Annotated in this window: 44 protein-coding genes and 2 pseudogenes (1 of these 46 running past the window's edge); 23 read left to right on the forward strand and 23 right to left on the reverse strand. The window is 67.1% G+C overall.

Features of this window, described 5'->3' with window-relative positions; translation table 11 throughout:
• Window positions 1–512, forward strand: a pseudogene (locus tag V2S85_RS07670) (hypothetical protein); the annotation flags it as partial.
• Between the two features lie 6 nt (window positions 513–518).
• Here V2S85_RS07670 and V2S85_RS07675 read toward each other — a convergent pair.
• Both V2S85_RS07675 and V2S85_RS07680 read right to left on the reverse strand, forming a co-directional pair.
• Entirely contained in the window at window positions 519–923 is a 405-nt protein-coding gene (locus V2S85_RS07675; protein ID WP_008830404.1) for a hypothetical protein, read from the reverse strand.
• 77 nt (window positions 924–1,000) lie between these two features.
• Window positions 1,001–2,380, reverse strand: a complete 1,380-nt coding sequence (locus V2S85_RS07680; protein WP_419198176.1) for an aromatic ring-hydroxylating oxygenase subunit alpha — start codon at window positions 2,378–2,380, stop codon at window positions 1,001–1,003.
• Window positions 2,381–2,676: 296 nt separating this feature from the next.
• On the opposite strand from V2S85_RS07680, the gene katG reads away from it, so the two are divergent.
• On the forward strand, window positions 2,677–4,956 hold the full coding sequence (gene katG, locus V2S85_RS07685) for a catalase/peroxidase HPI (protein WP_330702276.1): 2,280 nt from the start codon (window positions 2,677–2,679) through the stop codon (window positions 4,954–4,956).
• 267 nt (window positions 4,957–5,223) lie between these two features.
• Here katG and V2S85_RS07690 read toward each other — a convergent pair whose 3' ends face one another.
• The 4 genes from V2S85_RS07690 to V2S85_RS07705 all read right to left on the reverse strand — a co-directional run bounded on the left by V2S85_RS07690 (window position 5,224) and on the right by V2S85_RS07705 (window position 10,614).
• Entirely contained in the window at window positions 5,224–7,695 is a 2,472-nt protein-coding gene (locus V2S85_RS07690; RefSeq protein WP_330702277.1) for a PhoX family protein, read from the reverse strand.
• Between the two features lie 44 nt (window positions 7,696–7,739).
• Window positions 7,740–9,281 carry a TIGR01777 family oxidoreductase gene (locus tag V2S85_RS07695; protein WP_330702278.1) on the reverse strand — a complete coding sequence of 514 codons (1,542 nt, stop codon included), beginning with the start codon at window positions 9,279–9,281 and terminating at the stop codon, window positions 7,740–7,742.
• Window positions 9,278–9,970 carry a DUF4166 domain-containing protein gene (locus V2S85_RS07700; protein ID WP_330702279.1) on the reverse strand — a complete coding sequence of 231 codons (693 nt, stop codon included), beginning with the start codon at window positions 9,968–9,970 and terminating at the stop codon, window positions 9,278–9,280. The genes V2S85_RS07695 and V2S85_RS07700 overlap by 4 nt, the downstream gene beginning before the upstream one ends.
• A gap of 65 nt (window positions 9,971–10,035) precedes the next feature.
• Window positions 10,036–10,614, reverse strand: coding sequence for a GbsR/MarR family transcriptional regulator (locus V2S85_RS07705; protein WP_330702280.1), 579 nt, complete (start codon window positions 10,612–10,614; stop codon window positions 10,036–10,038).
• Between the two features lie 262 nt (window positions 10,615–10,876).
• Between V2S85_RS07705 and V2S85_RS07710 the strand changes: the two genes are divergently transcribed.
• The 5 genes and pseudogenes from V2S85_RS07710 to V2S85_RS27260 all read left to right on the forward strand — a co-directional run bounded on the left by V2S85_RS07710 (window position 10,877) and on the right by V2S85_RS27260 (window position 15,199).
• The gene (locus tag V2S85_RS07710; RefSeq protein ID WP_330702281.1) at window positions 10,877–11,536 is read left to right on the forward strand and encodes a hydrolase; all 660 of its coding nucleotides are present in this window, start codon (window positions 10,877–10,879) and stop codon (window positions 11,534–11,536) included.
• A 218-nt stretch (window positions 11,537–11,754) separates the two neighbouring features.
• Complete coding sequence (locus V2S85_RS07715; protein WP_330702282.1) at window positions 11,755–12,591, forward strand: alpha/beta hydrolase; 837 nt, start codon at window positions 11,755–11,757, stop codon at window positions 12,589–12,591.
• A 211-nt stretch (window positions 12,592–12,802) separates the two neighbouring features.
• Window positions 12,803–13,054 carry a DUF1427 family protein gene (locus V2S85_RS07720; RefSeq protein ID WP_330702283.1) on the forward strand — a complete coding sequence of 84 codons (252 nt, stop codon included), beginning with the start codon at window positions 12,803–12,805 and terminating at the stop codon, window positions 13,052–13,054.
• 92 nt (window positions 13,055–13,146) lie between these two features.
• Window positions 13,147–14,562, forward strand: a pseudogene (locus V2S85_RS07725) (amidohydrolase); the annotation flags it as partial.
• Between the two features lie 85 nt (window positions 14,563–14,647).
• Window positions 14,648–15,199, forward strand: coding sequence for a sensor histidine kinase (locus V2S85_RS27260; protein ID WP_419198177.1), 552 nt, complete (start codon window positions 14,648–14,650; stop codon window positions 15,197–15,199).
• Between the two features lie 109 nt (window positions 15,200–15,308).
• On the opposite strand, the gene V2S85_RS07730 is transcribed toward V2S85_RS27260, so the two are convergent.
• A complete protein-coding gene (locus V2S85_RS07730; protein WP_330702284.1) occupies window positions 15,309–15,941 on the reverse strand; it encodes a response regulator transcription factor in 633 nt (210 codons plus the stop codon).
• 109 nt (window positions 15,942–16,050) lie between these two features.
• Here V2S85_RS07730 and V2S85_RS07735 point away from each other — a divergent pair, with 109 nt between their 5' ends.
• Window positions 16,051–16,710 carry a response regulator transcription factor gene (locus tag V2S85_RS07735; RefSeq protein ID WP_330702285.1) on the forward strand — a complete coding sequence of 220 codons (660 nt, stop codon included), beginning with the start codon at window positions 16,051–16,053 and terminating at the stop codon, window positions 16,708–16,710.
• A 9-nt stretch (window positions 16,711–16,719) separates the two neighbouring features.
• Here the strand turns inward: V2S85_RS07735 and V2S85_RS07740 are convergent, their stop codons facing one another.
• From V2S85_RS07740 to V2S85_RS07755, 4 genes are all read right to left on the reverse strand, one after another.
• Window positions 16,720–18,021 (reverse strand): D-amino acid dehydrogenase, encoded by a 1,302-nt coding sequence (locus V2S85_RS07740; protein WP_330702286.1) that lies wholly within the window; start codon window positions 18,019–18,021, stop codon window positions 16,720–16,722.
• Between the two features lie 108 nt (window positions 18,022–18,129).
• Complete coding sequence (locus V2S85_RS07745; protein WP_419198171.1) at window positions 18,130–19,737, reverse strand: peptidase dimerization domain-containing protein; 1,608 nt, start codon at window positions 19,735–19,737, stop codon at window positions 18,130–18,132.
• A 170-nt stretch (window positions 19,738–19,907) separates the two neighbouring features.
• Window positions 19,908–21,512: an amidohydrolase gene (locus V2S85_RS07750; RefSeq protein WP_330702287.1), complete on the reverse strand. Its 1,605-nt coding sequence runs from the start codon at window positions 21,510–21,512 to the stop codon at window positions 19,908–19,910.
• 25 nt (window positions 21,513–21,537) lie between these two features.
• Window positions 21,538–24,444, reverse strand: a complete 2,907-nt coding sequence (locus V2S85_RS07755; RefSeq protein WP_330702288.1) for a TonB-dependent receptor plug domain-containing protein — start codon at window positions 24,442–24,444, stop codon at window positions 21,538–21,540.
• 627 nt (window positions 24,445–25,071) lie between these two features.
• Between V2S85_RS07755 and V2S85_RS07760 the strand changes: the two genes are divergently transcribed.
• Together V2S85_RS07760 and V2S85_RS07765 are read left to right on the forward strand one after the other, a co-directional pair.
• Entirely contained in the window at window positions 25,072–27,549 is a 2,478-nt protein-coding gene (locus V2S85_RS07760) for a zinc-dependent metalloprotease (protein ID WP_330702289.1), read from the forward strand.
• Between the two features lie 49 nt (window positions 27,550–27,598).
• Window positions 27,599–28,168: an Lrp/AsnC family transcriptional regulator gene (locus tag V2S85_RS07765; protein WP_419198172.1), complete on the forward strand. Its 570-nt coding sequence runs from the start codon at window positions 27,599–27,601 to the stop codon at window positions 28,166–28,168.
• A 29-nt stretch (window positions 28,169–28,197) separates the two neighbouring features.
• On the opposite strand, the gene V2S85_RS07770 is transcribed toward V2S85_RS07765, so the two are convergent.
• The gene (locus tag V2S85_RS07770; RefSeq protein WP_330702291.1) at window positions 28,198–28,950 is read right to left on the reverse strand and encodes a Crp/Fnr family transcriptional regulator; all 753 of its coding nucleotides are present in this window, start codon (window positions 28,948–28,950) and stop codon (window positions 28,198–28,200) included.
• 248 nt (window positions 28,951–29,198) lie between these two features.
• On the opposite strand from V2S85_RS07770, the gene V2S85_RS07775 reads away from it, so the two are divergent.
• Together V2S85_RS07775 and V2S85_RS07780 are read left to right on the forward strand one after the other, a co-directional pair.
• Window positions 29,199–29,768, forward strand: a complete 570-nt coding sequence (locus V2S85_RS07775) for a biliverdin-producing heme oxygenase (protein WP_330702292.1) — start codon at window positions 29,199–29,201, stop codon at window positions 29,766–29,768.
• On the forward strand, window positions 29,761–32,325 hold the full coding sequence (locus tag V2S85_RS07780; protein ID WP_330702293.1) for an HWE histidine kinase domain-containing protein: 2,565 nt from the start codon (window positions 29,761–29,763) through the stop codon (window positions 32,323–32,325). The genes V2S85_RS07775 and V2S85_RS07780 overlap by 8 nt, the downstream gene beginning before the upstream one ends.
• Window positions 32,326–32,482: 157 nt before the next feature.
• Here V2S85_RS07780 and V2S85_RS07785 read toward each other — a convergent pair whose 3' ends face one another.
• A complete protein-coding gene (locus V2S85_RS07785; RefSeq protein ID WP_330702294.1) occupies window positions 32,483–33,574 on the reverse strand; it encodes an acetamidase/formamidase family protein in 1,092 nt (363 codons plus the stop codon).
• A gap of 355 nt (window positions 33,575–33,929) precedes the next feature.
• Between V2S85_RS07785 and V2S85_RS07790 the strand changes: the two genes are divergently transcribed.
• The 3 genes from V2S85_RS07790 (at window position 33,930) to V2S85_RS07800 (ending at window position 38,064) form a co-directional block, all read left to right on the forward strand.
• Complete coding sequence (locus V2S85_RS07790) at window positions 33,930–34,415, forward strand: VOC family protein (protein WP_330702295.1); 486 nt, start codon at window positions 33,930–33,932, stop codon at window positions 34,413–34,415.
• Window positions 34,416–34,523: 108 nt separating this feature from the next.
• Entirely contained in the window at window positions 34,524–35,717 is a 1,194-nt protein-coding gene (locus V2S85_RS07795) for an aromatic ring-hydroxylating oxygenase subunit alpha (protein ID WP_330702296.1), read from the forward strand.
• A gap of 40 nt (window positions 35,718–35,757) precedes the next feature.
• A complete protein-coding gene (locus V2S85_RS07800; protein WP_330702297.1) occupies window positions 35,758–38,064 on the forward strand; it encodes an acetamidase/formamidase family protein in 2,307 nt (768 codons plus the stop codon).
• A gap of 135 nt (window positions 38,065–38,199) precedes the next feature.
• Here V2S85_RS07800 and V2S85_RS07805 read toward each other — a convergent pair whose 3' ends face one another.
• Window positions 38,200–39,024, reverse strand: a complete 825-nt coding sequence (locus V2S85_RS07805; protein ID WP_330702298.1) for an oxidoreductase — start codon at window positions 39,022–39,024, stop codon at window positions 38,200–38,202.
• Between the two features lie 262 nt (window positions 39,025–39,286).
• Between V2S85_RS07805 and V2S85_RS07810 the strand changes: the two genes are divergently transcribed.
• The 3 genes from V2S85_RS07810 (at window position 39,287) to V2S85_RS07820 (ending at window position 42,324) form a co-directional block, all read left to right on the forward strand.
• The gene (locus V2S85_RS07810) at window positions 39,287–40,414 is read left to right on the forward strand and encodes an LLM class flavin-dependent oxidoreductase (RefSeq protein WP_330702299.1); all 1,128 of its coding nucleotides are present in this window, start codon (window positions 39,287–39,289) and stop codon (window positions 40,412–40,414) included.
• Window positions 40,407–41,042 carry an isochorismatase family cysteine hydrolase gene (locus V2S85_RS07815; RefSeq protein ID WP_330702300.1) on the forward strand — a complete coding sequence of 212 codons (636 nt, stop codon included), beginning with the start codon at window positions 40,407–40,409 and terminating at the stop codon, window positions 41,040–41,042. Before V2S85_RS07810 ends, V2S85_RS07815 begins: the two co-directional genes overlap by 8 nt.
• A gap of 61 nt (window positions 41,043–41,103) precedes the next feature.
• The gene (locus tag V2S85_RS07820; RefSeq protein WP_330702301.1) at window positions 41,104–42,324 is read left to right on the forward strand and encodes a CynX/NimT family MFS transporter; all 1,221 of its coding nucleotides are present in this window, start codon (window positions 41,104–41,106) and stop codon (window positions 42,322–42,324) included.
• Between the two features lie 183 nt (window positions 42,325–42,507).
• On the opposite strand, the gene V2S85_RS07825 is transcribed toward V2S85_RS07820, so the two are convergent.
• Together V2S85_RS07825 and V2S85_RS07830 are read right to left on the reverse strand one after the other, a co-directional pair.
• Entirely contained in the window at window positions 42,508–44,775 is a 2,268-nt protein-coding gene (locus V2S85_RS07825) for a TonB-dependent receptor (RefSeq protein ID WP_330702302.1), read from the reverse strand.
• A 268-nt stretch (window positions 44,776–45,043) separates the two neighbouring features.
• The gene (locus tag V2S85_RS07830) at window positions 45,044–46,090 is read right to left on the reverse strand and encodes a LacI family DNA-binding transcriptional regulator (RefSeq protein ID WP_330702303.1); all 1,047 of its coding nucleotides are present in this window, start codon (window positions 46,088–46,090) and stop codon (window positions 45,044–45,046) included.
• A 164-nt stretch (window positions 46,091–46,254) separates the two neighbouring features.
• Here V2S85_RS07830 and hisD point away from each other — a divergent pair, with 164 nt between their 5' ends.
• The gene (gene hisD, locus V2S85_RS07835) at window positions 46,255–47,550 is read left to right on the forward strand and encodes a histidinol dehydrogenase (protein WP_330702304.1); all 1,296 of its coding nucleotides are present in this window, start codon (window positions 46,255–46,257) and stop codon (window positions 47,548–47,550) included.
• 314 nt (window positions 47,551–47,864) lie between these two features.
• On the opposite strand, the gene V2S85_RS07840 is transcribed toward hisD, so the two are convergent.
• The gene (locus V2S85_RS07840; protein WP_330702305.1) at window positions 47,865–48,119 is read right to left on the reverse strand and encodes a hypothetical protein; all 255 of its coding nucleotides are present in this window, start codon (window positions 48,117–48,119) and stop codon (window positions 47,865–47,867) included.
• A gap of 548 nt (window positions 48,120–48,667) precedes the next feature.
• On the reverse strand, window positions 48,668–49,693 hold the full coding sequence (locus V2S85_RS07845; protein ID WP_330702306.1) for a cupin domain-containing protein: 1,026 nt from the start codon (window positions 49,691–49,693) through the stop codon (window positions 48,668–48,670).
• A gap of 181 nt (window positions 49,694–49,874) precedes the next feature.
• On the opposite strand from V2S85_RS07845, the gene V2S85_RS07850 reads away from it, so the two are divergent.
• The 3 genes from V2S85_RS07850 (at window position 49,875) to V2S85_RS07860 (ending at window position 53,129) form a co-directional block, all read left to right on the forward strand.
• Window positions 49,875–50,606 carry an alpha/beta hydrolase gene (locus V2S85_RS07850; protein ID WP_330702448.1) on the forward strand — a complete coding sequence of 244 codons (732 nt, stop codon included), beginning with the start codon at window positions 49,875–49,877 and terminating at the stop codon, window positions 50,604–50,606.
• A 29-nt stretch (window positions 50,607–50,635) separates the two neighbouring features.
• On the forward strand, window positions 50,636–51,781 hold the full coding sequence (locus tag V2S85_RS07855) for an ester cyclase (protein WP_330702307.1): 1,146 nt from the start codon (window positions 50,636–50,638) through the stop codon (window positions 51,779–51,781).
• A 73-nt stretch (window positions 51,782–51,854) separates the two neighbouring features.
• Window positions 51,855–53,129, forward strand: coding sequence for an MFS transporter (locus V2S85_RS07860; protein WP_330702308.1), 1,275 nt, complete (start codon window positions 51,855–51,857; stop codon window positions 53,127–53,129).
• A gap of 132 nt (window positions 53,130–53,261) precedes the next feature.
• Here the strand turns inward: V2S85_RS07860 and pcaF are convergent, their stop codons facing one another.
• The 3 genes from pcaF to V2S85_RS07875 are packed head-to-tail and all read right to left on the reverse strand — an operon-like array spanning window position 53,262 to window position 55,833.
• Window positions 53,262–54,470 carry a 3-oxoadipyl-CoA thiolase gene (pcaF, locus tag V2S85_RS07865; RefSeq protein WP_330702309.1) on the reverse strand — a complete coding sequence of 403 codons (1,209 nt, stop codon included), beginning with the start codon at window positions 54,468–54,470 and terminating at the stop codon, window positions 53,262–53,264.
• A gap of 23 nt (window positions 54,471–54,493) precedes the next feature.
• Window positions 54,494–55,129, reverse strand: coding sequence for a 3-oxoacid CoA-transferase subunit B (locus V2S85_RS07870; protein ID WP_330702310.1), 636 nt, complete (start codon window positions 55,127–55,129; stop codon window positions 54,494–54,496).
• A 14-nt stretch (window positions 55,130–55,143) separates the two neighbouring features.
• On the reverse strand, window positions 55,144–55,833 hold the full coding sequence (locus tag V2S85_RS07875; RefSeq protein ID WP_330702311.1) for a 3-oxoacid CoA-transferase subunit A: 690 nt from the start codon (window positions 55,831–55,833) through the stop codon (window positions 55,144–55,146).
• A gap of 122 nt (window positions 55,834–55,955) precedes the next feature.
• Between V2S85_RS07875 and V2S85_RS07880 the strand changes: the two genes are divergently transcribed.
• Complete coding sequence (locus V2S85_RS07880; RefSeq protein ID WP_330702312.1) at window positions 55,956–56,711, forward strand: IclR family transcriptional regulator domain-containing protein; 756 nt, start codon at window positions 55,956–55,958, stop codon at window positions 56,709–56,711.
• Window positions 56,712–56,875: 164 nt separating this feature from the next.
• Here the strand turns inward: V2S85_RS07880 and V2S85_RS07885 are convergent, their stop codons facing one another.
• Together V2S85_RS07885 and V2S85_RS07890 are read right to left on the reverse strand one after the other, a co-directional pair.
• A complete protein-coding gene (locus tag V2S85_RS07885; RefSeq protein ID WP_330702313.1) occupies window positions 56,876–57,631 on the reverse strand; it encodes a hypothetical protein in 756 nt (251 codons plus the stop codon).
• A gap of 39 nt (window positions 57,632–57,670) precedes the next feature.
• Window position 57,671, reverse strand: a 1-nt sliver of a protein-coding gene (locus tag V2S85_RS07890) for a DUF4153 domain-containing protein (protein ID WP_330702314.1). Its footprint extends 1,733 nt past the window's final position; just 1 of its 1,734 coding nucleotides falls inside the window; its start codon lies off the right edge, out of view; the stop codon is cut by the window's right edge — 1 of its three bases falls inside, at window position 57,671.

Consider the following 57,671-nt stretch of genomic DNA (forward strand, 5'->3'; position numbering starts at 1 on the left):
CGGCGAAATCAACGCCGGGCATGATGGAAATTGGTCCGAACGATGCCCTTGGTGCGCCCCGAAGCCTCGACGTCATCAAACCAGCCCGCTTCGCCAGAAATTACCCGGTTTTTGCGGGTCTCCAGCTGCGGCTGATGAAGGGCGCCGAAGGGTTCTGCGCCGCGTGGGACAAGGCGGTCGACCGGGGCATGCTGCGGCTGCAGGACTGCGCGCTCGAACGCGCGATCCTGGGCGAGGAACGCCCGGTGGCGAGCCAGGGCAAGATAGTCGCCACCTATACCCGCCACGACACCGCGCTCATGCTGTTCCTGCTGCGCCAGCGCATGCCGGAGCGCTACGCCGCGCCGCCTACGCAGGACGCGCGGCCGGGCTCGGCGCTCTACGAGCGGGTGCGGCGCGACATCGAGGCGCAGATGCCCACCGTGGCGGAGACGCGCGCGGTGATCGACGCCAAGCTGGAGCAGCTGCGCCGCACCATCAAGGCACGGCGCACGCGGGAAGAGGACGGCTGAGCCGCCTCAGCGGTGGCCGCGGCCCGGTCGGCGGCCGTCGCCGCGCCCGCCGCCATCATGATCGCCGCCGCCGCGCCACATCGGCATCTTCATGCCCTGCTGCGGGCGCATCTCGCCCCGGAAGGGCTGGTAGTTGTGCTGGCCCTGAGGGGGTGCGCGCATGATGTGGTTGCGGTCGCCCCGGCGGTAGCGGTGGTCGCGGTCGTTGTTGCGGTAGTAGAAGTAGTCGTCGCTGCCCCAGTAGCCGTCGTGGATCGGGCCGTAGTACCCGTCGTAATAGCCGTCATAGGCATAAGGCGTGCCCCAGCCGACCGAGCTGTAGCCATAGCCGCCGCCATAGCCGTCCGTGGCGCAGGCGCTGAGCGCCACGGTGGAACCGGCAAGGGCCAGGGCGAGGATCTTCGTGTTCATGGACGAGCCTTTCGAGGAGGCGCGTCAAAAATGGACGGCGCGCCCGTTAACCCTCGTAAAACTCCCGAGTATGCAGCTCAGTTCCGGGGCCAGACGTCCAGCTTGGTCGGCGCCCCTCGCCCGCCCATGAAGTTCGCCAGGTTGCGGTGGAGGTTGATGACCTTCTGCTCCTGGTGCGGGTTGGGCAAGGGTCCGCGAAAGCCGCTGGACTTCATGCCCTTCTGCACGAACTGCATGTTGGAGAAGTCCTGCGCCAGCACCGATCCCCAGTTCTCGCCGATGGGGTCGGCATAGGTCCACTCGGTCTGCGGCGCCTCCCCTTCCGGGAAGCGTTCGAGGGCGTAGCTTTCGAACACGCACTTGTCCGGATCGTCCTTGTAGGGGCGCACGCGGTAGCACAGCGCGAAGGTCTCGCCGTGGAGGATGTTCTGGTTGGGGAACAGGCCCCAGGCGAGGCCGCCTTCCTTCTTGATCTCGGGCGGAACCTCGGGCCAGATCACCCCGCGCGCGGCGTCGTCGGCCTTGGCGGATTTCAGCCAGTGGGCGATGCATTCCTGCGGGGTGGCGTCCTCCGGAAGCTCGATCTGGAGGCGAGCGGCGGCGTTCACCAGCGTCTCGGTGGAGGCGGAATAGTTCACCGTCTCGTAGTTCTCGCGGATCAGCTCGTAGGTGGAAACGCGCGGGTCGTCGCCCTTGCCGGCGCGGGTGGTGCCGGCGCTCTCGCTCATCTCGAACTTGGCATCGCGCGTGTCGTAGCTGGAGACCGAGTGCAGCCCGTACTGGCGGCTCAGCGCGTAGTAATCGCCATAGGCCAGCAGCTGCGTATGCGTGCCCGCGACGTGGTAGGGTTCGAGGAACGCCTCGATCGCGGTCTTCCAGTTGCAGTCGTAGATCGCCCACTGGCGCCACTTGTAGTGCATCTTCTCCAGCTGAAAGTGCGAGAGGATTTCTCCCGCACGGCCCATCCACTCGGCCAGCGGCACGGCGTCGGGGTCCATGGTGATGTAGATGTAGCCGCCCCAGGTATCGACCTGGACCGGCGACAGGCAGGTCATCTCGGGCGTCAGCTTGTTCTGCCAGTCCTGCGGGTCGAGGATGTAGGTGTTCTGCCCCTCCAGATCGAAGGTCCAGCCGTGGAAGCCGCAGATGAAGTTGCGCCGGTTGCTCCCGCGCACGTCATGGACCTTCTCCGGCAGCATGTCCGGCACCGAGACGAGCTGGCGTCCCCGGTGCGGGCAGACGTTGTGGAACGCTTTGAGCGAACCGTCGTCCTTGCGCAGCACGATCACGGATTCGTCGGCGACGTCGTAAGTCAGCCAGTCGCCGGGGTTCGGCAGGTCGCTCTCGCGCTCGACCATCTGCCAGACCTTGGGCCACAGCAGCCGCTTCTCCGCGGCGAGGTAGTCCTTCGAGAGAAACGCCTCGGTCGGATAAGTGGCGAGCACTTCGGCGTCCATGTCCGCTGCGGTCAGACGGCTGGGCTCGTAAGCCTCCGGTTCGGTCACGCGGTCTCTCCCATGCGCGCTATTCAACAGGATTGTCTATTAGGCCAGCTCGCCTCCCGTTTCCAGAGCCGCCCGCGCGCAACGCCCCGGCGATGGAGCGGCAACAAATCGCGCGGCTCGCTTAACCTTTCGATTTTGATCGCCCTGCCCGATCACTCTCATCGACGAAGCGCACTAACGGTCCCGTCCCTCGGGGCGTACCCTCTGGCCGCCCTTGCAAGGGCCAAAGCAACAGGAGGAGAGAGGCCATGAACACCCCTGGAAACCGCATGCTCGCGCTGATGCTCGGCGCCGCGTGCTGCGCGCTCGCAGCGCCCGCGTCGGCCGCTGAACAGGCCAAGCCGAACAAGGCCGCTACCGAGGCGGAGACGGTCACCGAACAGCCCGCCCCTCCCGCCGGCACCAAGCCCGGCGGCATGTCCAACAAGGACTGGTGGCCCAGCACCCTCGACCTCGCCGCGCTGCGCCAGCACGAGGCGCAGTCCAACCCCTACGGCGCCGATTACGACTATGCGAAGGAGTTCGCCACGCTCGACCTCGACGCGGTCAAGGCGGACATCCGCAAGGTGCTGACCACCTCGCAATCGTGGTGGCCCGCCGACTACGGACACTACGGCCCGTTCTTCATCCGCATGGCCTGGCACAGCGCAGGCACCTACCGCGTCGGCGACGGGCGCGGCGGTTCGGACGGCGGCGAACAACGCTTCGAGCCGCTGAATTCGTGGCCCGACAACGTCAGTCTCGACAAGGCCCGCCGCCTCGTCTGGCCGATCAAGCAGAAGTACGGCCGCAAGCTGTCATGGGGCGACCTCATGGTGCTGACCGGCAACGTCGCGCTGGAGGACATGGGCTTCAAGACCATCGGCTTCGCGGGCGGCCGCGTCGACGCCTGGCAGCCGGACCTGGTGTTCTGGGGGCCGGAAACCAAGATGATGACCGACAAGCGCCGCGACGCGAAGGGCAACCTCAAGGGTCCGCTCGCCGCGACGCAGATGGGCCTCATCTACGTCAACCCGGAAGGCCCGAACGGCAACCACGATCCGATCTCCGCCGCCGCCGACATCCGCCGCGCCTTCGGCAACATGGCGATGAACGACGAGGAGACGCTGGCTCTGATCGCGGGCGGCCACACCTTCGGCAAGGCGCACGGCGCGCATGACCCGAACAAGTGCATGGGCGCCGATCCCTCCGCCGCCGGAACCGAGAAGCAGGGCCTCGGCTGGGAGAACACGTGCGGCAAGGGCAATGCCGAGGATGCCATCACCAGCGGCCTCGAAGGGGCATGGTCGGCGAACCCGATCAAGTTCACCTCGCAGTACCTCGACAACCTGCTCGGCATGGAGTGGGTGAAGACCAAGAGCCCGGCGGGCGCGACACAATGGATTCCCACCGACCCGGCGGCCGCCAACATGGTCCCCGACGCGCACATCAAGGGCAAGACCCACGCGCCGATCATGTTCACCACCGACATCGCGATCAAGCAGGACCCCGAATTCCTCAAGATCGCGCAGCGCTGGCACGAGAACCCCGAGGAATTCGCGCAGGCCTTCGCCCGCGCGTGGTTCAAGCTGACCCACCGCGACCTTGGCCCGCAGGCGCGCTATCTGGGCAAGGACGTTCCGAACCAGACGTTCTCGTGGCAGGACCCGCTGCCGCAGGCGAGTTTCGCACCCCTGGGCGAGGCGGACCAGAGCGCGCTGAAAGCCAAGGTGCTCGCCTCCGGCCTGACGACGCCCGAACTGGTGCGCACGGCCTGGGCCTCGGCTTCGACCTTCCGGGGCACCGACATGCGCGGCGGCGCCAATGGCGCGCGCCTGCGGCTGGACCCGCAGCGCGGCTGGGCGGTCAACGATCCGGCCGAACTGGCCAAGGTGCTGGCGAAGCTGACGGCGGTGCAGGCCGACTTCGCGAAGTCCGGAAAAGCGGTGTCGATGGCCGACCTCATCGTGCTGGCGGGCAATGCCGGGGTCGAACAGGCGGCGAGCAAGGCGGGCTATCCCGTGAAGGTGCCCTTCGCGCCGGGCCGCGTCGATGCGGCGCAGGACCAGACCGACGTGGCCTCCTTCGCATACCTCGAACCCAAGGCCGACGGTTTCCGCAACTTCTACACGGCCGACTACCGGCTCGACCCGGCCGCCGCGCTGGTCGACAAGGCCGACGCCCTGAACCTGACGGTGCCGGAGATGACGGTGCTGGTGGGCGGCATGCGGGCGCTGGGCGCCAATGCGGGCAAGTCGAGCGCGGGCGTCTTCACCGCGACGCCGGGCAGTCTCGACAATGCCTTCTTCGTCAACCTGCTGTCGATGGACACCGTCTGGTCGAAGAGCGCGGCGCCGGGGCTCTATGACGGCAAGGACCGCAAGACCGGCAAGCTGCGCTGGACCGCGAGCCCGGTGGACCTGGCGTTCGGGTCGAATTCGGAACTGCGGGCGGTGTCGGAAGTCTACGCCTCGGACGATGCGAAGCAGAAGTTCGCGGACGATTTCGTGGCGGCGTGGGCGAAAGTGATGAACGCCGACCGGTTCTGAAAATTCCTCCCCCTGCGGGGGAGGGGGACCATGCGAAGCATGGTGGAGGGGCACAGGCGGGATCGCCGAACCTCGAAGGGCAGCGCGTCTCAATCGCGCGCGCGGCGAGGGTCGGTGATGCCGCGCGTGCCCCTCCACCACCCTGCGGGTGGTCCCCCTCCCCGTTCGGGGAGGAATTACCTCCCCACAAACGCCAAGGGAGGAGGCGCCCGCCGGCGCCCCCTCCCCCTGCATTCTCCTTGGGGCATTCTCCCGAAGGAGCTTCGATCAGAGGCCGATCACGCCGCCATCGTTCTTGGTGATCGCGATCAGCGCCGAGCGCGGACGCACGGTGGCCGCCGGGGTGCTGCCGTCCTGCGTGTAGGGCCAGTGGCTGCCCGGCGCGGCATAGGTGCCGTTCTCGCCCGGATGCTGGATGCCCACGAACAGGGTGCGGCCGTCCGGTGTCTGGTCGATGCCGGTGATCTCGCACTGCTGCGGGCCGACCAGGAAGCGGCGCAGGTTGGCGGCGGTCGCCTTGGCGCCGACGTACGTGTCCTGCGTGGCGGTGCCGCCGTTGGTGTTGGTGATCGTCACCTTGCCGCCGTCTCCCACATGGCCCGGGATCGCGGCGAGCAGCATGCAGTTGGTGCGGTCGGTCAGGGCTCCGTCATCGGTCTCGATCCACAGCAGCGGGTTGATCTGGCCCGAGGGGTTGGTGGCGCGCGAGAAGTTGAGACCGTCCGGGCTGGAGAAGTCGTTGGCGACGGTCAGGCCCGAGACGTTGACGTTGGTGGGATCGGCATCGGTCGCGTCGGCGCCGAACAGGTAGATGTCCCACTTGAAGGTCGTTGCGCTGGTGGTGTCGCCGTCTTCGCGCAGGCGCACGATGTGCCCGTTCGGGTTGCCGAGCTGCGCCGTGTTCGAGGCGCCCTTGGGGTCGTTGTACGAGCGCGGGTTGGCGGCGTTGGTGCCGTTGTAGGGACGGTTGGTATTGTCCGAGTTGGTCAGCGTCAGGTAGATTTCGCCGGTGACCGGGTTGCCCACCGTCCATTCCGGGCGGTCCATCGGCGTCGCGCCCACCGCGTCGGCGGCGAAGCGGGTGTTGACGCAGATGTCGGCCTGGCTGGCGAAGGTGTACTCCGAATAGCCGCCGCTCGCCGGGCGCTTGGGCACCGAGCCATAGACCAGCGGCAGCCAGGCGCCGGTGCCGTCCGCGTTGAAGCGCGCGACGTAGAGCGTGCCGGCGTCGAGGTACTTGTCGCCCACCGCGAGACGGTCCGAGGCATCGGCGTCGGCCGCGGCCCAGGTCTCGGTCGAGACGAACTTGTAGAGGTACTCGCCGCGCGAATCGTCGCCCATGTAGACGCCCAGCTTCTGGCCGGTGGCGACGCGCACGAAGGCGCCTTCGTGGCCGAAGCGGCCCAGCGCGGTGCGCTTGCGCGGGGTCGAGGCAGGGCTGTACGGATCGATCTCGACCACCCAGCCGTACTGGTTGGGCTCATAGCGGAAATCGGCCGCCGCGCTGGCGCCGGTGATCGTGGCGTTCCAGCGGGTGAAGCGGTCGTCGGTGCTCGAGGCGGTCGACCAGCCGTAGTTGCCGGTGCGGCTGGTGATGCCGTTGCGCTTGAGCGAATCCAGCTCGGCCGTGGTGCGCTTGGCATCGTCCGCGGCGTCGCGGCGGAAGTAGCCGGCGTAGTTTTCCTCGCAGGTGAGGTTGGTGTTCCAGCCGGTGACGCCGTTGGCGCAGTTGTTGATGGTGCCGCGACCGGCGGTGCCGTTGGGCGAATGGGCGGTGACCAGGAACGCCGAGCCCGCCGCCGGGCCGTGGAAGCTCATCGGCGTGTTGGGCGTGATGCGGCGATTGAAGCTGCTGCCCTGCACGTAGCTCCACTTGCGGCTGCCGGCATCGGCATACTCGACGATCGAGACGCCGTGGCACTCGATCTCCTTGAGCGCTTCGGCGAGCGGGCGCGGCGAGGCGCTGGGGCCGCTGGCGTGGAGGTAGGTCTGGGTGATGTTCTCGTGGTTCTGCACCATCAGGCCGCGCGTCGAGGTGGCGCGGTCGGGCGTGCCGGTGGCGGACAGGCCGAAGAAGTGCAGCGCGTCGTGGTGGTCGCCGATGCGCTTGTCGAAGTCACCGTCGGTGCCGTCGTTGGCATAGGCGGAGACGCCCGCCGCGATCGGATCGCCCAGGCGCGTCATGACCGTGACCGAGTAGCCCTCGGGCACCGCGACGATGTCGGCCAGGCTATGCGCGACGGCGGTGAAGCCGAGCACGGCGGGCGAGACGCGCACGGTGGTCTGCGCGGTCTTGATGTCGCCGAAGCCCGGCTTGGCGCTGAACTGGAAGATCAGGTCGGTGGCCGCCGCGACGGCCGGGGCGATGAACGAGACGGTGGTGCCGCTGCCGGTCAGTGCGACGGTGGGGCCGCTTTTCTGCACCCAGGCGGGGGCGGTGGTGGTGCTGGCGTTGCCCTCCACGGTGCCGTTCAGCGTGACCACGCGGCCGGCGCTGGTGGCGACGTTGCTGCCCGCCGAGACGGTGATGCCGCTGCCGAAGGTGGCGCCGTCATCCTCGCCGCAGGCGGCCAGCAGGCTGGTGCCCATGAAGGCCATCGTCGTGGCACCCGCGCCCCGGTACAGGGCCTGGCGGCGCGAGTAGCGCTCGGCGGCCATGCTCTCGAGCGAGCGCTGGCGGGTGTCATTGGTATCGGTGTCACCGTCCGAATAGACGGTGGCAGGATTCATCTCGGTCATGGTAGTCGCCCCTGTTATAGTCGGGAGCGATTGCTAGGGACGATTCATGACGCGAAAACGCAAGTTTGGCGTCGGTTCGATGGCATTATCACGACCGGATTGCGACTAGCCCCCGCGATCGCGGCGAGCGCATCCTCCAGCCGGGGATGACGGAACCGGAAACCGTCGGCCAGCGCCGCCTCGGGCATGACCCGCTGCCCGCTCAGCAGCAGTTCCTCGGCGAAGGCGCCCAGCAGCAGGCGCAGCGGCCAGGCCGGCACCGGCAGCAGTGCCGGGCGGCGCAGCACCCGCGCCAGCGTTGCGGTGAAGGCCCGGTTGGTCACCGGCTCCGGCGCGGCGGCGTTGAGCGCGCCGCGCAAGGCCGGCCGGGCGATGGCGTGGACGATCAGGCGCACCAGGTCGTCGCGATGGATCCAGCTCATCCACTGCCGCCCGTCGCCGAAGCGTCCGCCCAGGCCGTGCTCGAACGGCGCCAGCATGCGCGCCAGCATGCCGCCGCTGCCGTCGAGGACGAGCCCGGTGCGCAGCCGCACCGTCCGTACCCCCAGCGCCTCGGCCCGCAGCGCGGCGCGCTCCCAGCTTGCGCAGACCCGGCGCGAGAAGCAGGGGGTGCCGCCATCCCGCTCGCCCAGCACCTCGTCGCCGCGCAGCCCGTAGATGCCCACCGCCGAGCCGCTGACGAGCACTTCCGGGCGCCGTTCCAGCCGCGCGATCAGCCGCACCACCCCGCGCGTCACGGCCAGCCGCGAGCGCACGATGCGGATGCGCTTGGCGCGGGTCCAGGGGCTGTCGGAGATCGGCTCCCCCGCCAGGTTGACCACCGCGTCGATCCGCGCCTGCGCCGCGATGTCGTCGAGGCTGGCGACCACCTGCACCGGCATCCGCATCGGCCCGGCGGCCTGCAGCAGCCCGGCGGCGCGGCCAGGATCGCGGCTGAGCACGATGACCCGGTGGCCCGCCTGCGCCAGCGCCTCGACCAGGCGGCGGCCGACGAAACCGGTGCCCCCGGTGACCAGCACCGTCCGGCACCCCTCCAGCGCCTGCGCCAGCGCCGCCGCCGGGGCGGGCACCAGGCGCGGGCAGCGCCGCGCCGCCGCCAGGTCGCGCAGCCCCGAAAGGGTCACGCCGAACGCGGCGAGCGCGCAGGCCCAGCTCATGACGCCGTAACGCACCGGCACCAGCGCGGCCGGCCGTGCCGCCCAGTCGATCAGCAGCGGCACCAGCAGCGCCAGGATCACGCCGTAGTTCAGCGTCAGCAGCGTATGCGTGACCCGCTCGGTGGCAGGCAGGTGGCGGGTGCGGTCCTCCTCGACGAAGTCCCACAGGGTGATGACCAGTTCGCCTGCCAGCAGCGCGAGCAGCGCCATGGCCCAGCCGCCTTGCGGCGCGCTCCACCCCAGTGCGGCGAACACCACTGCGTAGACGAGGTTGCGCACGCCGTGGAGGCGCAGTTCCACCGTCTGTCCGGGACGCCAGGCCAGACGCTCGGTCCCTTCGTGATGGTAGAAGGTGTCGAAGGCCCCCATCATCATCTGGACGGCGACGGCGATCCAGAGCGGTGTCGAAATCACGTTCGGCATCGTCATTCTGCTTCCTCCCTCAGGGCGGGCTGGTCATGGAAATGGCCCACCTGCCGGATGATCTCGCCAAGCAGGCGGTGGCGCAGCGACAGGGTGAAGGCGAAGGCGCCCTCGCCCCGGTCCTGGTGGTCGATGCTGAGCGCTCCCGGCGCCAGCCAGCGCGGCAGGCGCAGGCGAACGGGGCCGATCGCCAGGAAGTAGTGGTCGCTGCGGAAGCGGATGCCGCGCTCGCACGCCTCCACGGCCAGGGCGATGCCGAAGCCCGCGCCGAGGTATTCCTCCAGCCCGGTCGGCCCGGCGAAGCGCTTGGCGCTGTGGATCACTTGCGGAAAGCCGCGCGGGCGGGCGTACATGCGGGTCCAGACCTGCCCGCCGCTCGCGCCGTCCTCGGTCACGGTGACGACCGCCGCCACCCCCGCGTCGCGCCCGAGCGGCAGCGGCGAGCCGATCAGGCGGCAGCCCTGCGCCAGCAGCCAGCCGACCGGCCGCATCGTGCAGGTCACCACTTGCCCGGCATAGCTGACCGAGCGCCCCGGCAGCAGCCGCTTGGCGAAGCGCGCGCGCACCGCCGCCGGCAACCGCTCCCACGCCGCCGCCCCCAGCAGCGCCCGAAAGCGCATGTCGTCGAGGTACCCGCCGCAGGGACGGGTCATCGGAGCGCCGGCGGCGCGGCGGAGCGTTGCTGTGCTGGTCATCTTCCCGCCCTCCAATCAATTCAGTTGTTTCTGTTAAGAGAGAAAACATGAGGCGAAAAAGAAGGCTATTCGGCCTCCTTCCCGCCTCCCTTCCGGCCGACGAACCTGAGCAGGCCGACGACCTTGGAGCCCATGCGGATCAGCGTCATGATCTGCGCCGGCGGGACGCTGAGCATCTGCCGGTACCAGTTCTCCACGGTGTTCATGAAATCGTGCATCCCGTGCAGTCGCTCGCGCACGGCGGGGCTGATGCGTGGATCGTCGGCATGCTCCATCGCCGCGCGGATGGCGGCGACCATCGGGTCGATCTCGCGTTCCTTGCGCCCTTGCGCGACCTTGGTGGCCATCTGCCACAAGTCGGTCTCGCCCTCGTAATGGTCGCGCCGGTCACCCAGCACCGGCACCCGGCGCGCCAGCTTCCAGGCAAGCAGTTCGCGCAGGCTGTTGGAGACGTTGGAGCGCGCCATGCCCAGCTTGTCGGCGATGTCCTCCGCCGTCAGCGGGCGGTCCGACAGCAGCAGCAGCGCCTGGATCTGCGCCACCGAGCGATTGACCCCCCATTGCCCGCCCATGTCGCCCCAGCGCAGCACGAACTGCTCGACGGCAGGAGGAAGCTTGTCCGACTCGTTGGAAATTTCTGTCATGACAGAAATATCTAGCAGTCGAGACAGGATGTCAACCGGATGCCGTGCGGAGTCCCATACCAAAGGTTGGCCATACGATCGTGTGATACCGAATCGGGTCGCGGCGCGGCCATATCGACGTGCGACAGCGGCTGGCTGGCCCGTCGCAATGTTCGAATTTATCGAACTTTATAACGTGTTTTATCCATCTTTTTAGAAGCCTGGTGATGGGTCAGAAACGTCTCACCGGGCCACGACGCTCACGCAACAGGAGGAATTTCCAATGACGCTCACCGCCACTGCAACTCCGGGCAAGTCCCTGATCTCGCCTGACAATCACGCGCTCGTCCTGATCGATTTCCAGTCGCAGATGAGCTTCGCGACCAAGTCGATCGCGCCCGAACTGCTGCGCAACAACGCGGCGCTGATCTCGCGCGGGGCCAAGTCGTTCAACGTTCCCACCATCCTCACCACCGTCGCCGAAAAGAGCTTCTCCGGCCCGATGTTCGACGAGATCACCGACGCCTTCCCCGGCCAGGAACTGCTCGACCGCACCAGCATGAACACCTGGGAAGACGAAGCCGTGATCTGCGAGATCAACCGCATCGGCAAGCAGCGCATCGTCTTCGCAGGGCTCTGGACCTCGGTATGCATCGTCGGCCCGGTGGCATCGGCGATCGAGCAGGGTTTCGAGGCCTACGTCATCACCGACGCCTGCGGCGACATCTCGGAAGAAGCGCATGAGCGCGCCGTGGCCCGCATGATCCAGCTTGGTGCCGTGCCGATGACCTCGCTGCAGTACCTGCTCGAACTGCAGCGCGACTGGGCGCGTACCGAGACCTACGACAGCACCACCGGCATCGCGAAGGTCTGGGGCGGCGCTTACGGCCTGGGCATCAAGTACGCCAAGACCATGTTCGGCGCGTCCGAAGGCGGTCACTGATCTGAGTTCGGAGCCGGCGGTTCCTCTCCCCCCCCCCCGACCCTCATCGGGCCGCCGGTTCCACCCCCCCTTGCGAGGGGGCTTCGACAAGCTCAGCCTGAGCGGAATTAGATGTTCTGGCGCTACCTCCGCTCACCCTGAGCTTGTCGAAGGGTCAGGCTGAGCTTGTCGAAGCCCCCGCAGTACAAAGCCCAACTCTCACTCGAAGGATCAGCATCATGGCCTATGTAACCACCTCTGACGGCGTCGAGATCTTCTACAAGGACTGGGGTGCGAAGGACGCGCAGCCCATCGTCTTCCACCACGGCTGGCCGCTCTCGTCGGACGACTGGGACGCGCAGATGCTGTATTTCCTGAGCAAGGGCTTCCGCGTCGTCGCCCACGATCGCCGCGGCCACGGCCGCTCCGCGCAAGTCAGCGAGGGTCACGACATGGACCACTACGCTGCCGACGCCGCAGCGGTGATGGAGCACCTCGACCTTCGCAATGCCGTCCACATCGGTCACTCGACCGGCGGCGGTGAAGTGGCCGCTTACGTCGCGCGCTACGGCATCCCGCAGGGCCGCGTCGCCAAGGCCGTACTGGTCAGCGCCGTGCCGCCGATCATGCTCAAGACCGAAGCGTATCCGGGCGGGTTGCCGATCGAGGTGTTCGACGGGTTGCGCGCCGGCCTTGCCGCCAATCGCGCTCAGTTCTTCCGCGATGTCGCCGCAGGCCCCTTCTACGGCTTCAACCGCGAAGGCGCCGACGTGAAGGAAGCCGTCATCGACAACTGGTGGCGCCAGGGCATGATGGGCAGCGCCAAGGCCCATTACGACGGCATCAAGGCCTTCTCCGAAACCGACCAGACCGAAGACCTGAAGGCGATCACCGTCCCCACCCTCGTCCTGCACGGCGATGACGATCAGGTCGTGCCCTACAGGAACGCCGGTGTGCTGCAGGCCGAGATCCTGCCGAATGCGACGCTCAAGATCTACGAGGGCTTCTCGCACGGCATGCTCACGGTGAACGCCGAGACCATCAACCCCGATCTGCTCGCCTTCGTGCAGGGCTGATCCGCCAATCCAACCGTTCCTCCTCCCACCCCGTCACCCTGAACTTGTTTCAGGGTCCATCAAGCCGCCAACGCCGCGCTGTGAAACAGCAAGCCGAGGTCGCCGCTTGTGACACCAACGTCCGGTCCAAACCGCACGATGGATCCTGAAACAAGTTCAGGATGACGGAAAAAGGAGGGGGAGCGACAACGAACGTCCGAGGAGACTCCCGATGAAAGCCTACTTTCTCTCCATCGCCGCCGGGTTGCTGGTGGGCGTCGTCTACAGTCTCCTCGGCGTCCGTTCGCCCGCGCCGCCGATGATCGCGCTGGTCGGCCTGCTGGGCATCCTGCTCGGCGAGCAGATCGTGCCGCTGGCGAGCCGGTTCGTGACGAGAAACAACGTCGCGCAGTTCGTCATGACCGAGTGCCGCGATCACGTCCTCGGCCGCCTGCCGGGCGACGCCGATAAGCACGACGCATGATCTCGCGCCGCCACACGCTTCTGGGAGCGGCAGCCGCGTCGCTCCTGCCTACCACTCTCGCGGCCCGAGCGGGTCGAACCAAGGATACGAGCATGACCGACACGATCATCATCAACGCCAAGGTGACCACCCTCGACCGTGAGAACCCGGAAGGACAGGCCGTGGCGATCCGCGATGGCAAGTTCCTCGCCGTCGGCAGCGAGGCCGAAGTGCGCGCTGCTGCGCCCGAAGCCACCGTGATCGACGCGAAGGGCCACCGCCTGATCCCCGGCCTGATCGACAGCCACATGCACATCATCCGCGGCGGCCTGAACTTCAACATGGAGCTGCGCTGGGACGGCGTGACCAGCCTGTCCGAAGCGATGGCGATGCTCAAGAAACAGGTCGACAACACCCCCGCCCCGCAGTGGGTGCGCGTGGTCGGCGGCTTCACCGAGCACCAGTTCGCCGAAAAGCGCCTGCCCACGATCCAGGAACTCAACGCCGTCGCCCCCGATACGCCGGTGTTCATCCTCCACCTCTACGATCGCGCGCTGCTCAACGCCGCTGCCCTTCGCGTGGTGGGCTACACCAAGGACACGCCCAACCCGCCGGGCGGCGAGATCATGCGCGACAGCCAGGGCAATCCCACCGGCCTGCTGCTGGCCCAGCCCAACGCGACGATCCTCTATTCGACGCTGGCCAAGGGGCCGAAGCTGCCGCCCGAGTACCAGCTCAATTCCACCCGCCACTTCATGCGCGAGGTCAACGCGCTGGGCGTCACCGGCGTGATCGACGCAGGCGGCGGCTTCCAGAACTATCCCGACGACTACGACATCATCGAGAAGCTGCATCAGGACGACCAGTTGACCGTCCGCATCAGCTACAACCTGTTCACCCAGAAACCGAAGGAGGAACTCGCCGACTTCGCCGGGTGGGCCAAGCAGGTCACGCCGGGCCAGGGCGACGACACCTATCGCCACAACGGCGCGGGCGAGATGCTCGTCTATTCCGCCGCCGACTTCGAGGACTTCCGCCAGCCCCGGCCCGACATGGCACCGAGCATGGAGGGCGACCTCGAACCCGTCATTCGCCTGCTGGCGGAAAACCGCTGGCCCTGGCGCCTCCACGCCACCTACGACGAGACGATCGGCCGCGCGCTGGATGTCTACGAGAAGGTCAACGCCGATATCCCGCTGCAGGGCATCAACTGGTTCTTCGACCACGCCGAGACCATCAGCGACCGCAACATCGACCGCATCGCCGCGCTGGGCGGCGGGATCGCCGTGCAGCACCGGATGGCCTATCAGGGCGAATACTTCGTCGAACGCTACGGCGCCAAGGCGGCCGAGCGCACCCCGCCGATCGCCCGCATGATCGCCGCCGGGATTCCGGTGGGCGCGGGCACCGACGCCACCCGCGTCGCCAGCTACAACCCGTGGGTCTCGCTCTCGTGGCTCGTCACCGGGCGCACCGTGGGCAGCCTCTCGCTCTATCGCGGCGACAACCGCGTCAGCCGCGAGAAGGCGCGACCGCATCGAGGAACGCGTCGCCGAACGCGAGCGCATCGCGCAGGACCTGCACGATACACTGCTTCAGGGCTTCCAGGGCCTGATGCTGCGCTTCCAGACGGTGCTGCACCTGACCACGCCGGGAACCCCCGCCCACACCGCCATCGAGGAAGCGCTGGAGCGCGCCGACGACGTCCTGCTCCACGGCCGCGAGCGCGTGCGGGGCCTGCGCGAGGATGCCGAGCCCAAGTGCATCGCCGAGACTCTCCGCGCCTGCGCCGCGCGCGTGGTGGGCGATACCCTGCCGTGGGAGGTCAAGGTCGACGGCCCCGAGCGGCTGGTCGGCGCTCCGGTCGCCGAGGAGCTGGAACTCGCGGTGGGCGAGGCGCTGGCCAACGCGGTCAAGCATGCCCGGGCGGGCATGGTGCGGGTGGAGGTCCACCACGGCCGCGACCGGCTTTCGCTGCGGGTGGTGGACGACGGCGTCGGCCTGCCCGAAGACGTCCGCGCGGCCGGTGGGCGCGAGGGACACTTCGGCCTCACCGGCATGCGCGAGCGGATCGAGCGGCTGGGCGGTGCCTTCGCGATCGCCAATGCGGCGGGGCAGGGCACCTCGATCCGGCTGAGCCTGCCCGCGAAGATCGCGTATCGGTAAGCTCTCCTCTTCTCACCTCTTTCGTCATTGCGAGCGTAGCGAAGCAATCCAGAGCGGCTTGCACAGCCCTGGATTGCTTCGCTACGCTCGCAATGACGAGGGGGAGAATCTAAAGCTCGATCAAGCCGTTACGCACGGCGATCGCCACCGCATGCGTGCGGTCCATCGCGCCGAGCCGCGCGAAGATCGCCTTCATATAGCCTTTCACCGTGTCCTCGGACAGTGACAGCCGCGCCGCAATCTGCTTGTTGGAATTGCCCGCCGCCGCCAGTTCCAGCACGTCGCTCTCGCGCGCGGTCAGGCGCTTGGCCTCGCGGTCGGCGGCGCCGAACACCTGGCGATCGAAGTGCGTGCCGCCCCGATGGACCGAGCGGATCGCATCGAGCAGTTCGGTCCTCAGGCTGTTCTTGAGCAGGTAGCCGGAAGCTCCCGCCTTGATCGCCTGCGTGGCGCGGCCATCGCCCGAATAGGTCGTGAGCACCAGGATGCGCGCCTCGGGAAATTCGGCGAGGATGCGGGTCATCGCCTCCACCCCGTCGACATTGGGCATCTGCAGGTCGAGCAGCAGGATATCGGGACGCTCATCGCGATAGATGCGGACCGCCGCCTCGCCGTCCTCACCCACCGCGATCAGTTCCAGGTCGGGCTGGGTCGCGAAGACGGCGATGATGCCGTCGCGCAGCAGCGGGTGGTCGTCGACCACGGCGATGCGGATGGGGGCCTGAAAATCGCTGTCTTCCATAGGCTGCGTGTAGCCCCGCCGCCCCTGCCGAGGATAGCCCCCCGAAAGAGGGGATTGCCGGATGTGTTCACTTTGGATCATTTCTGGCGGCGCCAGCAGGAGTAATGCAATGACCCATCCCACCAGCGAGCCGATGCGCAATCCCACCGACGACCACGCGGGGCCCGGCAAGGTTCTGATCGTCGATACCGACGGCGAGGCCCGCTCACAGCTGCGCACCCTGCTGCGCGACGAAGGCTATGTCGCCGAGACTTTCGCCTGGGCCGGCGCGCTGCTCGACGCGGCCCTGCCCGAGGCGCCGTGCTGCATCGTCGCGGACGTGCGCATGCCCACCATCGATGGCCTGGAACTGATCGAGCACCTCAAGAGCCGAGGCGAGCCGATCCCCGTCATCTTCGTCACCGACGACGCCGACGTGCCGCTCTCGGTCCGCGCGATCAAGGCCGGCGCGGTGGACTTCCTGCCCCGCCCCTACGACGAAGGCGACCTGCTGGGCGCCGTCGAGCACGCGCTGGAAATCGACGCCGAGCGCCGCTCGGTCGCCCGTCGCCACCGCGCCGTCGCCCAGCGTTTCGACACCCTGACCCCGCGTGAACGGCAGGTGATGGAGGGCGTCGTGCGCGGGCTGATGAACAAGCAGATCGCCTGGGAACTGGCGATCAGCGAGATCACCGTGAAGCTCCACCGCTCCAGCCTGATGCGCAAGATGGAGCTGCGCTCGGTGCCCGATCTGGTCCGCGCATCGCAGGTGCTGCCGCTGGCGGCGTAAGACCCGCTCTCACGCCCGCAGCCGCAGCTCCCCCTCGCCCGCCAGCGCCACCGCCTCGCACACCAGTTCCGCGGTGATCGCCGAGAGCGTCCAGCCGAGGTGGCCGTGGCCGGTGTTGTAGAACACCCGCGGATGCCGCCCCCGGCCGACGAAGGGCATCATCGTCGGCGTCATCGGCCTGAGGCCCGCCCACGGCACCACCTGGCGCGTGCACATGCCGGGGAAATGCCGCTCGCTCCAGTCCACCAGCGGGCGGATGCGATCGGCGCGGATGTCGCGGTTGAAGCCGTTGAACTCCGCCGTGCCCGCCACCCGGAAGCGATCGGCGCCGAGGCGGCTGGTGACGATCTTGGCGTCCTCGTCGAGCAGGCTGACCTCGGGCGCGGCGGCGCGGCTCTCGTCATCGTTCAGCATGACGGTGATCGAGTAGCCCTTGACCGGATAGATGTTGACCCGGTCGCCCAGCTTCGCCGCCAGCGCGCGGCTGGCGACCCCGGCGCAGACCATCACCATGTCCCCCTCGACGACCGTTTCGGCACCGAGATCATCGGTCGAAAAGTCCTGCAGGCGGCCGGTATCGGATCCTTCCCCAAGGCCGCCCGCCGCCTGCAGCCGGACCGACACACCGTCGGGCCGAAGCGCTATGCCGTCCACCTCGCCGCCCAGCACGAACCGCGCGCCGAGGCGGGCGCAGGCGCGGGCGAGGCCGGTGGTGAACTTGTGAATGTCGCCCGTGGAATCGGACGGCGTGAAGAACCCGCCGCAGAAATCGCCCCTGAGGGTCGGTTCGATGCGGGCGATCTCGGCGGGGGAGACTTCCTCGCGCTCCAGCCCGCCCTCGACCAGCAGCGCGTTGCCGCGCCGGGCCGCCTCGAAAGTCTCGGCGTTGCGATAGAAATGGAGGATCCCGCAGCGCGAGAGGTCGAAGTCTATGCCCTCGCGCTCCGCGATGTCGAACAGGTGGCGGCGCGCGGCGATGGCGAGGCGGGTGGTCTCCACGGTGTTGGCGTGGTGCCGGCCGATGGCGCCGACGAACTGCGCCATCCACGAATACTTGTGCAGCGAGGGACGCGGATTGAACAGCAGCGGCGCGTCGGGGCGCAGCAGCCAGCGCAGGCCCTTGGCGATCGTCGCCATCGAGTTCCACACTTCGGCATTGCTGGCCGAAAGCTGGCCGCCATTGGCGAAGGATGTCTCCATCGCCGGGTAGCGGTGCCGCTCGACCAGGGTGACCTCGTGCCCGCGCGAAAGCAGGGCGTAGGCGGCCGTGACGCCGGTGATGCCGGCGCCGATGACGATGATGCGTGCCATCTGCATGGTCCCTTCGTGGGAGGGAGGATGTCTCAAGGAAAAGAACCGGCCGGGGCAGTTGGCTCTTGTCAGGGTGTTCGCACCCCGGCCGGTTGGCGCGCTGGGGGGCTAGCTGCCCGCGCCGGAGGTTTCGCGACCCGAAGCCTCGTAATCGATGCCCAGTTGCTGGAGGTAGGAATCGTACTTCTTCGGATCGTAGTAGCTGGGCTGCATCGCCGGGCGGATCTGCGCCATCGTGCGCGCATTGCGGTCGATCGCGGGCATGTCGGTGGCGGCGATCAGGGGATCGTACTTCTGGTCCTTGAGCTGGACGTCCTTCATCCAGGTCTTGGCCTCGGTGATGATCTGCGGCGTGGTGACGAGATCGAGGATCGTCATCGCCACCGCCTTGGCGCCGACGACGGTGCCCTTGTGCGCGATCGGCGTGGCCATCGCCATCGCGGCGGTGGCGTGGTGGAAGATCACGTTCGGAATGTTCGCCGGATAGCCGATGGTGACCGTCGGCACCGTCCACATCACGTCGCCGATGTCGTCCGAGCCGCCAAAGCTGCCGCCACCGCGCAGTTCGGGGGTGGAGAGCGGCGCCACCTTCGTCGGCAGCGCCTCCACCTTGAGGTGGTTCTTCACCTGCACCGCCTTCGCGAACGCCTGATCGGCGGCGGACCACTGCGGCACGCCCACCGTCTCGATATTGGCGTAGAGCGCCTCGGCCAGCGGCTTGTTGCCGTAGTTCGGCGCGGCGAAGCCCAGCACCTTGCGGCTGACCGTGGTGCCCGTGGCCAGCGCCGAGGCCTCGGAGATCTGGTTACCAACGTCGTAGAGGTTGCGCAGCGAGGCGAAGTCCTTGTCGCGGAAGTAGTACCAGCTGCTGGCCTTGTCCGGCACCACGTTGGGCTGGCCGCCGCCGTTGGTGATGACGTCGTGCGAACGCTGCGTCAGCGGCAGGTGCTCGCGCCGGAAGTTCCACATGACGTCCATCAGTTCCACGCCGTCGAGCGCGCTGCGGCCCTCCCACGGCATGCCTGCGGAGTGGGCGGTCTTGCCCTTCCACTCGTATTCCACCGAGATCATGCCGGTCAGGCCGAGGTCGCCCCAGCCGGTGCCGAAGCCGGTGTTGACGTGCGCGAAGATCGAGGCATCGACGTCCTTGAACATTCCCGCGCGCACATAGTACGCCTTGGTCGCCAGCAGTTCCTCGGCGACGCCGGGCCACAGCATCAGGCGGCCCTGCAGCCCGTGCTTCGTCATCACCTGCTTGGCGGCAAGCGCGGCGGCGACCATCAGCGGCATGCCCGAGTTATGGCCCTCGCCATGTCCCGGCGCGCCTTCGGTGAGCGGCTTGACGTCCGCCACGCCGGGCACCTGCGAGACGCCGAGCAGGCCATCGATGTCGCTGCCCAGCGCGATCTTGGGGCCGCCGGTGCCCCATGTTGCGGTGAACGCGGTGGGGACACCGGCCACGCCGCGCACGATGGTGAAGCCGTTCTTCTCGAGGATACCGGCGAGGTACTCGCTGGTCTTCACCTCCTGAAAGCCGGGTTCGGCGAACGAGTAGATCTCGTCCACCATGACCTGGATCTGCTTGCGCTGCGCCTCGACGGCGGCGGCGACTTCCTGCTTGAGCGCGGGGTCGGCGGCCGCCTGCGCGGCGCCGGGGATGAACGAGGCCGCAGCCAGCGCGGCGGCGATCAGGGGACGCAGACCGTACCTGCGCACGCTTGCCCCGCGCTTATCCGCGCCTTGCTCGTCTCCCCCTCGTTCGTCATTGCGAGCGTAGCGAAGCAATCCAGAGCGGCGCGGCTCCGCCCTGGATTGCCGCGCGGCTTCGCCGCTCGCAATGACGGGGGTGGGGGAGGCAGAGGAATGTGTGTTGCTGCGCATCCCGATCACTCCGCCGGCTTCGTCAGGGTGGGGTACTTGACGCCCAGCTGGTCGAGATAGGTCGGATACTTGGCCGGGTTGTAGTAGTATTTCTCCATCATCGGCCGGTAGAGTTGCATGTTGCGCTCGTTCAGCCAGATCGCGGGCACGTCCTTGTCGGTCAGCACCGGCGCATAGGTATCGGTCTTAAGCTGCACGTCGGTGAAATAGGTCTTGGCGTCGGTGACCAGCTGCGGCGTCGTCAGGATATCGAGCACCGTCATCGCCACCGCCTTGGCGCCCGCCTCGACGCCCTTGTGCGCGATCGGGGTGGCCATGGCGAAAGCCGAAGTGGAATTGTGGCCGATCATGTTGGGGATGTTCGAGGGGAAGCGGATGGTGATCGTCGGCACCGCCCACATGATGTCGCCGATATCGTCCGAGCCGCCGCCGGTGGAGGGCTTGCGGTTCTCCGGCGTCGAGAGTTCGGAGACTTCCGACTTCAGCGGCTCGATCTTGCGGTCGTTGAAGGTCTGCGCGGCCTTGGCGAAGGCCTGATCGTCGGCGCTCCACTGCGGCATGCCGACCGCCTTGATGTTGGCATAGGCGGCTTCGGCCAGCGGCTTGTTGCCGAAGTTGGGTGCGGCATAGCCCAGCGTCTGCTGGCTCACCGTAGTGCCGGTGGCGAGCGCGGCGGCCTTGGCGATGTCGTTGCCGGTCTCGTAGAGCTTGCGGATGTCGGCGAAAGTCCGCTCGCGGAAGAAGTACCAGATGCTGGCCTTGTCCGGCACCACGTTGGGCTGCCCGCCGCCGTTGGTGATGATCATGTGCGAACGCTGCGTCAGCGGCAGGTGTTCGCGCCGGAAATTCCACGCGACGTCCATGATCTCCACCGCGTCGAGCGCGCTGCGGCCCTCCCACGGCATGCCCGCCGAGTGCGCGGTCTTGCCCTTGAAGCTGTATTCGACCGAGACCATGCCGTTGTTCCCCATCTCGCCGTAGCCGGTCGAGAAGTCGGAGCTGACGTGGGTGAAGATCGAGGCGTCCACGTCCTTGAACAGCCCGGCACGCACGTAATAGGCCTTGGTCGCCAGCAGCTCCTCGGCGACGCCCGGCCACAGCATCAGGCGGCCTTCGAGGCCGTGCTTCGTCATCACCTTCTTCACCGCGATGGCCGCGGCGACCATCAGCGGCATGCCCGAGTTATGACCCTCGCCATGCCCCGGCGCGCCTTCGACGATGGGCTTGAGGTACGGCAGGCCGGGGGTCTGCGAGACGCCGAGCACGTCGTCGATATCGCTGCCCAGCGCGATCTTCGGGCCGCCCTTGCCCCAGGTGGCGGTGAAGGCGGTGGGGATGCCCGCCACCCCGCGCGTCACCGTGAAGCCGTTCTTTTCGAGGATGCCGGTCAGGTATTCGCTGGTCTTCACTTCCTGAAAGCCGGGTTCGGCGAAGCTGAAGATCTGGTCGACCATGACCTGGATCTGCTTGCGCTGCGCCTCGACTTCCTTCGCGACCTCGTCCTTGAGCGCCTGCGGGGCGGCGGCATGGGCGGGAGCGATGGCGATCGGCGAAAGCTGCGCGGCAGAGGCGAGGGCCGCGGCGATCGCGGCGCGCTTGAAGGTGTTCATTATCCGGTGCTCCTGTTGCAGTCTTTCAGAGTTCCGCCTTGAACGACAGGCGGAAGGTGCGGCCGACCACGTCGTAGCGGCTGCGGTTGGTCTGGGCGTAGGCGGGTACGTTGTTGCCGTCGGGGCCGTTGCCGACCAGCACCGGATCCTTGTTGAGCAGGTTGTTGACGATGAACGTCAGGCTGCCGTTGCGCCCGAAAGTCGGGAACTTGAAGCCGACCGAGGCATCCAGGTACATCGCGCCCTTGATGTCGTTGTCGTTGATCGTGCGGTACTGCGGCGTGCTCGCCGGGCAGTTGCTGGTGCATTCCACCCAGTCGTTGCCGTAGACGCCGTCGGTGAAGCCGCGCGCCACCAGGTTGAAGGTCATCGGCCCGACATCGTAGAAGGCGCTGACACGGTACACCCAGTCGGGCGTCGCGTACGTGCCGCTGGTCAGCACGCCGGCATAGTCGATCGGGTAGCTGACGCCGTCGTCGATGATGTTCTCGATGTAATGCGTGGTCTGCGCATGGAGGCGCAGCGTGCCCGGGCCGACCTCACGGGTATAGCTCGCCTCGATGTCGAAGCCCTTGGTCTTCTGCGAGGCGAAGTTCATCGGCGTCAGGTCGATCGTGCTGAGCGCACCGCTCGAATCGTAGTGGATGTTCGAGCAATAGGACGTGACCGCCTGCTCATAGCAAAGATCGACGGTCTGCTGCGCGGTGAGCGTGCCGATCGCGTCATCGATCTTGATCGCATAGTAGTCGAACGAGACCGTGAAGCCGGGCAGGAACGAAGGCGTCAGCACCACGCCGGCGGTCCAGCCATCGGCCACTTCGGGCTTGAGCGAGGAATTGCCGAACTGGTTCTGGATGAACTGCTGCGATCCGGTCACCGGCGCGTCGGCATCGGCGGGGATGATGACCGAGTTGGTGCGCGCGGTACCCGCCGCGTAGAGTTCCTCCAGGTTGGGCGCGCGGATATCATGGCTGATGTTGCCGCGCAGGCGGATCGCGTCCATCGCCTGCCAGGTCGCGCCCAGCTTCCAGGTGCCGACCCAGCCCGAGGTCGAGTAGTGCGTGGCGCGGCCCGCGGCGTTGACGTCGAAGCCGTCGAGCACCGGGATATCGAGTTCGAGGAAGCCCTCGGCGACATCGTACTTGCCCTGGTTGACGCGGTAGTTGCCGTAGAGCCAGCCGGAATTGTACTGCGAATCGACGCTGCCGTCGATCTGCTCGCGCCGCCATTCCACGCCGGTGGCGAAGGCGATGTTGCCCGCCGGCAGGGCGAATGCCTCGCCCGAGATGGTGGCGGCGGCAACGTCCTGCTTGATCGTCTGGCGGCGCAGCGGCTGGTCGCCGTAGATGTAGTCGAGCGCTTCCTGCGAGGGGCCGTCGGTGCCCAGGCGGTCGATCGGCACGCAGCCGTTGTCGGGGTCGGTCAGGGTGGAACGGCACACGATCGAGCCGTCCGCCCCATAGACCGCGTCCTGCGCCAGCGCCATGCGCGCGGTGTTCCAGGTGTTGATCAGCTGTTCGCGCGCCTTGGTCACGCCCTTCTGGTAATAGGCGTTCCAGTGCATCGAACGGTCGAACATCTCGAAGTCGCCCTTCGCCCCGCCCACCGCGCGGAACACCTGCCGGGTGATCTTGCTGCCCGGCACCGGGAAGCCGGCGTTGGACGTGCCGATGGTGATCGATTCCAGCGCCTGGGCCTGCATCTTGGCCGCCACGTCGGGATACTGGCTGAGCAGATAGGCATTGTCCGCCTTGATCGTGACGCCGGTGCTTGGCGTCTGCTGGTAGTAGCTGCGGCTGAACGAGCGGTTGTAGGAGAACTGCCCGAAGATCTCGATCCCGTTGTCCAGCTCGTAGCTCACGCGCTGGAACGCGCTGATGCGCTGGTCGCGCGGGATCAGCGAGTTGGTGCCGACGTGGCCCGCGAGCGTCGTGTCGGTGTCCCCGCCGACCATCCATGAACCGGAGACGTCGCCGTAGTTGAGCTGGCCGGTCTGGCCTTCACCCAGGAAGTAGGTGCCCTTGAGCACGCCGCTGGTGATGAGGCCGCCCGCCGTATAGGTCGAGGGACCGATGCCGCTGCCCACGTAGCGCTCGGGCTCGCCATTGCCGGCCACGTAGTCGGGATTGGTGATCTGGAAATAGCCGCTGTCGTTCCAGTCGCGGTCGATCGTATCGACGCTCTTCTGGTCGAAGTACGAGAGGCTGGTGAGGAAGTGCAGCTTGTCGTCGAGGGCGGAAAAGCCCGCCGTGCCCGAGAAGCGGTAGTTCAGCCCGTCGCCGTACGTCGAGATGCCGACGTCCGAGCCGATCTTCACGCCGGTGTATTTGGTGTCGAGGATGAAGTTGACGACACCGCCGACCGCGTCCGAACCATAGGCCGCCGAAGCGCCGCCGGTGACCACCTCGACCCGCTTCACCAGATCCTGCGGGATCGTGTTGATGTCGACCGTGCCGCCCACGGTGGAGGCGACCGAGCGCTGGCCGTCGACCAGCACCAGCGTGCGCCCGACGCCAAGGCCGCGCAGGCCGATCGAGTTGATGCCCGCCGCCGCGTTCGACAGGCCGCCCGAAGCCGTGCCCGAAGTGCCCGAACCGGCGATCGCGGGCATCTGGTTGACGAAGTCGGAGATGTTGGCGGGCGCCTGTGCGGCGATGTCCGCCTCGCCGAGCACCGCCACCGGGGTCGGGGCATTGTAGCCGTCGCGCACGATGCGCGAACCGGTGACGATCACTTCACCCATCGGCTCCTCGCCGGTCGATCCTGCGGCCGCCTCGGCGCTGGCCGGCGCCTCCGCTGCGTCCGCGGCCATCGCCGGGCATGCAACGAAGAGGGGCGCCGCCACGCCCGCCAGCAGCAAGGCCCGGATCGAGCGCGCTGAAAAGCTTTCCATCCTGCCTCGCATCATCGAGGCGTGAACTGCATTGCGCATCGCGGAAACTCCCTGTGACGTAGAACATTTTCGCCACAGGCACCCTCATCCCGGATGGATGGGGAAGATGCGGTTCTCCAGGCGCACGGATGCGCTCACCGCCCTCGCGGTGCAGCTCGAAATGCTGCTGAAGACCCACGTATTCCCCGCTAGCGCCGACTTTGCGATAGCCCCATCATCCGTCAGCGTCCGCTTTGATTTCGGTTTTGCCCCCGAACCGGACTGCTGGCTGATGCTCTCGATACTATCCGGAAGGGTGCGAATGATCCCATGAAAGTTCAGGCGATTTGCCGGTCGCCATGATGGATTTCATCCCTAATTGCCGAGTTGGCGCATGAAAGGTGCGCGCAGCCGGAAACCCACGCACTTTCCCGATCGCCCGGCGTCGGTGATTCGCGGAATGCATCGCAGCATCGCGCTTCGGTTATCCGACTTTCCCGAGCCCTGGATGTCCTGCGCACGAATACGGCACCATTTCCTGCTCTTGCGCAGGATTCCGTCATCAATACCGCTGCTGCGCCCGATAAGTTCGGGGAAGCTGCGCCGGGTTTCGGCTAGGCTTTGCTGCAGCGGCGAAATGCTGGGGGTCCGTTATTTCCGCCGCCCGCCAAGGGGAGCCTTTTCACGATGTCCGCCATTCTCACGATGTCCCGCATCGCCCGCATGAAACCCGTTCTTGCCACCGGCTGCGCCATCGCCGCATGCCTGATGACCGCCGCCCCCGCACTGGCGGCCCCGGTCGCGGTGACCTCCTCGCCCGACGGCGCGCTGCTGCCGGTGCAGGTCGATGCCGCGAAGGGCAAGGTGCTGTTCACCCTGCCCGCCCCTGATGCGGACGGGGTCTCCGGTCGCTACCTGTTCACGCAGGCGATCAAGACCGGCCTCGGTTCCGCCGCGATCCGCATCGACCGGGGCATGCAGGGCGATACCAAGGTGCTCGCCTTCCGCCGCATGGGCGGCAAGGTCGCGGTCGTGTTCGAGAACCCGCGCTACCGCGCGAGTGGCGAGCCGGGCGTGAAGATCGGCGCGAAGGCCAGCTTCCCGTTCAGCACCGTCGCCATGCTCGACGTGGCGAGCGAGACCGGCGGCGGCGTCACCGTGGACCTCACCCCGCTGCTGATGACCGACGCGATGGACCTGGCGAGCGCGATCGGCGAAAGCGCCAAGGGCTACAAGCTGTCCGAGAAACTCTCCGCGCTCGATCCCGCCTCGGTCAAGGTCTTCCCCAGGAACGTCGAACTGGAGACGATCCAGACCTTCACCGCCGACAGCGCCGGCCGCGAACTCGACATCCTCGCCCCCGACGGCCGCGCGGTGAGCTTCACCGTCCACTCCTCGCTGGTCGCCCTGCCCGAACCGGGCTTCGTGCCGCGCAAGTTCGACATCCGATCGGGCAGCCATGCCACGCAGGCCTATGACTTCGGCACGCCGCTGGGCACGCCGATGCTGGTCGAATATTCCAACCGCTTCCGGCTGGAGAAGACCGACCCTTCGGCCGCGCGCTCGCCGGTGAAGAAGCCGATCGTCTTCTACATCGACAGCGCCGCGCCCGATCCGATCCGCACCGCGCTGGCCGACGGCGTGCGCTGGTGGGCCGATGCCTTCGACGCGGCGGGCTTCGTCGATGCCTTCAAGGTGGAAATCCTGCCGCCGGGCGTCGATCCGCAGGATGTGCGCTACAACGTGGTCAACTGGACCGACCGCCAGAACCGCAGCTGGTCCTACGGCGGCGGGGTGATCGACCCGCGCACCGGAGAGATCGTCAAGGGCGTGGTCGTGCTGGGCGCCCTGCGCGTGCGGCAGGACATCACCATCTTCGAGGGCCTCGTCGGCACCGCGCAGAACAATACCGGCGGTCCCAACGATCCGGTCCGCGCCGCGCTCGCCCGCATCAGCCAGCTCGGCGCGCACGAGGTGGGCCACGCCATCGGCTTCGTCCACAACTTCAAGGCCAGCCTGCAGGACCGCGCCTCGGTGATGGACTATCCGGGGCCCAAGGTCGGGATCGTCGGCGGCAGGCTGGACCTCGGCGACGCCTACGCCAGCGGCATTGGCAAGTGGGACAAGTTCACCGTGGACTGGCTCTACGGCCAGCCGGCCCCCGGCGTGGACGGCGATGCCGAAGCCGCCGCCAAGGCCGATGCCATCCGCAAGGCCGGGCTCATCTACGGCACCGACATAGACGGCCGCGCGCCCGATCTGGCGGTGCCGGGCGTCAACATGTGGACCGAGGGGCAGGACACCCCCGCCGACCTCGCGCATACCATGGACGTGCGCCGCATCGCGCTCTCCACCTTCGGGCCGGGCGTCCTGTTGCCGGGCGAGCCGCTGGCGAACCTGCGCCGCAAGTTCGTGCCGATCTGGCTGTTCCACCGCTATTCGATCGACGCCACCGGCAAGCTGGTGGGCGGCGTGAACTACGAATACGCGGTCGTCGGCGACGGGCGCGGGGCACCCGCTCCGGTCCCGGCGGCGGATCAGCTGGCGGCGATCGACGCGCTTGTCGGCACGCTCTCCCCGCGCGAACTGACGGTGCCCGCGGCCCTGTCGATGGCGCTGTCGAGCGGCACCAGCGCGCGCACCGACGCAGAGGCCGCGCCCGAAGTGCTGCGCGGCGCCGGCTCGGCGGTGTTCGACCCGCTGGTGGCGGCGCAGGTCGCGGCGCAGATGACGCTCGACAGCCTGCTCGCCCCCTCGCGCCTGACACGCCTGCACATCCAGCACGGCTACGACGCCGCGCAGCCCGGCGTCGGCACGCTGCTGGGCAAGCTGGCGCCGGTGATCGCCGCGCATGGCGATGCGGTATCGCGCCGCATCGCGCAGACCACGCTGCTCGCGATCGCCTCGGCGCGGCGCGATGCCGATACCCCGGCCGACGTCGCCGCCCTGCTCGATGGCTTCCTCAAGGACACCGCGCGCGGCTTCTCCGGGGCCCGGGGCGGATCGGAGGACGCGCTGTGGCAGGTGTCGATGGCGGGTCTGCTGGGCGATCCGCAGCGCCTTGAAGCCGAGATCGGCAAGCAGAGCCGTCCGCGCCCGCCGATCCCGGCCGGCATGCCTATCGGAGGCGACACCGGCTGGTTCGACAACATTCTGTCGGAATAACACCCCTCTCTATACCCTTTTGTTTGAAATCGAACGGGACTCCGGCACTATGGTTTCGAAATTAAGAAAAGGGGCGCCCAACAAGATGGACATGCAGTCCGGTAAACTGCACTGGCTCGATGCCGCGCGCGGGAAACCCGCGCAGCACGAGCTGGACGACACCGACCTTCGCCTGATGCGCGCGCTCGTCTCGGACGGGCGCGCCTCCGATGTCTGGCTGGGGGAAAAGGTCCACCTGTCGAGCACCGCGGTCGCCCGCCGCCGCAAGATCCTGGAGGAATCCGGCTACATCACTCATTACTCGGCGAACCTCAACGTCCGCTCGCTGGGCTACGGAACGCTGGTGATGGTCTCGATCGAACTGGTTTCCCAGGCGGAATCGGTGCTGCAGGACTTCGAGAAGGCGGTGCTGGACAGCCCGTCGATGCAGTTCTGCGCCTTCGTCACCGGCGACACCGACTTCCTGATGATCCTCAACGTGCAGTCGCTGGAGGATTACGACATGATCTACCGCAAGGAGCTGTCGGTGCTGCCGCACGTCCGGCGCATCCGTTCCAGCTTCGTGCTGCGCGAAGTGGCGAGCCGCCAGATCGCGCCGGTGATCCTGAATGGCAGGTAGCACGCGGTGACGGCGGCACCGCGCGACGCTCACCCCTCCTTGGGATAGACGTCGCCCAGCACGCGGCGGAAGTGGGCCTCGACCTGGTCGTTGCAGGCGCAGGCCCGCGCCTTGAGGCCCTCGCGGTCGAGCACCTCGATGCCGCCGCGCCGGGTGCGCACCATGCCGTCGCGCTTGAAGCGCTGGAGCACGCGGCTGGCGTAGCTGCGGCCGATGCCCATCATCGAGGCGAGCTGTTCCTGCGTCATCGTCACGTCGTTGCGGCCGATGCGGTCGACGGCGGCGGAAAGCCACTTGGCGGCGCGCTGCTCGATGGTGTGGACGGCATTGCAGGCGATCGACTGGAACACTTGCGCCATCACGCAGTCGGCATAGCGCGCGAAGAGATGCGCGACGGCGGGGGATCGCTCCTTCGCGGCCTCCAGGTCACGCGTCGCGATGCGCAGGAAAGTGCCGTCGTGGAGCACGTTGGCGCGGGCATAGGCGGGCAGCGAGCCATGGCTGACGATCCCGCCCAGCGCGCCCTCGCGGCCGATCAGGATAGTCTCCACCGCGGTGCCATCCTCCATCTCGACGAAGTACGAGCACATCGCGCCGCCGGTCGGGAAATAGCAGTAATCGATGCTGTCGCCGGGGTTGTAGACGATCTCTCCCGACCGCAGCCGGCATTCGCCCAGCCGCGGCTCGACGAGGGCGAGGTCTTCGGGGCGCAGTGCCGCCAGCAGGTCGCTGGCGCCGATCGCTGCGGTCGATACGGGGCTGGTCTGCGGAATGGTGCTCATGTCATGTCCCTGGCCGCAACGGCCATGGTCGCGCGCCGTCCGCAACCACAACCCGACAGCGCCCGTCGGGTTCCCCATCGAACGATCAAAAGTGAACAGACCGCGCGGTTCGATCATGTTATTGTGTTACTCAGGAACATTATCGGAGCCTACGGGTTGCCCGAGCCAGGCGCGCCGACCGGCTCGCTTGCAATCGCCTGCGGGCATCTAAGCGGATAACCATGCGAGCAGACTTCGGATCGCCTGTAATGCCTGACCTGCTAAGCACGCTGCGCGAGGCTACGGGCCCGGCCCATGAAAGCCTCGACGCGTCGTTCGGCTCGCTCGACCTCGACAAGCGCGGCGATCTCGCGCGGTTTCTCGCCGCCCACGCGATCGGCCTCGCCCCGCTGTTCGGCACCTTCAGCCGCTTCGTGCAGGACCGGCTCGGCCTCGACTGCCCGGACTATCCGGCGATGCTACGCGGCGATCTCGACCGGCTCGGCGTCGGCGCGCTGCCCGAAATCGAGGGGGCGGAGCCGAGCGCGGACGGCGACGGGGCCGACGCGGGCACCAGCTACGTCATCTGCGGCTCGCGACTCGGCCTCGCGATGATCCGCCAGAAGGGCTACTGGGGCGAGGCGCAGGGGTTCCGCTCCGCCTACATGAGCGACGGGCGCGGCCACGATGCCTGGAAGGCGCTGGTTCCCGTCCTGCGCACCGGAACTTATTCCGCCGGGCAGGCCCTGGCCGCGCGCACCGCCGCGCTCGCCGCGTTCGAGACGTTCTCGCGGGCCTTCGCCGCCAGCGCGCGGGTCCAGGTGCGCAGCGATGGCTGAGGCGATGCACCAGGTCGATCTTTCCACCTGCGATCTCGAGCCGATCCACATCATCGGCCGCATCCAGAGCTTCGGCTGGTTGCTGTCGTTCTCCAGCGACTCGATCATCAACCACGTCTCGCTCAACTGCGAGGAACTGTTCGGCCGCGACCCGCGCGACCTCGTCGGGCTTTCGGCCACCGAGTTCCTCTCGCAGGAAGCGCTGCACGACATCCGCACGCGCCTGCAGATCCTGGGCAGCGCCAACACCGTCGAGCGCATGTTCGAGGTGGACCTGATCGGCGACGGCCGCTCCTTCGACGTCGCCGTGCACAATTCGGGCCGCTCCTTCGTGCTGGAGATCGAACCGCACGAAGGCGGCAAGCGCCGCGACTTCGTGTCCTACGTGCGCCCGATGATCGAACGGCTGCGCCAGTCCCCGTCGATCGAGCAGCTCTGCACCAGCGCCGCGCGGCACTTGCGCGGGCTGACTGGTTTCGACCGGGTGATGGTCTACCGCTTCGAGGGCGACGGCGCCGGCGAGGTCATCGCCGAGAGCCTCAACGGCATGGTCGATAGCTTCAAGGGCCAGCACTTCCCCTCGTCCGACATTCCGGCGCAGGCCCGCAAGCTCTACACCCGCAACCTGCTGCGCATCATCAGCGACGTCGACGATCCGACGGTGCCGATCGTGCCGGCCACCAACCCCAATGGCGACCCGCTCGACCTGTCGATGTCGGGCCTGCGCGCGGTCTCGCCGATCCACATCGAATATCTGCGCAACATGGGCGTGAAGGCGTCGATGTCGGTCTCGATCATGCGGCGCGGCAAGCTGTGGGGGCTGATGGCCTGCCACCACTATTCGCCGCTGCGCCTGTCCTACTCGGTGCGCACCGCCAGCGAGCTGTTCGGAGAATTCTTCGCCTATCTGCTGGAACAGAAGGAAACCGACTTCTCGAACGCCAAGCGCGCCGAATCGATGCGCCTGCATGACGAGATCATGGCCCGCGTCGCTGGTGGCGGCTCGCTGCTGGAAGCGTTCGACGACTTCACCGACTCGATCCGCCAGGTGATCCCCTTCGACGGGGTCGTCGGCTGGGTGGACGGGCGCTTCGTCGGCCACGGTTCGGTGCCCGACCAGACCCAGTTCGCCGCGCTCGCACGGTTCCTCAATACCGCCGGCGCCAGCACCGTCTGGGCTTCGGACAACGTCAGTGCGGTCTATCCGGCGGCGACGGAATGGGCGGACAAGGCGGCGGGCCTGCTCGCCCTGCCGGTCAGCCGGCGCCCGCGCGACTATATCGTGCTGTTCCGGGGCGAGGCGGTGCGCGAGGTGAAGTGGGCTGGCAATCCCGAAAAGGCCATCGAACTCGGCCCCAACGGCGCCCGACTGACCCCGCGCAAGAGCTTCGAGATCTGGAAGGAGGAACGGCGCGGCTACTCGCGGCCCTGGACCGACGAGGAAGTCTCTTCCGCCGAGGCCCTGCGCATCACCCTGCTGGAAGTCGTACTGCGCCTATCCGACGCCGCCAATGCCGAGCGCGAGCAGGCCAGCCAGCAGCAGGACATGCTGATCGCGGAGCTGAACCACCGTGTGCGCAACATCCTCAACCTGATCCGGGGACTGGTGGCGCAGAGCAAGGAAGGCGCGACGACGATCGACGATTTCGCCGAGATCGTCGGCAGCCGCATCCACGCCCTCGCCCGCGCGCACGATCAGGTGACGCGCAAGGACTGGTCGCCCTCCTCGCTCTACGATCTCATCCGCACCGAGACCGACGCCTATGCCAGTCACTCGCTCGACCGCGTGGTGATCGAGGGGCCGGACGCGCTGATCGCGCCGGGCGCCTTCACCACGCTGGCGCTGGTGATCCACGAGCTGATGACCAATTCGTGCAAGTACGGCGCCCTGTCGGACTCGCACGGGCAGGTCACGGTCACGCTGAACCGCAGCGACGAGGGTGCGCTGGAGATCGACTGGCGCGAGGAAGGCGGCCCGCCGGTCAAGGAGCCCAGCCGCCGCGGCTTCGGCTCCACCATCATCGAGCGCACGATTCCCCACGAACTGGGCGGCTCGGCTTCGGTGATCTATCCGGTTGAGGGGCTGCACGCACTGTTCCTGATCCCATCCGACCATATCTCCGGCTTCGAGACGCCGGGCGTGGTCATGCGCGAGCCTGCGGTCGAACCGCCGCAGCCCGCCGACTTCGCCGGGGAACTGGCATCGGGCGCGGCGCTGATCGTCGAGGACAACGTCATCATCGCCATGGAGGCCGAAGACGTGCTGCGCGGCTTCGGCTTCACCGACTGCCGCATCGCCGGGTCGGTCGGCGCGGCGCTGGGCGTGCTGGAGGGGGCCCACGTCAGCTTCGCGATGCTCGACGTGAACCTGGGCAAGGACACCAGCGAGGACGTCGCCCGCGCGCTCGAGGCACGGGCGATCCCGTTCATCTTCGCCAGCGGCTACGGCGAACGCTCGCTGCAGTCGAGCGAGTTCAAGGGGGTGCCGGTGGTGACCAAGCCTTACGGCGAACGCGACGTGCGCTCGGCGATCGGCCGGGTGATGAAGGGGCGGTGACACTGCGGCCCACCCCGGCGGGCTAGGCAGCAAGCTGCCAAGCCTCCCGGCCCTCCCGCTTGCGGGAGCGCTGTTCGTTTCTTCTCCCCTCCTGCTTGCGGGAGGGGCCGGGGGTGGGCCAGCCGCACACCAAAGGCCCGGCTCCGAACGGTAAACCTCAGGTCGGGTCGATCACCGTGCCCTTGCCCGGGAAGATGCGCCGCTCGATCCGCGCGTGGACGCCCAGCGTGCCGTCCACCACTTGCGTCACGCCGAAATCGGCCGCCACGCTCATCAGCGAATAGGCGTCCTCCTTGCTCAGCCCCTGCTGTTCGTGGAGCAGGTGGAGCATGTCCATCGAGCAGTTCTTCATCGCCTGGTCGAGATCCTCGCCGAAGCCGTGGACGATCCAGTTCTCGGGCGTTTCCAGCAGCGGCGAAGGGAAGGAAAAGTCCTTGCGCAGGATGATCTGGAACAGGCAGTCGAGCGAAGCCTCGATCGCGGTGCCGCTGATCTCGCCGTCGCCCTGGCTGACGTGGGGGTCGCCGATCGAGAACAGGCCGCCCTTGACCTGGCACTTGTAGAACATCGTCGAACCCGCGCCGATGCGCCAGTTGTCGATGTTGCCGCCATGCAGCCCCGGCGGGATGGTGGAGACCGGCGCGTCCACCGCCGGCGCCACGCCCGCCGTGCCCAGATGCGGGCGCGCCGGAATGGTGATGCCGGGCAGCGCCGGGTGCCGGTCGCATACCGGGCAGTTGGTGATGGTGCCGGGGACGAGGTATTCGCCCGGGAAATCGTAGGCATAAAGGGCGTGGGCGGTATTGGCGCTGGGGTCCAGCTCGTAGATCGTCACGCGCTCCTTCTTGCCGAACTCCTCATACAGATGCCCCCAGTTCGCCGCGAGGTTGGAGCCGTAGTTGTTGCGCGGCGTCATCTGCAGATAGCGCACCTCGATCATGTCGCCCGGCTCGGCATCCTCGATGTAGATCGGCCCCGTCATGATGTGGACGCCGGGCGCGCGGCTGGCGGGATCGACCTCGCGGAAGATGCGCTCCACGCCTTCGTCGAACATCAGTTCGGGCGCGTCGCCCGCGTGGTGCGTGATCGCCTCGGCCTGCACCAGATCGCCACTCTTGATCCTGAGCGCCGGCTTCACCTCGGGCGAGAAGTAGCCCCAGTGGATCGTCTCCGGCGTGGCCTTGAGATGCCAGATCGCCGAGGGCCGCGTGTCCGCCTTCGCCGATGTCAGAGTGGTGACCGAAGCCATGCAGTGTCCTTTGTAGAGTGGAGGATCGACCGCTTCACTCTCCTCCGGGGGACGAAAAGGGTCTTGGCCGTCAGCGCACTGGTAGTTGGCAGCGCGGTGAACTGCGGGGGCTGCGAGAGGCCGCGCCTGACCCTTCGACAAGCTCAGGGTGAGCGGGCTTGGGGGTAAGCCACCCGACTCCGCTCTGGGAGCGTGAATTCGGAGGAAACCTCCCAATTCCGCTCAGGCTGAGCTTGTCGAAGCCCCCGAGCCACGCGCCCGCCCACCTCGCGTCAACAAACCGGACGCCTGCCGCCAAGAGCCGCGCGCGCATCTGGCGCAGACCGTGAAGCACACGAGAAGGAAGCCAAGACCCATGCCCAACACGCTCATCTTCGTCGATCTGCCCGCCGACGATCCGGCGGCCGCCGGGCGCTTCTACGCCGAAGTCTTCGGCTGGCGCGACGATCATAAGCCCGAGGGCGTCTATCACCGCATGGTGCCGGGCGGCATGTTCCCCAATCCCGACGGCACCGACAGCCAGATCGGCAACCTGCATATGGGCATCTTCGACCCCGCCAACGCCCGCCCGCACCCCGACGCCGAAGGCATCGCCCCGCGCGAAATCGCCACGGAGGGCCGGAAACCGCGCATCTGGGTGCTCATCAGCGACGACGACACCCCCGAGCGCATCCTCTCGGCCGCCGAGGAGCGCGGCGCCACGGTGCTGTGGCGGGGCCACTTCTGGAGCACCTTCAACGGCCTCAACCACTGTTTCCGCGATCCCTGGGGCAACGAGATCCTGCTCTGGGGCAAGGCCGGAGATCCTCCCAAGATTCCAGACGATTACACCCGCGAGTAGGCTTTCTCGCAAATGCAATATTGCCTTCGCAGGTGCCGCATGCCCAAATGCACCTAACGGCACTCAACGGCACCTAGCGTACCCATAACAGCACTCAGGATGGTCACCATGCCCGCGCCAACCATGACGGACGACTTCATCGAATCCCTCTCCGCCTCGGCGGTGAATCTCGAGGACGCGGTGACGCTGCCGCCCTCGTGCTACACCTCGGAAGCCTTCTACGAATTCGAGAAGGACGCGCTCTATTACGCCGAGTGGCAGTGCGTCGGGCGAGAGGACTGGATTCCCAAGCCGGGCGATTACTTCACCACCCGCACCATCGACGAGCCGATCATCGTCTCGCGCAACCTGCAGGGCGAAGTGCGGGCGATGTCGGCGGTGTGCCAGCACCGCGCGATGCTGGTGGCCGAAGGCAGCGGCAACGCACGCGGGTTCCTGTGCCCCTACCACCACTGGAGCTACTCGCTCGACGGCACGCTGGTGGCGGCCCCGGCGATGAACAAGACCTGCAATTTCGACCGCAAGGCGAACAGTCTGCCGCGCTTCGCGGTCGAGATCTGGAACGGCTTCGTCTTCATCAACTTCGACGAGAACGCCGCGCCCCTCGCCCCCCGCCTGACCGGCGTGGCCGAGGCGATCGCGGGCTACGACCTCGCCTCTGCCGAAGGCCCGAAGCCCGAGGAGGGCGCGAGGCTCCCGTGGAACTGGAAGGTGATGTTCGAGAACAACAACGACGGTTACCACGCCAGCCGCCTCCACGCCGGGCCGCTGCATGACTTCGTGCCGTCCGGCAAGGCCGAGTTCCCGCATTCCGAGCCCGAGGACGCCGGGTTCCTGCGCTTCAACGGCACGCTCCACCCCGACGCCAGCTTCAATGCCACGCAGCGCGCGGTGCTGCCGATCTTCCCGGGCCTGTCGGACGCAATGCGCAATCGGATGACCTTCGCCAACGTCCCGCCCTCGCTCAGCCTCATCATGATGAGCGACATGGTGATCTACCTGATCCTGCGGCCCGACGGCCCGGAATCGCTGGAGATGGACACCGGCCTGCTGTTCGCGCCGGGCGCGATGAAGGACCCGACGTTCGACCACAAGCTCGACATGAACATGCGCGCCACCGCACACATCATCGCGCAGGATTTCCACGTCGACGAACTGGTGCAGAAGGGCCTGCGCTCGCGCTTCGCCCCGCGCGGCCGCTATTCGTGGCAGGAAGGCGCGCAAGGCCAGTTCAACAAGTGGCTGGTCCACCGTTACCGCGCTGCACACAAGCGTATGGCGGGATTGGAAGCAGTAAGTTAGGCTGCCCCCTACAGGGTTACATAACAAGGATAATTCCGGCATGACCGGCGTGCGCTTGACCACCAATGCCTACCCGCACGACCAGCGATTGCAGGCGTGGCGTTTCGCATTGCAGCGCGTGTCGCTGGAACTCGAATCCGAGAACGAGGACATCTACGGAGACCTCGTCAGCTTCACCAGCGGGCAGAAGATCCAGTTCGTCCGCTGCACCGGCACCGCGCAGGCGATGACCCTCGACTTCCGGCAGGAGGCGCGCTGTTTCTGGCTCGTCCTCCTGCTCGAAGGCCGCATCGCCGCGTCGAGCGGAGACCGGGAAGTGGAAATTGGCGAGGGCGACATGGTCTACGGCGGCGGCGACACCCGCTGCCGCATCGCCATGGAAGGCGATTTCCGCCTGCTCATCGTCAAGGTTCCGCACAGCCTGCCCGCGCTCAAATCCCGCTCGCAGCTGCCCACCGAGATCAGCGACCTCATCGCCGACACCGCCGTGGGCCGCATGATGTCGAGCTTGCTGCGCACCGTGGCCGACACCATCCTCGACATCTCGGACGACCAGATCCGCCCGGTCGAACTGGCCCTGCCCGAGATGATCGCCGCCACCCTGCTCGACCGCGCGCCCGCCAAGCAGCTGGGCGGCGCGGCGGGCGGGCGCGCGGCGATCCTGGAGCGGGTGTTCCAGTCGATCGAGATGCGGCTGTCCGACCCCAACCTCAACACCCACCAGATCGCCGCCGAGCACAACATCTCGCCGCGCTATCTGCAGAAGCTGTTCGAGAGCCACGGCGAGAGCTTCGGCCACTACGTGAAGCTGCGCAGGCTGGAGCGATGCCGCCTCGATCTCGGCAGCCCGCTCCATGCGCAGCGCTCGATCTCGGAAATCCTGTTCCAGTGGGGTTTCAACGACAGCGCCTCGTTCTCCCGCGCCTTCCGCGAACAGTATGGGATGAGCCCGCGCGAATACCGCAAGTCCCCCGAGATCGCGACGAGCGCGGCCGAAACCCCGCGCCGCGGACGGCCCGAAAAGGCGCGCGACGTGCGCATGGACAACCGCGAGCCGCCCAGCGTCCTCAGCGGACTGCCCAGCCTCGACGACGCCGCAAGATCGCGCCGCCACCACTTCCTGCCCGCACGGCCCGACACCATCCACTGGGGCTATTTCAGCCGTTCGCTGCAACCCGCGCTCGAAGTCCGCTCGGGCGACTACGTGACGATCGAGACGCTCACCCACCACGCCAACGACGATGCCGAGCGCATGATCGAGGGCGACGCGGGCGCCGAGGCGGTGTTCCACTGGACCGCCGACGGCAAGGCGGTGGAACGGCGCGGCGCCGGTCCGTTCGACGCCTCGGCGCTGGGTCGCGGCCCCGGCGAGGGCTTCGGCGTCCACATCTGCACCGGGCCGATCGCGGTCGAGGGCGCGCGCCCCGGCGACGTGATCGAGGTGCGCATCCTCGACATGGAGAACCGCCCCAGCCAGAACCCGCTGTTCGCGGGGCGCGCCTTCGGCTCCAACGTCGCGGCCTATTGGGGCTACCACTACAACGACCTGCTGACCGAGCCCAAGCAGCGCGAGGTCGTGACGATCTACGAGATCGACAACGAACCCGGCCGCGCCACCGCGCAGGCGGTCTACTCCTATCGCTGGACCCCGCAGACCGACCCCTCGGGCGTGGTCCACGAGCGGTACGACTATCCCGGCGTGCCGGTCGATCCCGAGACCATCACCCGCAACTTCGACGTGCTGCGCGACGTGACGATCCCGGTGCGCCCGCACTTCGGCGTGATCGCGCTGGCGCCCGCGCATTCGGAACTGATCGATTCGGTGCCGCCCGCCAACTTCGGCGGCAATATCGACAACTGGCGGCTGGGGGCGGGATCGAGCTGCTTCCTGCCGGTGGGGGTGCCCGGCGGGCTGCTGTCGATGGGCGATCCCCATGCCAGCCAGGGCGATTCGGAACTGTGCGGCACCGCCATCGAATGTTCGATGACGGCGGTGATCCAGGTCATCCTCCACCCCGCCAAGACCAGCCGCAAGTACATCCGCGACATCGATTATCCGCTGATCGAAACCAAGGACGAATGGGTGATCCTGGGCTTCTCGCACCCGGAATACCTCAAGGAACTGGGCGCCAACGCGCAAAGCGAGGTCTACAAGCAATCGTCGATCGATGCCGCGATGCGCGACGCCTTCCGCAAGGCGCGGCGGTTCCTGATGACCCTGCGCGACCTGACCGAGGACGAGGCGATCTCGCTGCTCTCGGTGGGGGTGGATTTCGGGATCAGCCAGGTGGCGAACGGCAACTGGGGCGTCCACGCGGTGATCCGCAAGAGCCTGTTCGCGGCGTAAGTTCCTCCCCGAGCTTGTCTCGGGGAGGTGGCAGCCCGCAGGGCTGACGGAGGGGGAATTTCCGGAACTCTCCCCCCTCCACCACCGCCTGCGGCGGCGGTCCCCCTCCCCGAGACAAGCTCGGGAAGGAACGTGTCAATCCGCGCCCACGCCTGTCGTCAGGTGCTTCCACCCGTCGAACTGGTCCTGCAGCATCGCGAATTCTTGGCGAGCATAACCCAGCGCGTCGGTGCCGAGCAGCAGCACCAGCGGCGGCTCCTCCGACGCGACCGCCGTAAGGATAGCCTGCGCGATCTTCACCGGATCGCTCGGCTCCTCGCCGTGGTGGCCCATCAGCACCCCGCGCGCGACATGCGCCGTCTCCGCGTAGTCGGCGATCGCCGGCTCCGCCCCCAGCAGGCGCGAGGCGGCGAACTGCGTGCGCATGCCGCCGGGCGCCACGTTGGTCACCTTGATGCCGAGCGGATTCACCTCCTGCGCCAAGGTGCGCCCAATGCAGTCGAGCGCGAACTTGGTGGCGCCGTAGATCGCGGTGCCGTTCCAGCAGGCCATGCCGCTGATCGAGCCGACATTGACGATATGCCCCGTCCCGCGCGCGCGCAGATGCGGCAGCGCCGCCTGGATCACCGCCAGCGCGCCCCAGACATTGACGTCGAACAGCGCCTTGGCGTCGGCGATCGGGGTCTCCTCGACCGCGCCGGTATAGCCGAGCCCGGCATTGTTCACGATCACGTCGAGCCCGCCGGTCCGCGCCTCGGCGGCGTCCACCACGGCCTTGACCGCATCGGTATCGGTCACGTCGAGCACCACGCCGATGGCTCCGTCGCCCAGCGCCTCGAAGGCGGCGGCGGCATCGGGATTGCGCACCGTGCCGACGACGGTATGCCCCGCTGCCAGCGCGACTTGCGCAATCGCGCGGCCGAGCCCGGTACTGACGCCGGTGATGAACCAGTTGCTCATGTCGAACTCCCTCAAGAAACGTCCCGATCGTCATTGCGAGCGTAACGAAGCAATCCAGGGCAGAGCAAACCGCCCTGGATTGCTTCGTTACGCTCGCAATGACGAAAAAGCGGTATTGCGCAACTTTACCGTTTGCCCCCCGCCCATCTATGCCTCGCGCGCCCGATGCCTTGATCGGCGACAACAGCATGGGCGCAGGGTGACAAGAACCGCAACGCGCCCCATCCTAGCTTTCGGCAAGACTTGCGAACAGGGGAGCCCCATGATCCAGAGCCAACCGCGACCGGCCACCTTCGGCCTCCCCTCCGACACCGGAGGGCGCGACCTCGGCATCTTCATGCCGATGGCGAACGGCGGCTGGATCCTGTCGAAGAACGCGCCCGCGCTCGACGGGTCGTACGACTACAACCTCAAGGCCGCGCAGCTGGCCGACGCAATCGGCCTCGACTTCATCATGGCGATGGCCAAGTACCGCGGCTACGGCGGCGAGACGAAGCACTGGAACTCGTCGCTCGACTCGCCGATGATGATGGCGGGTCTGGCGCAGGCGACGCGGAAGGTGAAAGTCTGGGCGACCGTCCACACCATCCTGCAGAACCCCGCCGTCACCGCCAAGATGATCGCCACGCTCGACCAGATCAGCCACGGCCGCGCCGGGCTGAACGTGGTCACCGGTTCCTACAAGGGCGAGTTCTCGCAGATGGGCGCCTGGCCCGAAGGCGTCGACCACGACGAGCGCTACGTGCTGGCGACCGAGTGGATCCGGGGCATCAAGGCGCTGTGGACGCAGGACTCGGTGTCGATGGCGGGCAAGTACTTCACCCTCGACGACTGCATGTCGAACCCCAAGCCGAGCACGCCACCGTTCCTGGTCTGCGCGGGCACCTCGAAAGTCGGCATCAAGTTCACCGCCGACGAGATGGACGCACTGTTCCTCTCGGGCGGCAACGTGGACGAACTCGCGAAAGCCAGCGCCGACGCCAAGGCGGGCGCGGCCGAGCATGGCGCGAAGATCCGCACCTATTCGATGATGACCGTGGTGTTCGGCGAAACCGACGAGGCCGCCGAGGAAACCGCCGCCCATTTCCGCGCCGGGTTCGACGAAGGGGCGCTCCACGGCATGATGCGCGCCTACGGCTTCCTCGATGCGGAGATCGGCAAGGAGAACGCCTTTACCCAGAAGGCCCGCTCCACCTTCATGACCCCGCATGTGCTGGGCACGCCGGAAACCGTGATCGCCCGCCTGTCCGAGATCTTCGAGAAGACCTCGCTCGACGGGCTGATGCTGATCTTCCCCGATTACCACGCCGCGCTGCCGGTGTTCGGCGAGAAAGTGCTGCCGGTGCTGCGCGAACGGTTCCCCGCTCAGATGGAGACGGCGCATGGCTGAGCTGCCGCACGTCGAACCGGACGACATGATCGCGCCCGAACGCACCGCGCTGATCGTGGTGGACGTGCAGGTGGATTTCGCCGCGCCCGAAGGCCTGATCGGCCGTTTCGGCGTCGATCTCGCCCCCGCCGAAGCCGCGATCGATCGCATCGAGCCGCTCATCGCCGCCGCGCGGCGGGCCGGGGCGACGGTGGGCTTCATGCGCGTGATGACCCGGCCCGAAACCGACTCGAACACCCTCAGGACGCTGATGGCCCGGCGCGGCACTCCGGGCGCCGAGGGCATCTGCCGCATCGGCAGCGGCGGCGAGGACTACTACCGCGTCGCCCCCCAGCCGGGTGACATCGAGGTCTCCAAGCTCGCCTATTCCAGCTTCCACGGCACCGATTTCGAGCAGCAGCTGCGCGCGCGCGGGATCGACACGCTGGTGATGACCGGCCTCACCACCGAATGCTGCGTCGATTCCACCACGCGCGACGCCTTCCACCGCGATTTCCATACATTCGTGGTGTCCGACGCCTGCGCCGCCTACGAACCCGACCTCCACGCCCACGCGCTCAAGGCGCTCGCCGCCAACACCTCGCTGCTGGTGACGAGCGAGGCGGTGATCGCTGCGTGGAGCGCGTGAATATGCCCGCTGGCACCGCCTCATCCGCCACCCTATCTTTCCGCCCGAAAGGGATCGCCCGATGAACACCCGTCTGCTCGTCTACATCGTGCTCCAGGCGCTGTGCCTCATGTACTTCCTGCTTTCGGCGGGAACGTTCAACTCGCTGGGCATGGTCCTGCCCTCGATGGTCGAGGCGTTCGGGATGAGCTGGGCGCAGGCGGGCTTCGGCTTCACCCTGCTGGGTACCGCCTGCGGCATCGTCAGCCTCGCCCCGGCGCTGACCATCCGCAAGCTGGGGGTCGGCCGCACGCTCGCCCTCGGGACGGTGCTGCTGTTCCTGGCCTTCGCGCTGCTCTACACCGCGCAAGGGGTATGGAGCTACTACCTCGCCACCACGCTGCTGGGCATCGGCTACTGCTTCTGCGGCACCGTGCCCGCCGTCCACGTCCTGTCGAGCACCTTCCGCCGCCGCTCGACGGTGCTGGGGCTGTACTTCACCATCGGCAACCTCGGCGCCGTGGCGGGTCCGCTGCTGTGGTACGGCACCCAGTCGGCCGGGTTCGACTGGCGGTTCTACTGGCTGCTGTTCGCCGTCGCCTCGGTGTTCGTGGGCGGCTTCTGCACGCTGACCGCCGGGCGGCTGCGTCTTCACGCGCCGCAGGAACAGGCCCCGACGCCGGGCGGTCCGGTGCAATGGACGGTCCGCAGCGCGCTGGGCACCGTGCAGTTCTGGGTCGTCGTCTTCGCCTATACCGCCTGCCTCGCGATCAACACGACGACGCACAGCTTCGCCTACCAGCACCTGATGGAGCACGGCATCGGCGCCGACCGCGCCTCGCAGCTCATCAGCCTCTCGGCGCTGGTCTGCGCGATCGGCTCGGCACTGGCGGGCGTGGCGGGCGAGAAGACCCCGGCGCGGGTGCTGACGATGGTGTCGCTGGGCTGCCTGGGCGTCTCCGCCGCCACGCTGGCGCTGGCCGACGGCCCGCTTTCGCTCATCCTCTGGATGGTCGCCTTCGGCGGCGGCCTCGGCTTCAGCTACGTCGGCACGGCGATGCTGCTGCAATCCTACTTCGGCCAGCGCGCGGCGCTCGAACTCTACTCGATCATGATGGCGGTATCGACGTCCGCCGCGATCGGCCCGGCGCTGGGCGGCGCGATCAGGGATCAGACCGGCAGCTTCGCGGGCATCTTCTATGCCCTCGCGGCCTTGAGCGCCGTGCTGCTCTGCGCGGTCGCGGTCCTGCGCAAGCCCGGCGAGCGCACCGCCGCGACGGCGACGGCGGTGGCAGCAGAATAGGAAACCGTCATCCCGGCGCAGGCCGGGACCGCGGGCTGTCTTTGGAAGTGAAACGTCATTGCGAGCGAAGCGAAGCAACCCAGGGCAGTTTAACACTGCCCCGGGTTGCTTCGCTTCGCTCGCAATGACGAAGGGTGGGTTGCCCCAATGATGCGCCCCCTCCCCGTGGGGAGGGGGCTGTCATCAGAACTTCGTACCCACGCGGATGCCGTAAGTACGCGGCGCCGCGTAGGACACCTGGATGCGCTGGCGGCGACCGATCACGCCGCTCAGCAGCACCGCCTTGTTGGTCAGGTTGTCGCCGTAGGCCTCGACATACGTGCGATCGTCCGAACTGCTCCAGCGCAGCGAGGCGTCGAACTTGTCGTAGGCGCCCTGCCGGTCGAGCACGGTGTTGCGGTCGGTGGTGTAGTAGCTGCTCGAATGCAGCCACGATCCCATCGGCGACAGCATGCCCGCCGTGCCCAGGTCGATGTCGTAGGACACCGCCAGCGTCGTCTTCAGCTTGGGCGACTGCGGGATGCGGTTGCCCTTCAGGTTCAGCGACACCGGGTCGGTGCCGTCGGACAGCCCGTAGAAGTTGTTGCCGCTGACGTAGCTGGTGTACTCGGCGTTCATCAGCGCCACGGTCGCATCGATGTGCAGCGGCTGCACCGGGTTCAGCCGGACCGCCAGTTCGCCGCCGTAGCTGCGCGCCTTGCCCGCCGAGCCGAAGTACGAGACCAGCGGCGTGTAGATGTTGATCTGCAGGTTGCTGAACTTGTTGTAGAAGAACGAGGCCTCGACCTGGCCCAGCCCGCCCAGGATGCGGCTCTTGAAGCCCGCTTCGTAGGCATCGACCTTCTGCGGCGCGTAGGACTGCGGGATAAGCGGATTGCCGCCGCTGTCGTTGACGCCGCCCGAGGCGAAGCCGGTCGATGCGGTGGCGTAGATCATCGTGTTGCGATCGACGGTGTACTGCAGACCCGCGCGCCAGGTCCAGCTGTCGAAGCTGGGCGAGCCGCTGGTGACGACGTAGGGCGTGGTGAAGTCGTACGTCCCCGGAGGCGCATCGGCATAGTCGGAGAAGACGAAGCTCTTCTTCTCGTGCGAATAGCGGATGCCGCCGATCAGCTTGAGCTTGTCCGGCACGATCGCATAGCTGGCCTGCCCGTAGAACGCGAGCGCCTCGACCCCGATGTCCGAGTCCGCCTTGAAGCCGTTGGTGGTGGCGTTCGGGGCGGTCACCTTCTGCTGGTAGGTCTCGAAGATGTCGTCCTTGAGGTAGTAGGCGCCGACGATCCATTCCAGCGGGCTGCGGCTGTTCGATGCCAGCTGCACTTCCTGCGAGAACGCCTTGGACTTGGTGTTCGGCTCCTGGATGCCCGAACCGTAGCCGTAAGCCTCGAACACTTCGCTCGACTGGTCGTTGTCGGCGCTGCGGTGCGCGGTGAAGTGGGTGTAGCCGGTGATCGAGCTGACCGTCGCGAAGCCGAGGTCGTAGGCGACCTTGCCCGAGATATAGTCCTCGGCGACATGTTCGAAGGGCTGGTAGTCCCAGTCGTTGGTCCAGGCGCCGCCGGTGACGGGAACGCCCACGTCGCGGCCGGCAAGGTTGGGGCTGCCGTTGGGCACCGAGGGGTTCACCGCCACGCCCGATCCGTTGATCGACTGGTAGCCGGTGGCGGTGTTGATGAGCGTGCCGGCGGTCTTGTAGCCGTAGGAGCCCGCACCCGCATCGTCGCGGCGCCACGTTCCGGCGTGGATGGTGACCTCGAGGCGGTCGTCCGGCTTCCACTTGAGTGAGAGGCGCTGGGCGTTCTCGTTCAGGTCGTTGAGGACGATGCCCGGCGTGGTCGACTTCACATAGCCGTCATGGCGCTGGAACACGCCGGCGATGCGGACCTGCAGGGTGTCGCTGACCGGGATGTTGACGAAGCCGTCGATGCGGGCGGAATCGAAGTTGCCCTTGTCGAGGTTGACCCCGGCGGCGAATACGTCGGTCGGCTCGGACGTGACGACGCTGATGTTGCCGCCGAAGGTGTTGCGCCCGTAGAGCGTACCCTGCGGACCGCGCAGCACTTCGACCCGCGCGATGTCGAACAACGGAATGCTCTGCTGCTGGGTGCGGCTCTGGTAGACGCCGTCGAGGTAGAAGCCGATGACCGGGTCGGTCTGCGCGCTGACCAGGCTGGTGCGCACGCCGCGGATCGCCGGGAACGAGTCAGAGCCCTGAGAACCCCAGGTGAAGCCCGGCGTCGCCAGTTCCACCTTGGACACGTTCTGCGCGCCGAGCCGCTGGAGCGCATCGCCCGAAAGCGCGGTGACGGCGACCGGAACGTCGAGCAGACGCTCGCTGCGGCGCTGCGCGGTGACGACGATGTCCCCGCTGGTATTGACGGGTTCAGCCGCCTGCGGGGCGGTGCCGGCGTCCTGGGCCGCCGCGGGCATCGCCGCGAAAGCCAGGGCCATGAACGAAACTCCCCTGATAAAACGAGTGTGCATGTTTATCCCTCATATGCCCTCGAACTGCATTGGAAGGTATCGGTGGTTTCGCACCCTGTCCATGAATTTTTGCATTCGAAGTCATATTTCGTTCAAGCGATGCGCGCCCTGTATCCTCCCAGACATTTTCATATAAACGGCAGATAAGGGGCCAGCGATGTTGCCAATGCCTGCAGATAAAGGCGAGGCATGACAAATCCAGCCTCAATATATCGCAGATTAATTGGTATCGAATTCAATCGCTCTGTTCTGCAATCCGCGCGCTGCTTCCCCGCTCCAGACTGCCGCTGAACAGGCGCTGTTCGGGCGGCGCGGAGGCATCCTCGATGCGTTTTACCAGCAGCTCGATTGCCGCATCGGTCATCCGCCGCACCGGCTGGCGCACGGTAGTGAGGTCGTATGCACCGAGCCGCGATGCGCCCGATCCGTCGAAGCCGACGATCGAGAGATCCTGCGGCACCGACAGCCCGAGGTCGATTCGCGCCGCATCCATCGCCCCGATCGCCATCATGTCGTTGACCGAGACCACCGCCTCGCACCCGCTGGCGTGCAGTTCGCGCATGGCGGCGCGCCCGCTTTCGTATGTGAAATCCCCGCGGACTTCGGGCACTTGCGTCACTCCGCCCTGCATCAGCGCCATCAGCGCGGCCCCGCGCCGTTCCTCGGCGACGTAGTTGTCCTGGGGGCCGGAAATCAGCCCGAAGCGCCGGTGCCCCGCCGCCAGCAGCCGTCCGACAAGGTCGCGCTCACCCTCCACCGAGTCGCAGCGCACGGAGGCGGCGCCGCTGGCGACGCGGTTGTAGAGCACCACCGGCACCCGGTGCTCGGTGAACTGCGCCACTTGCGCGGGCGAAAGCCGCGCGGCCGAGATCACCCCGTCCACCGAATGCCGCCAGATCTGGTCGAGCACGCCGTCGACCTCACTCTCCTGCGACAGCGCGAACAGCAGCACGCGGAAATCCTTGTCGCTCAGCCGCGCGCCCAGTTCGGCCAGCACTTCCGGGTAATAGAAGTTCGTCCGCGCCGAGATGATGACCGCAACGATGTTGGTGCGCCGGGAAATCAGCGCCTGCGCCAGCGCATTGGGCTTGTAGCCGATTTCCGCCGCCACCTTGAGGATCAGTTCGCGCTTGGCCGGGGCGATCGAGGCATTGGGCGCGAAGCAGCGCGACACCGCTGACTGCGAAACCCCGGCGATGCGCGCCACGTCGTAGGAGGTCGGGCGGCGGCCGTCTTCCATGCCGGCGGACTTGAGCTTCTTGGTCGATCGGGGCTTGGGCATGAAACGTCCGTAACTGCGCGGAAAACCGAGGTCTAGCGGCCTGCGCGCGCTACTGCAAATGCAACGCAGCAGGCATCCGGCGTTTTGCAGCGTGACATTTGAATTCGAATGCAATAAATGTCACTCCCGTCGTATCAAAGACACGCCCACGGGGAGCCCTATCCATGACCGATGCGCCGCACGGATTTTCCGAGACCACAACGTACATCAAGGCGCCCGCGCGCGACCAGATCACCGACAGCGGCGATGTCGCCGGGCTCGTCGCCCGCGTGCTGGCCGACGTGCGCGCCGAGGGCGATGCCGCCGTGCGCCGCTACAGCGCCGAATTCGACAAGGCCGAACTCGACCGCTTCGAGGTCAGCCCGGCCGAGCGTCAGGCCGCGCTCGACGAACTCGATCCGCAGACCCGCGCCGACACCGAATTCGCGATCGACAACGTGCGCCGCTTCGCCGAAGCGCAACTGGGCACGATCCTGCCGCTGGAGATCGAGCCGATACCCGGCCTGCACCTCGGCCACCGGGTGATCCCAATCGACCGCGTCGGCGCCTATGTGCCCGGCGGCCGCTTCCCGCTGCTCTCCGCGCCGATCATGACGATCGTGCCCGGCAAGGTCGCGGGCTGCGCCGAAGTCGTCGCCTGCCTGCCGCCCAACGCCCACCGCGCGATGATCGCGGGCTGCCATCTTTCGGGCGCCGATCGCATCTTCCGCATCGGCGGCGCGCAGGCGATCGCGGCGATGGCCTACGGCACCGAGAGCGTGCCGCAGGTCAACAAGATCATGGGCCCCGGCAACGCCTTCGTGAACGAGGCCAAGCGGCAGGTCTTCGGCCCCGTCGGCATCGACCAGTTGGCAGGGCCTTCCGAGATCTTCGTCGTCGCCGACGCCTCCGGCGATCCCGAACTGATCGCCTGCGACCTGCTGGGCCAGGCCGAGCACGACGTGCGCACCCGCGTCGGCCTCATCACCACCGACCGCGCGCTGGCCGAGGCGACCGTGCGCGAAGTCGAGCGCCAGCTCCAGACCCTCGCCACCGCCAAGGTCGCGGCGGAATCCTGGGAGAACTACGGCGAAGTCGTGCTCTGCGCCGACGAGGCGGCGATGATCGCCTATTCCGACTACGTCGCGGCCGAGCACCTTCAGGTCCATACCGCCGACCCGCACGGCTTCGCGAAGAAGCTGCGCAACTACGGCTCGCTGTTCATCGGCGAGAACGCCAGCGTCGTCTATTCGGACAAGAACGTGGGCACCAACCACACGCTGCCGACGATGGGCGCGGGGCGCTACACCGGCGGGCTATGGGTGGGCTCCTACGTCAAGATCGCCACGCACCAGTGGCTGGAGGACAAGGCCGTCAGCGCCGTCGCCCCCCCGGCGATCCGCCAGAGCGGCAGCGAGGGCCTCGAAGGGCACCAGAAGGCCGCCGCGATCCGCTTCGACCGGCTGAAGCAGCCCGCCTGACACTCCCGTTCGATGCAAGAGGGCGGCTCCGGGAGACCGGGGCCGCCTTTTATGCGTCCGCCAGCGCAAGGTGACAGGTTTACACGGTTTACACGGTCCAGAGGGAAAAGGTGTCACCTTGTGGCGAAAACTGTCACCTTGCGCACCGAATGTGTCACCTTGGACGCAAAAAGTGTCACCTTGCGGCCTCGAAGGTGTCACCTTGCAAGGCTTGGCCGGGCGGCGGCATCTTCGATCGGGCGGGATGGGGAACGGCATTCATGACGAATACCTTACTCACGCCGCTGTAGGAAAATGCCGCGCCTACGCTCCGGTTACCCGGCGTCCGGCCCCGCGCCCAGTGCCGCCTCGATTTCCTCTGCGGCGGCGGTCGCTTCGCCCGCAAGTTTGCGCAAGGCCTGCGCGGTGTCGGCCAGAAGACCGGCGCCAAGGGGGCGCTCGCCATTGATGAACCGGCGGATCGCCCGCTCGTCGATGCCCATCCGGCGAGAGAACGCCGTGGTGCCGCCGAAAAGCTGGACGCAGTAGGCGAAGTGTTCGCGCTGCTCGTCGATCGAAGGTGCTGCCATTGTATCCGCCTGCTGGTTTATCGAGGCCGCCATAGCCGATCCTGCGCGCGAGACAACACGGGCGCGCCATACGGTGGCATGCAAACACAGAACCGAATTTAGTGGTTGGCGGCTTACGCCCCATTCCTCCCCCTTGGGGGAGGGGGACCATGCGAAGCATGGGGGAGGGGCACGCGGTAGATCGCCAGACCTCGATCGGCGGGCATTGGGAAGCGTATCAACGCGATGGCATGCAAACCGAGGGTGCCCCCCCACCACCCTGCGGGTGGTCCCCCTCCCCGTTCCGGGGAGGAACTGACGGCCGCTATCCACCCTTTGCGGCTATCCCCCCGGTTCGTCATTGCGAGCGCAGCGAAGCAATCCAGGGCAGTCTTGAACCGCTCTGGATTGCTTCGCTGCGCTCGCAATGACGAATTTGGTGGATGGGCGGTAGATGACCTCTTCCAGCCCAAAGCTGTTCCACCCACCCAAATCCGACCTCACCAGGCGCGCAGCCTCGACGCAATACGGGGTGCAGGGGTGGTAAACCCCTGCCTTTCCCTTCCCTCTTACCCCGCGTCGAACAGCGGCCGCGCCACGTCCTCGCCGCCGCGTACCACGTAGGCCACGCAAGGGACCGAGGCGGTGTTGCGCAGGGCGTGGGGCAGGCCTACCGGTACGGTCAGGGTGTCGCCCGCGCCCATCAGGATCTCGCCGTGGTCCCAACTCACTTCCAGCGTGCCGGAGTGGACGAAGATCACTTCCACCTCGCGGCGGCTGTGGCGCGGCACGTAGGCGCCGGTCTGGAGCGTCAGCAGGCGCAAGTTGAAGCCGTGCGGCCACCAGCCGCTGATCGGGCCGGGGGCGAAGCCGTCGGCGGTCGGCTGCGGGACGATCAGCCCCGCTTCCTCGACGCCGGGCGCGGCCAGCGGCGAGGCCGGGTTGGCGGCGACGTCGGCGAAGCGCACCACGCATTCGGCCAGCTTTTCGAGTGGCGGGGTGCGCAGCTGTGCAAGGTCGTCCTCGCTCAGCGGGGCTTCCAGTTCGGCTTCACGCAAGGTGTAGTCGCCGTCGCTGGTGTCGATCAGGGTGCCACCCTTGGTCAGCTTGAGGCCGAAGTCGGCGGCGGATTCGAATACGGCGGGCGCCCAGGTGACTTTGCCGGGATCGTCCTGACCAAGCACCACCCAGAGGAAGCCGACGCCCTCGTCCAGCTTTTCGAAGCCGCGGAACATGCGGGTGGGGACCGAGCAAACGTCGCCCGGCGCGATGTCGAGCGTGCCGTCCTCGCGGTTGGGGCCGAAGATCAGGCGCCAGTGGCCCGAGTGGACGACGAAGACTTCCGCCGTCTCGTGGCTGTGCTGCGAGTTGACGCAGCCTTCGGGCTGGCGCGCGGCGCCGACGTTGAAGCCGTGCGGCTCGGTGATGTGAACGAACTGGTCGGCGCTTTCGGACACGCCCGCGCCGATGATCGTGAAGTTCTCCTTCTCGGTCGAGCCCGGCGTGCGGGTGTCGATGAAGGCGGTGCGGCAAGGCACGAGGTCTGCGTAGCGCACGAGGCGCTGGGCCATCGCTTCGCGAGTCCACTCGGTCACGTCATACTCCTCAATAGGGTCTTCGATGCGGAGCGCTTTCCTCTCCCGATGAATCACGCTTGCATTCGAATTCAATCGTGGTACGTCATGGGCACCGCCAGCGCAAGCCATGACGCGCCTGCGGCACGAAAATTGATCGAGAGGGCCAGCAATACGGCCCCACGGGGAGCTGCACTTGACCATGTCCGCCACTGGACGAACAGAGTCGAACTGCCTGCCGCTGGTGCTGCTTGCCGGGACGCTGTGCGACGCGCGGGTGTTTGCGCCGATGCTGCGGCATGCGGCGCTGGCCGGGCGGCCGGTGGTCCATTGTGACATGACCGGCGTGGCATCGGCGCGGGGGCTTGCCGAACGGGCGCTTTCGCAGGTTTCCGGGCGCTTCATTCCGGTCGGCTTCTCGCTGGGCGCGATCGTCGCGCTGGAGATGGCGGTCCTCGCGCCCGAGCGGATCGCCGCCATGGCATTGATCGCCGCCAACGGGCGCGACGTGCCTGAGGCAGATCACGCCGCCCGCCGCGCCGCCGCAGCCACCGATCCGGGAGTGCTGGTCGGCGAAGTGCTGTGGGAGCGCTCGGTCGCGGCCGGGGCGCGCCATGACAGCGCGCTGAAGGCGACGATCGTGGCGATGGCGCAAAGCCAGCCGCCCTGCACGCTGGCGCTGCAGACCGAAGTTGCCCTCACCCGATCCGACAGGCGGCCGCTGCTGCCCGCCATGCGCATGCCCGCACTGGTGCTGGGCGGGGCCGAGGACCGCATCGCCCCGCCCGAACTGCAGCGCGAACTGGCCGAGGGCCTGCCCGATGCCGAACTCGTGATCGCGCCGGATGCAGGGCATTTCCTGCCGCTCGAATGTCCCGATTTGTGCGCCCGCACGCTGGCCGACTGGCTGGCACACGTGCGGACGCTCGCATAGCATCATCAAGATCATCCCACGGAGGTCACGTGACTGATACCCAAGCCCCCAAGAAGCCCGCGGCACCGCGTACGGAGCTTGCTCCCAGCGACGGCGAAACGGGCCGCGTCCTGCAGGTCGAGCGGCGCGACTTCACCCAGCTGGTGCCCGAAGGGCGCAAGCGTGTGCAGTCGATGCGCGGCTTCGACGAATGCTATACCGACATCGTCGACTACATCATCCGCTGCACCCACCGCATCTGGGACGAGCGCGACGTCGGCCTGATCTACACGCACTACACGCATAACTGCGTCGCCTACACCACGATGGGCACGATGTACGACCGCGAGACGCACATCCGCGACACCATCCAGCGCCTCGTCGAGTTCCCCGACCGGCGCGGCATGGCGCAGCAGGTGATCTGGAACGGGGACGATGTGAACGGCTTCTACACCAGCCACATGACGCACGGCCTGGGTCGCCACACCGAGCCGGGTTCCTGGGGCAAGCCGACCGGCCGCACCTACTGCACCCGCACCGTCGCCGACTGCATGATCCTGGAGAACAAGATCTACAAGGAGTGGATCGTGCGCGACAACATGGGCCCGCTGATCCAGGTCGGCCTCGATCCGCACGTCTTCGCGCAAGGGATCGCGCGGAAGAAGTTCGATCTCGGCGAAACCGTGCTCGACCTCACCGAGAACCGCCGCCTGCTCGGCCAGTACCCGCCCGAGAGCGAGGCCGACCTGTCGATCGCGCACAATGCGGGCGAGGAGCAGCTGCTCGAATGGCTGCACCACATCTACAACAAGCGCATGTTCGGCAAGATCCACGAGATCTACGCGCCCAACTGCCAGTGGCACGGGCCGCTGATGCGCGAGCTGTACGGCGTCGCATCGGTGCTGCACCAGACCATGCGCCTCGTCGCGCTGCTGCCCGACTGCTCGTTCGTGCCGCAGCACATCGCCTCGGTCGACAGCGAGGAAGGCGGCACCAAGTACGCGGTGCGCTGGGTGATGGACGGCCACCACCTCGGCTACGGCTCGCTGGGCGCGCCGACCGGGCATCACTTGTTCGTGATGGGCGTGACGCACTTCCACGTGAAGGACGGCAAGATCGTCGACGAATGGGTGGTCTACGACGAGCTGTCGATGCTGGTGCAGCTCAAGCTGGCGGCGATCCAGGCGGCGGCCTGAGTTCAACAGGGCCGCGTGCAAGGCGCGGCCCTCCTGCCTTTCCGCCACACTCCATCCATGACCGGAGCCGTGCATGCCCATCGCCGCCCCTCTCGCGCCTGAAGGCGTCATCACAGTCGAGCCGGTCGATCGGATCGCGCATCCCCCCATGCCCGGCATGGGGCGGCAGGCGGCGATCTTCGCGCTGCTGCTCGCCTGCGAGTTCCTCTACGGCTGGGCATGGAACACGGTGGACGTGCTGCGCCCGTTCATCCGCGCCTCGCTGAACCTCTCGCTGATCGAGGCGGGATCGGCCTATTCGGCGCAAGGGGCGGGCGCGCTGGTGGGCGCGATCATCGCCGGGCAGCTCGCCGATCGCTTCGGACGGCGGCGGACTTTCGCCCTGGTGGTGCTGGGCTATGGCACGATGCTGATCGCGGGGGTCGCCGTCGGCAGCTACCCGATGCTGCTGGCCCAGCGCTTCCTGCTCGGCGCCTTCGCGGGGGCGAGCTTTCCGGTCGGCGTCGGCATCTACGTCAACTTGTTCCACCCGGCGCTGCGCGGGCGACTGGCGGGGACGATGAACGCGTTCTTCAGCTTCTCGATCGTGGCGCTGGGGCTGGCGATGGGGGCGGTGGCGCCGGGTGACTGGAAGCTGCTGTTGTGGATCGGCGGCCTGCCGACGTTCGCGCTGGCCTTCGGGATGCTGTGGCTGATCCCGAGGGGCTGCGCGATCGATCTGGCCGGAGAAAAGGTCGCGAAGCTGCCGATCGGCGAACTCTTCGCGCCCGATGTGCGGCGCCAGACGCTGATGCTGGCGGCGATGACCGGCCTCAACTTCTTCGGCTACGCCGCCTACAGCGGGTGGCTGACCACGTACCTGTCGGGCGAACGCGGCTTCGATGCGGCGACGGCGGGCCAGCTGGTGGCCTGGCAGTTCGCGGGCAACATCGCCGGCGGATTCTTCTGGGGCTGGACCGCCGACCGCTTCGGCCGCCGGTTCAACGCGATCGGCTTCCTGATCGCCGCCGCCGCGATCCTCGTCTACCTCTCGGTTCCCTCGAACGTGCTGGTGTTGCAGCTGGTCGGCCTCGTCTACGGCGCGGCGCTGTGTTCGAGCGTGACCTGGGGCCCGTGGCTGGCCGAGCTGTACCCGCCGCACCTGCAATCGACGGCGGCCTCGATCTTCAACTGGGGCCGGATCATCAGCTTCTTCGCCCCACTGATAACCGCGCAGATCGCCGGAAGCTTCGGCATGGCCGCCGCGATGGGCTCGGCCAGCGTGGCCTTCACCCTCGCTGCCGCTCTCTGGCTGGCCCAGCGCGAGACGCTGCCGGCGAAACTCCAGGGGCTTGGCCCCGGCATTTGAAGGTCTTCAGCCGGCGCCCATAATGGTAACGCCTTTGATCGATAATCCGGATAGGGCGGTTATCGGCTTCGCGATCGACCAGAAGCCAGACCACGTCGGCGAGGAATCCAGCTGCCGCCGTGGCCCCGGCCGTCAGGCCCGTTCCACCGCGAGGGCAAGACCCATTCCGACACCGATGCAAAGGGTCGCAAGGCCACGCTTGCCGCCGGTCCTTTCCAACTGATGCACCAGCGTCATTGCGAGCCGGGCGCCGGACATGCCCAGCGGATGGCCGAGCGCGATTGCGCCGCCATTCGGGTTCACATGTGCCGCATCATCAGGCAGGCCGAGACCGCGCAGCACGGCAATGCTCTGACTGGCAAAGGCCTCGTTGAGTTCGATCGCATCGAAGTCGCCGAAGCCCAGGCCCAGGTGCGCCAGCAGCTTCTGCGTCGCGGGCAGCGGGCCGATGCCCATCACCCGTGGTTCGACGCCAACCGAAGCCATCCCCAGGATGCGGGCGCGCGGGGTCAGTCCGTTCGCCTTGGCCGCTGCCTCGCTGGCAATAATCATGGCCGCCGCGCCGTCATTGATGCCCGATGCATTGCCCGCGGTCACGGTGCCGTCCGGCCCGAACAGGGGCTGCAGCTTCGCCAGTGCCTCGATCGAGCTGTCCGAGCGTGGATGCTCGTCGATGCTGACGTCCAATGTTTCACCGCGCTTCTTGCCAGGCACGGAGACCGGGATAATTTCATCGGCAAGGAAACCGCTGGCTCGGGCCGCCGCCGCTCGCTGCTGACTGCGCAGGGCGAAGGCATCCTGGTCGGCACGACTGATGCCGTAATCCTGCGCCACATTCTCGCCGGTGCGCGGCATGGTTTCCGTGCCATAGAGCGCCTGGAGGGCGGGGTTGACGAAGCGCCATCCCATCGTGGTGTCCTCGATCTTCTGGTTGCGGCCGAAAGCGCTTTGCGCCTTGCCCATGACGAAAGGCGCGCGTGTCATACTCTCGACCCCGCCGGCGATCGCCAGTGCCATTTCCCCCGATCGGATCGCCCGAGCCGCTGTGCCGACCGCTTCAAGGCCCGATGCGCACAGGCGATTGAGCGTCACCCCCGGGACTGTGGGGGGCAGGCCGGCGAGCAGCAGGCTCATGCGCGCGACGTTACGATTGTCCTCGCCCGACTGGTTGGCGCAACCATAGAAGACCTCCTCGACAGCGGCAGGATCGAGTCCCGGATTACGGGCGAGCAGAGCCTTCATCGGCAATGCGCCCAGATCGTCCGCGCGGACATTGGCCAGTATTCCGCCATAACGGCCGATCGGCGTACGAACCGCGTCGCAGATGAAGGCGTCGGTCATGATTTCATCCTCTTCGTTCTTCGTCAGGCGGCCAGCTTCACGCCGGTCAGCTCGCGCAGGGCCTCGATCGAAAGGCCATCGACGATCTCGACAACGCGCGCGCCATCGGGGCCGACATCGAACACGGCAAGGTCGGTATAGATGCGTGACACGCAGCCCAGGCCGGTCAGGGGGTAGGTGCAGGCCTCGACGAGCTTGCTCTCGCCTTGCCTGGTCAGCAGTTCCATCATCACCAAGGTCTGCTTGGCGCCAATCGCGAGGTCCATTGCTCCCCCCACTGCCGGGATCGCATCAGGCTCTCCCGTATGCCAGTTGGCGAGGTCGCCCCGGACCGACACCTGGAATGCGCCCAGCACGCAGATGTCCAGATGGCCGCCGCGCATCATCGCGAAACTGTCCGCATGGTGGAAGAAACAGCCGCCAGCGAGCAGGGTCACCGGCTGCTTGCCGGCGTTGATCAACTCCCAGTCCTCTTCGCCCGGAGCTGGCGCGGGGCCCATTCCGAGCAGGCCGTTCTCACTCTGAAGAAAGATGTCGCGTTCCTGGGGCAGGTAATTCGCCACTTTGGTCGGCAGGCCGATGCCCAGGTTGACATAGGCGCCTTCGGGGATGTCGCGGGCGACACGGGCCGCCATCTGGTCACGGGTCAGTCGGATCATGGTGCGTCTCCCTCTCAGGCCGCAAGTGCGTGGCTGGTGGTGGATGCGATCTGGACGACGCGCTGGACGAAGATCCCCGGGCTCACCACGATCTCGGGGTCGATCGCGCCGAGTTCGACGATCTCGCTGACCTGTGCGATGGTGGTAGTCGCGGCCATCGCCATGATCGGGCCGAAGTTGCGCGCCGTCTCGCGATAGATCAGATTGCCCCATCGATCGCCCTTGTGGGCCTTTATGAGCGCGAAATCGGCCTTGATCGGATATTCCAGGACATAGTGCCTGCCGTCGATCTCGCGCGTTTCCTTGCCCTCTGCCAGGAGCGTGCCGTATCCGCTGGGGGTGAAGATCGCTCCCAGTCCAGCGCCTGCCGCCTGGATGCGCGCGGCAAGATTTCCCTGAGGAACCAGTTCCAGCTCGATCCGGCCAGCCCGATACGCGGCGTCGAAATGGTGCGAGTCCGACTGGCGTGGGAAAGAGCAGATGATCTTCCTGACACGGCCTGCCTTGATGAGCGCGGCCACTCCGGCCTCGCCGTTGCCCGCGTTGTTGTTGATGATGGTGAGATCGCCGACCCCGCGGGCAATCAGGGCGTCGATCAGTTGGTCTGGCATTCCCGCTGTGCCGAAACCGCCGATCATCACCGCAGCTCCGGACTGGATGTCTGCGACCGCCGCGGCGGCCGATGCGACTTCCTTGTCGATCATGGCAAGTCCCTTCCCGTTCTTGAGGCAGACGGATTGAATTGATTCATCCCTTGTTGCGGTCAACCGATAAACGGTATATTGTGCGATTATCGGACGATTATTAGTGAAAGATGGCGGAACGAGTGAGCGATCCCGACTTCATGGAAACCCTCGCTCGCGGTCTGGCCGTGCTGCGCTGCTTCGGAGAGAAGCAGCAGCCCATGACGATTGCGCAGGCGAGCCATGAGACAGGTTTGAGCAGGGCATCCGTTCGTCGATGCCTTCATACCCTGACCCAACTGGGATATGCCGCACAGGAAGGGCCGAACTACATGCTTCGGCCAAAAACCCTTGCGCTTGGCTATGCCTATCTTTCTTCAAACACACTTGTCGCCAAGGCCCAGCCTATCCTGGAACAGCTTCGCGACGAGCTTCACGAGTCCTGCTCGCTCGGTGTGATCGAAGAGGACGAAGTCTATTATGTCGCGAGAGCTGAGTCCTCGCGGATCATCTCGATCGCTCTTCGGGCAGGAAGCCGCCTGCCGCTCTACGCGACCTCGATGGGCCGGGTCTTGCTCGCCGGCTCGTCGGCGGAGGAACGCGATGCCTATTTTCGCAAGACCAGGCTTGTTCCGCTTACGCCCCATACCGTCACTGATCGCCGGCGGCTGGAGGCCATACTCGATCAAGTGGCGGAGGAGGGGTTCGCACTCGTGGACCAGGAACTGGAAGTGAGCCTTCGATCGATCGCGGTTCCGGTGGTCGGACGCAAAGGCGTCGCCGCTTCCATCAATATCGGGACACAGGCGGATCGTATCACCGCTGCCGAGCTGCGGACCCGGTTCCTGCCCACGCTGAGGCGCGGTGCACGCGATCTGTCGGCAATGGGAAGCTTTTGACGCCAGTGTGATTGTCCCGGCTCGGGCTATCGGCCGCAGCGTGGAGCTTGGCCGGCTTGGAACCGTCATGGTCGTCACCGACAGCGCCATGTCTGCCGAAAGTCCCTGCGCGCTGGGCGGCGAGCCGTTCTTCCGGATCGCCGTTCAGCCTTGGGCGGACGGCGTCAGGGAACCGTGAAATCCTCGCAAGGAGGCAGCGGCGCATCGGGCCGGTAGGTGCGGGCCACGGCATCGAAGGTATAGCGGCGGCTGTACGTGCAGGCCGTGTCGGTTTCCTCGACGAGATCCGCACTGGTCAGCGCGGGCATCGCCAGCGAGTCCGCATTGCGGCTGACACCGCGCGGAAAGTTGGTGGCCTTCACCACCAGCATCAGATCCGGCATGCCGCCGTGGGTCTTGGCGTGCGTATCGGGGGCGGGCTTCAGCGTGCTCGTCAGCGCATATTGATCGGCGCAGGCATCGCGCCGCTGCTTCCTGTCCTTTTCGTCGAAGCAGGCGCGGATCGAGATGTCGCTGCTGTACGGCGCCTCCATCACGGTTACCGGCTCGCGCTCCTGATTTTGGCCCCAGCGCACCAGCATCAGGCGCTGGAGGATCACTTCGGCATTGCCGCCGGAGTACATCTGGCTGCGCCGCACACCGACCCCGATGAGAACGCCGCTGCCATCGCGCAGGCGCAGCACCGAAGGAAGGGGGAGGAACCGGTCGTCGTCCTGCTCCTTCTTCGCGGTCCATTGCGCGACCGGCTTGCCGTCTTGAGTGACAGCGAAGGCACCCTCGCGCGTGCCGCTGACGCACAGGCCCCCCTCGGCGGTGCACAGCGGGGCATCCTTGCCCGCCTGCGTCAGCGGCTCGAAGCTTTGACCTGTCGTCGCTTGCGAGGCGGCAAGGGCGGCGGCCATCATCAGGATCGGGGGCATGGGCTTACCTCAGGCTGCTTGGGGGGAAGGGAATGCGGCT

Source organism: Novosphingobium resinovorum (genome assembly GCF_036352595.1).
GTDB lineage: Bacteria > Pseudomonadota > Alphaproteobacteria > Sphingomonadales > Sphingomonadaceae > Novosphingobium > Novosphingobium resinovorum_B.

Excerpts from the sequence above, each read along its gene's own strand:
- V2S85_RS07675 (WP_008830404.1), bottom strand. The coding sequence starts at position 923 with ATGAACACGAAGATCCTCGCCCTGGCCCTTGCCGGTTCCACCGTGGCG.
- V2S85_RS07680 (WP_419198176.1), bottom strand. The coding sequence starts at position 2,380 with ATGGACGCCGAAGTGCTCGCCACTTATCCGACCGAGGCGTTTCTCTCG.
- katG (WP_330702276.1), top strand. The coding sequence starts at position 2,677 with ATGAACACCCCTGGAAACCGCATGCTCGCGCTGATGCTCGGCGCCGCG.
- V2S85_RS07690 (WP_330702277.1), bottom strand. The coding sequence starts at position 7,695 with ATGACCGAGATGAATCCTGCCACCGTCTATTCGGACGGTGACACCGAT.
- V2S85_RS07695 (WP_330702278.1), bottom strand. The coding sequence starts at position 9,281 with ATGACGATGCCGAACGTGATTTCGACACCGCTCTGGATCGCCGTCGCC.
- V2S85_RS07700 (WP_330702279.1), bottom strand. The coding sequence starts at position 9,970 with ATGACCAGCACAGCAACGCTCCGCCGCGCCGCCGGCGCTCCGATGACC.
- V2S85_RS07705 (WP_330702280.1), bottom strand. The coding sequence starts at position 10,614 with ATGACAGAAATTTCCAACGAGTCGGACAAGCTTCCTCCTGCCGTCGAG.
- V2S85_RS07710 (WP_330702281.1), top strand. The coding sequence starts at position 10,877 with ATGACGCTCACCGCCACTGCAACTCCGGGCAAGTCCCTGATCTCGCCT.
- V2S85_RS07715 (WP_330702282.1), top strand. The coding sequence starts at position 11,755 with ATGGCCTATGTAACCACCTCTGACGGCGTCGAGATCTTCTACAAGGAC.
- V2S85_RS07720 (WP_330702283.1), top strand. The coding sequence starts at position 12,803 with ATGAAAGCCTACTTTCTCTCCATCGCCGCCGGGTTGCTGGTGGGCGTC.
- V2S85_RS27260 (WP_419198177.1), top strand. The coding sequence starts at position 14,648 with ATGCTGCGCTTCCAGACGGTGCTGCACCTGACCACGCCGGGAACCCCC.
- V2S85_RS07730 (WP_330702284.1), bottom strand. The coding sequence starts at position 15,941 with ATGGAAGACAGCGATTTTCAGGCCCCCATCCGCATCGCCGTGGTCGAC.
- V2S85_RS07735 (WP_330702285.1), top strand. The coding sequence starts at position 16,051 with ATGACCCATCCCACCAGCGAGCCGATGCGCAATCCCACCGACGACCAC.
- V2S85_RS07740 (WP_330702286.1), bottom strand. The coding sequence starts at position 18,021 with ATGGCACGCATCATCGTCATCGGCGCCGGCATCACCGGCGTCACGGCC.
- V2S85_RS07750 (WP_330702287.1), bottom strand. The coding sequence starts at position 21,512 with ATGAACACCTTCAAGCGCGCCGCGATCGCCGCGGCCCTCGCCTCTGCC.
- V2S85_RS07755 (WP_330702288.1), bottom strand. The coding sequence starts at position 24,444 with ATGCGCAATGCAGTTCACGCCTCGATGATGCGAGGCAGGATGGAAAGC.
- V2S85_RS07760 (WP_330702289.1), top strand. The coding sequence starts at position 25,072 with ATGTCCGCCATTCTCACGATGTCCCGCATCGCCCGCATGAAACCCGTT.
- V2S85_RS07765 (WP_419198172.1), top strand. The coding sequence starts at position 27,599 with ATGGTTTCGAAATTAAGAAAAGGGGCGCCCAACAAGATGGACATGCAG.
- V2S85_RS07770 (WP_330702291.1), bottom strand. The coding sequence starts at position 28,950 with ATGAGCACCATTCCGCAGACCAGCCCCGTATCGACCGCAGCGATCGGC.
- V2S85_RS07775 (WP_330702292.1), top strand. The coding sequence starts at position 29,199 with ATGCCTGACCTGCTAAGCACGCTGCGCGAGGCTACGGGCCCGGCCCAT.
- V2S85_RS07780 (WP_330702293.1), top strand. The coding sequence starts at position 29,761 with ATGGCTGAGGCGATGCACCAGGTCGATCTTTCCACCTGCGATCTCGAG.
- V2S85_RS07785 (WP_330702294.1), bottom strand. The coding sequence starts at position 33,574 with ATGGCTTCGGTCACCACTCTGACATCGGCGAAGGCGGACACGCGGCCC.
- V2S85_RS07790 (WP_330702295.1), top strand. The coding sequence starts at position 33,930 with ATGCCCAACACGCTCATCTTCGTCGATCTGCCCGCCGACGATCCGGCG.
- V2S85_RS07795 (WP_330702296.1), top strand. The coding sequence starts at position 34,524 with ATGCCCGCGCCAACCATGACGGACGACTTCATCGAATCCCTCTCCGCC.
- V2S85_RS07800 (WP_330702297.1), top strand. The coding sequence starts at position 35,758 with ATGACCGGCGTGCGCTTGACCACCAATGCCTACCCGCACGACCAGCGA.
- V2S85_RS07805 (WP_330702298.1), bottom strand. The coding sequence starts at position 39,024 with ATGAGCAACTGGTTCATCACCGGCGTCAGTACCGGGCTCGGCCGCGCG.
- V2S85_RS07810 (WP_330702299.1), top strand. The coding sequence starts at position 39,287 with ATGATCCAGAGCCAACCGCGACCGGCCACCTTCGGCCTCCCCTCCGAC.
- V2S85_RS07815 (WP_330702300.1), top strand. The coding sequence starts at position 40,407 with ATGGCTGAGCTGCCGCACGTCGAACCGGACGACATGATCGCGCCCGAA.
- V2S85_RS07820 (WP_330702301.1), top strand. The coding sequence starts at position 41,104 with ATGAACACCCGTCTGCTCGTCTACATCGTGCTCCAGGCGCTGTGCCTC.
- V2S85_RS07825 (WP_330702302.1), bottom strand. The coding sequence starts at position 44,775 with ATGGCCCTGGCTTTCGCGGCGATGCCCGCGGCGGCCCAGGACGCCGGC.
- V2S85_RS07830 (WP_330702303.1), bottom strand. The coding sequence starts at position 46,090 with ATGCCCAAGCCCCGATCGACCAAGAAGCTCAAGTCCGCCGGCATGGAA.
- hisD (WP_330702304.1), top strand. The coding sequence starts at position 46,255 with ATGACCGATGCGCCGCACGGATTTTCCGAGACCACAACGTACATCAAG.
- V2S85_RS07840 (WP_330702305.1), bottom strand. The coding sequence starts at position 48,119 with ATGGCAGCACCTTCGATCGACGAGCAGCGCGAACACTTCGCCTACTGC.
- V2S85_RS07850 (WP_330702448.1), top strand. The coding sequence starts at position 49,875 with ATGTCCGCCACTGGACGAACAGAGTCGAACTGCCTGCCGCTGGTGCTG.
- V2S85_RS07860 (WP_330702308.1), top strand. The coding sequence starts at position 51,855 with ATGCCCATCGCCGCCCCTCTCGCGCCTGAAGGCGTCATCACAGTCGAG.
- pcaF (WP_330702309.1), bottom strand. The coding sequence starts at position 54,470 with ATGACCGACGCCTTCATCTGCGACGCGGTTCGTACGCCGATCGGCCGT.
- V2S85_RS07870 (WP_330702310.1), bottom strand. The coding sequence starts at position 55,129 with ATGATCCGACTGACCCGTGACCAGATGGCGGCCCGTGTCGCCCGCGAC.
- V2S85_RS07875 (WP_330702311.1), bottom strand. The coding sequence starts at position 55,833 with ATGATCGACAAGGAAGTCGCATCGGCCGCCGCGGCGGTCGCAGACATC.
- V2S85_RS07885 (WP_330702313.1), bottom strand. The coding sequence starts at position 57,631 with ATGCCCCCGATCCTGATGATGGCCGCCGCCCTTGCCGCCTCGCAAGCG.